The sequence below is a fragment of the Arthrobacter sp. P1_B3 genome (assembly GCF_056406615.1).
Map to the genome: position 1 here is coordinate 1 of NZ_JBFTZV010000021.1, position 56,750 is coordinate 56,750.

Sequence of the window (56,750 nt, forward strand, 5' to 3'; positions counted from 1 at the left end):
GATTGCTTATGCCGATGTTGGGATTATGCCGATTTTCGGGTGACTGGCCTGTTCAGGGCCGGTTTCTTGCAGTGTCTGGTCGGCATAGTCGCGGCGTGAGATTCTCCCTTCTCCTGACAGGAGAAGGGAGTGTGCCATGGATGATCCAAGGCGGGTGGAGGGCCCGGCGGTCGGCGCCGACGACGGTCTAGCAGATGTTGGGGCCTTGGCGGGTGTCGGGAAGACGGGCCCTCCCGGGGGTACTTGGCATCAGAGAATCTGGCCGCGTCTCCAAGCGGGGCCTCTGGCTGCAGTGATGATGGAACTGATCGATTGGTTGGTCACACAGGGTTACGCTCCGAGCACGCAACGCAACCATGTCCGTGCGGCAGCGCGCCTGGGCTCGTGGATGATCGCGGAGGACCTCAAGTTCGGTGACTTGAACGCCGAGCATGCATTTCGTATGGTCCGGCAGGATAACGAACTCCACCCGACGCATCGTTCGGCTAATGAGAATGTCTCCGCAGTTCTTCGGTTTCTGCGTGAAACGGGGCGTCTTGGCTTCGCGCCCGTAATTCACGCGCAGCCTCGTCCCGCCGAGGCATGCCTGACGCAGTGGCTGCGATTTCTCGAAGTGGAACAAGGCCAGGGCTCCAGTTGGATCGATAAGGCCCGCAGGTTCGGGGCACCCTTTCTGGAGCTGCTTGAGGACCAGTCTGAGGAACTCCATTGGGAACGCGTGAATGTCGCGATGGCCAATGACTTCCTGGTGGGTGCTGTTGCCGGATACTCCTCATCTACGGCCCAAAGCATGGCAGCGTTGCTGCGCGGCATGCTCACCTGGGCAGCCGCCAACGGCTGGGTAGAGGCCGGGGTCCCCTTCGGTGTCCTCTCGCCCCGGCGGGTTCAATCTGGCCTGCCCAAGGGACTCACCGCTGGCGAAATCGAGGCATTGAAGGATGCAGTCGATCTGGAAAGCCCCACAGGCAGGCGCGACCTGGCGATCATCGTCATGCTGGCCCGTCTTGGCGTGCGCGCAGGGGAAGTCGCCGGCCTGACCCTCGATGACATCAACTGGCGGGAGCCGTCCTTGCAGGTGGTGGGCAAGGGCAGGCGTGTCCTCGTCTTGCCGATGCCCGTCGATGTCGGTGAGGCTCTGGTGGGCTACTTGCGAGTCCGCCGAGCCCAGCCCGGGGAGCGGAGTGTATTCATCCGAGCCCTGCCACCTCTGAGAGCCCTGCACCGGGCGGGCGTTACCGAGGTCGTCCTCAAGCATGCCGGCATTGCTGGTCTTGAGGGTGTGTACGCCCACCGGCTTCGCCACACGGCTGCCTGCCAGGTCCTCACCGGTGGTGGGAACATCAGGCAGGTCCAGGAACTCCTCGGACATGCAAACCTCGCCTCGTCGATGACTTACGCACGGGTAGACATGGCGCCGTTACGCCCGCTGGCCCCGTCGTGGGGGAGATTGCCGTGAACGACATGCCGGTCAACGCCGACCTTCGGACCGTTCTCGAGGACTACCTTGCCCGGCGACGTGCACTAGGCGCGCAGCTCATCGAGGAAGAACGCCACGCCCGGCGTTTCCTCGAGTGGTTGTGGGCCCATGGAAACACTCGGGCAGCTTTCACGGCCACGGAGGCCAGCATCTGGGCGCGGGGAACCGGCAACTTCAAGACCTCCTACCAGTGCCAGCGCCTCAGCTCGCTGAGGGGCATTGCCCGCTACTGCTACGCCATCGGCCTGGACGTTCAGGTGCCTGCGGCCAACGCGCTGCGCGCCGGTAGGGATCGGCGCAGGCCCCACATCTACACCCAAAACGAGGTCAACGCCCTAATCGCCGCCTGCCAGCACGTGTTCACATCGACGCTCGTGCGGACCACGATGGCGAACCTGATTGCCTTACTGGCCGTGAGCGGCATGCGAATCGGGGAGACCTTGCGGTTGAGATCCCAGGACCTCAATGCCCGTGACGCCACCGTGCTGATCCGGGCGAACAAGCACGGCCCCGACAGGCTCATTCCGCTGCATCCCACCACGGTGGCTGCGCTGGCTGCATACGAGGCCAACCCCGATCGCCAAGCCGTGAGCCCGCAACCCGACGGGCCCCTCTTCGTCACCACCAGGGGAACCGGGTACCAACGGTCATCCGTAGAAGCTCACTTTCAGCGGCTCCGCGCAGCGGCAGGACTCACAGCGGAGGAACCATCCCCGGGCCTGCACGACCTGCGCCACACTTTTGCCACCCGGCAGATGATCCGGGCCTACACCACCGACAGGGGCGACCCCGCGGCGACGCTGAGCCTGCTGGCAACCTGGCTCGGCCACTCAGACCCGTCCCACACCTACTGGTACATCCAAGCCGTCCCAGAACTCCTGGCACTGGCCGCCAACCGCATGAACACCACCATCACGATGGAGTGAATCACCATGACCTACCTGGCCACCGCGCTACAGTCGTTCTTCACCAACTACGTCCACACCCAACGCAACCTCTCTGACAACACGATCGCCTCCTACCGCGACACCTGGCGCCTCCTCATCAAGTACATCTGCGCCACCAACGCGACCAGCGCAGACCAGATCCAGCTCGAAGGCATCGACCGCGACACGGTAACGGCCTTCCTGGACCACCTCGTCAAGGAGCGGGCCAACAACGCGGCGACCCGCAATGCCCGACTCAGCGCGATCCGGGTCCTGCTCGCACATAGCCTGCCCGACCATCCAGAACACGCCGAAACCATCCGCCGCATCCTCACCATCCCGCCTGCCAAGACCACGAAGCCCCTGATCAGCTACCTTAACGACGACGAGACCGATGCGCTGCTCGCTGCACCCCAAGTCGCCACCTGGACCGGCAGGCGCGACCAGATGATGCTTGCCCTTGTCATCAACACCGGACTGCGCATCAGCGAAGTCAGCAACCTGACCACCGCCAGCATCCACACCGGGAGCAGCCCCTACATCGAATGCGAGGGAAAGGGCCGCAAACGCCGGGCAACCCCGATCAGCGCCAACACTCGGGACCAGATGCGCGCCTACCTGAGCGAACGCAACAGCCACCCAGGGAGCGCGTTGTTCCCCGGCCCCCACGGCAATGCGCTCTCACGCGACGCGATCGAACATCGGCTCGCAATCCACATCCGCACTGCCGCCGAAACGTGTCAGTCATTGAGGAACAAGCACGTCACGATGCACACCCTCAGGCACACCACCGCCATGAACCTCCTGCACTCCGGCGTCGACATCACCGTCATCGCCCTATGGCTCGGCCATGAGCAGACCTCCACCACCGACATATACCTTCACGCCGACATGCAGACCAAAAAGGACGCGCTGGACAAGACCAGGCCACCCGTTGTCGCCCCCGGCACCTACACACCGGAGCCGGGGATCCTCACATGGCTCGAAGCACTCTAACTATGCCGACAAGACCCGCCAGGAACCCGCTCTGAGCAGGTCAAACATTTCATCGATCGGCATAACCCAGAGATCGGCATAAGCACTCCCATGCCGACGTCGGCATGGGATCGCTTCGGTGGGGCCATTGGAGGCGCCGTGGGTGTCGAAGTAGGCCAAGATCGCTGCCTTCCACTGTTTGAGTGTCCGGCCCAGTCGTGAGACTTCGGGGATCGGGCAGGAGGGGAATGAAGCGATTACTTCGTTGACGAGGTCCCTGCCCCGCGCAGGCTTGGCGTGATAGATCGCCCGGAGCTTCTGGTAGCACTGCCAGGCCAGGGTGACTTCGTGGTCTGGGTCTCCGAGGGTGAGCTTCGCGTCGAGCCGGGCGGATTGTTTGTCAGTGAGGTGTTCGGCGCCCATCTGCAGGGTTCGACGGATGCCGTAGAGGGGGTCGCCCTTGCGGCCGCGGTGTCCGAGGGTGTCTTGCTGGACCCTGCGGCGGACTTCATCGACCATGGCTGAGCCGAGCTTCACGACGTGGAACGCGTCCAGCACGGTGATGGCTTCGGGCAGTTCATCGCGGATCGCGTTCGCGTAGCCGCGGAACGGGTCCAGCGCGGCGGTTTTGATGCCGGCGGTGAACCCGGTCCCGCGGTCTTTGAGCCAGTCGGCGTAGGCCTTCCCGGACCGTCCCGGAACAAGGTCCAACAATCTGGCGTGCACCACACCTTGGGAGTCACGGGTGTGGTCCACGATCCCGGTGACCATGCCGGATCCCGGTGGACCGGTGTGGGACCAGACATGCTCATCGACGCCGAGCGCGTTCACCCCTGTCAATCGGCCAGCCGCTGCGATTCGCCGGGCGGCCTTTGCCTTGATCGCGTCCCAGGCGGTGTGCCAGGACACGCCGAGCTGGTGGGCCAGGGCCGAGACCGAGGTGTCGAAATGCTGCAGGCCGTCGGTCGCCCACGCCACGGCCCGGGCGGTGAGTTTTGCCCGGGGCCCGGCCAACTCGTGCTCTTCGGTGAACGTGGTTCTCGGGCAGTCAGGGTCCGGGCAGCGCCAGACACGCTTGGCCCACAGCAGCCGCACCGGACGGCCGAAGCACGGGGTGTCGTGGAGCCGGACCTGCCGGCGGCCGTGTCCGACCGCGACTACGCCGCAGTCCGGACAGCCGCTAACAGTTTCGCCTGTCTCGACGTGCAGAACCAGGCCGGTCCCTGCCGCCGTGACAGAGCAGGCGTGGATACCTTCGACACCAAGAAGCGCGTCTGCCCGCTCGCACCAGCGCCCGCCCGGGCAGGAAGTAGCATTGGGCATATCAGGGTCTCTTTTTTATTTGAAAGCTTGGGCGCTACCACTTCAAAGAGGCCCTGGCCTCTCTCCTCCCGCACCACGCCGCAATGTCGTCAGGACACGCTCCTCCCCCCGGCGTCAGAGGGCCCCAACCACGCTCACCTGCGAAGGGCCGTTTATCCATAGAAAGGGTGCTCCGAGCTGTAGCAGGTTGGTCGTCGAGACCTACATTCTGCGGAGCGAAGGAGCGCCCTTTTGATGATGCAACAATCTGGGGGTACGTTATCCGTCGATCTAGTCTTTTTGACCAGCCAGCTGCCCATCGCCCAGGTGGGGTTGTAGATCCTGGCCTTCATCATGAACGCCGTCGACTTCGGACAGCCGTGCGAGAAGCGGCTGGGCCGGCTTTCTCTGAAACTGTTACCCTGCGGCATCGAAACCCTCACCCGCGAGCCGCGTATAAGAGCAGGGAACGCCAGCTGGAACCGCAACAGGGCGCCGTCCGTGACTGTTCAGGATCCTCCAAAATCCGACCTCGACGCGACACCTTCGACCACGCGGTCCGACCGGGACGCCGGCAATTACAAAGGCGGCTAGTGGCACGCGGCCTTCAGCTCCAGCCGAACCGCTCACAGGACCCCGGCCGTCCTCTCCGCCGTGGGGTTGCGGCCCGGAACGCTGGCTTCAGTGAGCAGCGCCCGTATCCCATCTGATTGACGGGATCAACGCCAAGGAGTAACTGGCAGATGGCAGCGGCCAATTCCGGTGGCACCAGGTCGGACTTGCCTCGTTTTTACGCCAGCGTCTGGCATAGGGCGGTGCGGGTCTCGGCGGCGGCTATCACCGCCACGGCGCTCATGCCACCCGGTCCTGGCGGTCGCGGGTGTCCAGGGGCCTGCTGCGAACGCAGCCACTGACACCATCGCTCCTCAAAACGGGACCCCTCGGGCAGGTCCGCCACAGGCCTTGGGCGTCGGTTGTGGCTGGTCTGTGGCCATCCGCCCTCTCCGGGGTAACCGCAAGATCGTGGTCGAGAATGGGCTGGTATGAGAGCGGTAAACGCTTCCTGCCAGCCAGGCCCGGATCGTCTTGCGGTCACGCCCAATCGGCCAGGCTGATCTTCATTCCGCGTCTTCAAAGCCTCAATGACCACGTACTCCTTCGGGGTCGACACGGAGGACCGGGGCCCTTCTCAGCGGACGGTGTGGACGGGAACAGGAGCTGTGAGGAGCGCTAGCTGTACTAACCCGGTTGGTTGGTGACGCGGCTGGCGGGTGAGGCGCCTTTGAGGGCGGTGTGGGGCCTGTGGTGATTGTAGTGCTCGATGAAGTCCTGGTAACAGGCCTGGCGTTCGGTTTCTGAGCTGTAGGCCTTGGCGTAGGCCCATTCCTCCTGGAGGATGCGGTTGAAGCGTTCGACCTTGCCATTTGTCTGGGGCCGGTAGGGTCTGGTGCGCTTGTGGCTGATGCCTGCTTCGGCGAGGACCTTGCCGAAAGTGCGGGAGCGGTAGCAGGAGCCGTTGTCAGTCATCACGCGCTGGATCCTGACGCCCAGGGTTTCGAAAGCGGCGATGGCGTTGCGCATGAACGCGGACGCGGTCGCCTGGGTTTCATCCGGCAGGATCTCGGAATAGACAAACCGGGAATGGTCATCGACCGCGTGGTGGATGAAGGAGTAGCCCCGGACCTGGCCGCGGTCCGTGCTTCGGCCTTCGGCCAGGTTCCGTGCCCTGGCATTCGCTTCGCCCTGCACGCGTCCGTGGACCCGGTGACCGCCGCCGTTGGGGATCCGGCCGAGCTTCTTCACATCGACGTGGACCATCTCGCCGGGCCAGGCATATTCATACCGGCGGGCACGGTCCCGGCCGCGGACCCTGGCCCCGGTGGCCGGGTCGGTGAAACGCAGCGGCGGACAGAGGTAACGGGTCAGGATCCGATGGACCGTGGAGATGTTCAGGTGCAGATGGTACGAGATCCGCGCCGGACCCCAGCGCCGGTTCACCCTCAGGCCCAGCACCCGCCGTTCAGTCCGCACGCCGGTACGGTGCGGACACGTCCGCGGCCGGCTCCCGCGGTCCTCCAGCCCGGACTCCCCGAACTCCCGGTACCGTCCCGACCACCGCGCTGCGGTCGGGACTGAGACGTTGAACCGTTCGGCGGCCCGGCGCAACGGCCAGCCGTCAACCACGATGCAGCGGGCCAGCCGCAGCCGCCCCGAATAAGCCAAGAACGCGTTACGGTGGGACACGAGGACCTCCTGGATTGTGTTTGCTCTCGACAAGCACCACACAACACCCGGAGGTCCTCTTATTGCATCAAATCAATCCCCGTGTCACCAACGTGCCGGGACAATACAGCTAGCCCTGGGCTAAAAGCCCAACCCGAAATGGAAATTTTCAATAAGCGCAGCAATGACCCGCTCGCGCAATGAATTATCCAAGTTGAGCCAGATATTGACTTCCTGGGACATCGCGGCCTTTCTTCGCCTTGAGCATCCGAGAAGGAAAGCGTTAACTTGGGTGGGAGGGCTTAGCCTCAAGACCTCGTGAGTTGCGTGCCACGGGACGTACGCGAATTTGGCCGCCATGGCGTACGAATGGAGCAGGAATGCGATTGCGTCAGCACGCCGGTAGTCGAGAAGAGATTTCTTCTCCACGTCCGGTCACGGTGACTTCTGCAACGGCTAGGAATTTCATCATTGATCGCCGGATTTTCAGGGATGACCGTTCGGTGCGGGGGGCGAAAATTAGGCTTTTTGGACTGTTGGCTGTAGCGTCACATTTTCGACGAAGCAGACTTCGCTGTAGTCGTCGATGTGGATCAACCGACGCTCGTTGAGTTCGTCTCGAATCCAGATCACAGAGCCGTCTGTGGTCCGGTCCTCCACCGTTGCGTGCATCTCGGGCTTGGATCCGTAGAGGACCACCCAGTCTCCGGGCTGTATTGCCGCCCAGTTGCCCTGCCTCACTCTATGTTCCTGGTGGTCAAAGGTTGGCATGGTATTTCTTCCTTTCTGCGGGAACGGACCAAGATCACCAACTACTCATCATAAAAAGCCGGCTTTTCTGGCGTTACGAAATCCTTGGCATAACCCCGTGCTATTGCGCGGGATTATGCCAAGGATTGTCGAGTCCGTCTATGCAGGGGCCAGCACGAAATTATAGGAAACTTCCCGGCCGTTGCCATCCGTCGCGGGCTCAGGATCCAGGATCAGTTCAGGCTTGACCGCTGACGCGATGTCGTCGGACAAGTGTTCGTCGGCAGTAAAGTAGAGCTGTGTGGTGATGAGCTGGTGCCCGGGGCCGCTGACCTTGATGTGCAGGTGGGCCGGACGCCAGGCGTGCCATCCTGCAGCCGAGATGAGCTGGCCGCAGGCGCCGTCAGTGGGGATTTGATACGGTGCGGGCTGGAGTGTGTTGATCTGGAAGATGCCCTCCTCGTCGGCCACCACTGTACCTCGGAGGTTCCATTCGGGAATGCCGGGCGCGAACTGAGAGTAGAAGCCGGCATCATCAGCGTGCCAGATTTCTACATGTGCTCCGGCGAGTGCATTTCCATTAACACTTGTGACTCGGCCCTTGAACAACAACGGGGTTCCAGCTTCACCATCACGCTGCGGCAAGGTCGCGGGGGACTGAAGGACCGGTGAACCAGGTACATAATAGGGTCCTTCGATGGTGCCCTTGCTTCCATCCCGGTCCGCGTTGGCAACTTCCTCAACAGCGTGCTCAATCCAGACATCTAGGAAGAGTGGCCATTCGCCATCTTCTCCCACCCGGATCAGCCAGGCCTTCAGAGCGTTGTACTCGTCATAGGTCACCTTTTCCTCGGCGACGGTGTCGACGAGAGCCTTAATTGCCCGCGAGGCCAGGTGGTTTACCCGTTGGCTGCTTGTCTGTACGCCGGAAGTCTTGTTCGCCCGAAATTTCTCGGTGGCGTTGGCTCCCGAAGAGGCAGCAGTAGCAGTGGTTTTTACAGACACTGTTGGTCCTTTCATTGTTCGTCTCATCGGTGAGACGGTGGTTGTAGGGTGGTTCAGTATTCCGGTCCGGTGATTGCCGATGGGTGCAATTACAAGGGCTGCTGCTTAGCGCTCTCTTCCACGCCAGAGACGTTCAAGCCCAGTCCGCTTCAGCGGTCCAGTACTCCAATCCGTTCTCGCTTCGGCCGTGCTTCCACTCAGTTGTGCGTCGCAGTCGCGGTTCCACCCGTGCCGTGACCGCGTCTGCGGCCTCGGGCCCGTCCTGGTCCACCTGCCAGTGCACCCAGTTGACCTCTAAATCATTCTCGTCATGAACAAATAGGTCCACGTGGTGCCAGCCATAGCCAAACGTGTCCATGTAGCACGTCAGGAACATACGGTCATTATTCTTTGGATAAGGCATGGACTTCTCTTTTCGAATCGTTTATCTAGGCTTTTTTGGAATTTCTTCGCCCTAACGCCAAAGCAGCTGCTTTCGACTGCGTAGACAGAATTAAATCAACGGGACAATTGGCGCGGTCACTTGCTGACGCGCTTTCTATCGAAACGTCCACCAGCCAGACTCAGATACTTGGTAAGAAGCTTCCAGTCACGGATCATCTCTTGTGCGGCAGGTCGGGCGCATATGTTTCGAGATCAACAGTGCGGGCGTATGTAATACGCTTGCGTATTTTCGAATTGCCGTCAGCATTATGCCAGCCAAAATTAACGGAACCAGAAGCGCCAAAAGAATTAAGGACAGAGGACCAAAGACCGGCGTGCCATGCGCTTTCGTCTCCCCTTCTCGTACGGGATAGTTGAGTACGACGAGCAATGCTGGCATCCTCACACCTTTGCCCATAAGGAGCCCTAGCTGCACCATTCCGCCAAGCACGGAAAGAGGGGCAGCGGCCGCGATGACCATCAGAACGATAAAGTTGAGCAGAGTCATCCGGAAGGGTCCTGCAGCAACGGGGTGCGTCCGGTCGCCCTTCGTCACGAATTTGAGTGGTATTAATATGACTCCTATCTGGGACGCGCAACCGCTAACTAAGGAATTCACCAAGAAAGTGAAAGTTCACCATTGCCGCAAGCTTCACGCGCTGGCATACATGAGGCGAAAATAAGCGGTCAGGGAGTGCCCGGCTTGGATCTTCCATTGCGCTGACATTATGCGAATTTAGTGACCCTTGGAGTGGTGTAGTCCGTTGACCGGACCGCAATTGCCTACGTCCAAAGCATCGTCCGTAACTTGGACAAACAGATCTCTGTTCTGAACGGACAGGTCTTCGTAACGAAGGGAACTCTGCGTGAGCGACACAACGATAGCTGCATTGGTCAGGCGCATCGAAGTACTGGAAGCTGAAGCTGAAATTCGAAGACTTCAAGCACGGTACATGTTCCTCTGTGACACACCGTGCCCGGAGCCTGGCGTCGAAAACGACGAGCAACGCATCGATCGCATACTGGATTTGTACACCGATGAAGCTGTTTGGGAGGGTGTGGGGGAATACTACGACAACCAGTTCGGGCGGGCTGTTGGGAAGGATGCGATTCGAGCTCACTTCGATCGCTTTTGGGGCGAAAAGCACGATCCCTCACTCGTTTTGAACGCGCACTATTTGACGTCAGAGCAAATCCGTGTGGCTGGGGATGAGGCAGAAGGACAATGGATCCACCTGCAACCATGGTTATTTAGCGACGGGCGGGCGCTTCTGCGCTCCAGTCGGCTCAGTAACAGTTTCCGAAGTATCGGTGGCTCGTGGAAGATAACTCGAACCCGAACCGAGAATGTCTTCATTGCACCTCTGCCGAATAGGTTCGCGGAAAGCTACCCATTAAAGTCCTCGCTCATGAGCAGCACCGCCGGAGAATGACACTCCCTGAACGGGATCATGCTCGCCTTTGAAGCTGACACCAGGCGATGTACAGGGGCCGGATCGTAACCTTTCCTCCGCGGACCTTCGCGTGGATCGTGTTGATAACATCAGAGACCCAGGCTCCGGATCTACCAATCTGTTCACATCACCGATGGCCTTCTATGTGGTCCATCAGCCCCGGCCTGGCGGATCAGCTCCGCGGGCCGGGCGCAGGTCTGGCGGACCAGTCTGGCGTTGCCGACGGGAAGCCAGGGCCTAGCTGGGCGTTGAAATCCGATCGGGAGCCGAAGGTGCGTCCGGGCAGGAACGAGGTTTCCCAGGAACTGCTTCGCCCGCTCCACCATGCCTTTGCACTCAGGGTCATATGGTTTGACCCGGTCGCACGGACCCCGGCGAAATCCCCCACGCCCGGGGCATAACTGTTCCGCCGGCCGACGCCGTTTTCATGTCCCTGACCAGCTCCCTCCCGGCGAGCAGATCCCCGTCGTCTCCGGGACGGGAGCATCCGGGCCATGATGAACCGCGCATGCGAGGAAACCGTCACCAAGACCGCCAAAACCTTCGACATCCGCCACCCACCGGTATCCGCAACCTCCGGGAAACCACAGGTTACACTGCCCTGCCCCCCGGGTTCGTAGCTGATCTGGCCGCCAGGATCGGCAGGGACATACTCCGCCGGATCATGGACACATTCACCCGGAACCGGGCTCGGCACGGTAATCGGTTCGTACTCGGACATGAGGGGTCCACACAGATTTTCTCCTAGGGCTGGACATGTGACAGTGAACTGCGTCATGCTTCTGTTATCCATTTGGACAACAAAATGAACGGTAGGAAGAATGATGACGGCAGCACTCGGCGATGGCCCCCTTCTGACGCTTGAGGATCTTGAACCGGGTGATGCGAGCCCTCCGATATCGGTCCTCGGTAAAGCGGAGCTCCTGTTCGCAGCCTTTGACGGGGTAAGAACGACGTTAGGACTAACCGAGTTGAGCCGCTTGTCTGGCGTGCCTAAGGCAACGGCCTATCGCCTCGCTCAGGAGCTTGTCCACCTCAACTTCTTGGAGAGAGTAGAGAGCGGCTACCAGTTAGGATGGCGGATGTTCGAACTTGGGCAGCTGGTGCCTGGTCCTGCCAAGTTGCGGCGGGCCGCTCGCCCAGCCCTTAACGACCTACATATCCTTACCGGGGCCGTAATCCACCTGGCGGTCCCGGACGGCGACCACTCCCTCTATCTCGAACGATTTGCCGGCCGACGTGAAGCTCACATCTCCAATTCGGTCAGTGATCGCTTTCCGCAATGTTTCACCGCATCCGGGAAGCTCTTTCTGGCCCAGAGCCTCCACGCTGAAGTGATCATAAAAATGTTGGAGCGAGGGAATTTTAGACGCCCGACAAATAAGAGTGTCGGGAGCGGCCATCAACTGCGAGATCAGTTGGACGCCATTCGGAAGCGCGGCTGGTCCTTGGAACAAGAAGAGTGCCTGAACGGGTATAAGTCCTATGCGGTGCCGATCCTCATTGATGGTTCTTTGGGAGTTGCCGCAGCCATATCAGCGACGATCAATGTCAATCGCCGCGACGACCACCAGGTCATGCGTGCTCTGACATCGGCTTCGGCAGACATCAGTCAAGGCCTCCGACACAGCATCACAGGGGTTCGTAGCGTGTTGCATTCTCGCCAAAGATAGTCTATGACCGAGTTGATGCCGACAATAGCAATGAGTTCCATTTTGTGTGCTGAAACATCTGAATGGGTCAAGCGGCCCCGCATCATCTCGGCATATCCAGGTTGCAAGCAAACGGCGGCCTTTGCCAGAGGATGTGGCACAATTCTGCTCAGAGAATTAGTGACCAACGCCCCCTGCGCGCAAGAGTTCTTCAATGCGTACACCAAGGTCGAATAGTCTGCGCTCCCGTCCTGGCGCTCCAATTAGCTGTAAGCCAAGCGGCATGCCATGCGCGCCACGGAGGCCTGGAATAGTCAAGACTGGAAGGCCCAGCGCTTGCCATGGTCGACTTAGGATCGGGCTTCCTGTAGCTTCCAGGCCGGCCGGTGCCGCCCCTAGGGCAGCTGGACCTAGTACGACATCAAAGCGATTGAATAAGGCCATGACAGTGTCCTTGTAAGCAGCTATTCTAGCCAGTGCGGCCTTGTATTCGAGTTCTGATAACGTGCTGCCGTATAGGAGCAACTCAGCCAACGGCGCGCTCAGGTCATCGAGATGATTCATTTCGTCTCTGCGTTCTTGGGAGGCCTCTGAAGCCATTATGACGTGATGCTGATGGGCTAAGACTTGTAGCATTTTGTGGTCGGACCAGTTCGAAACTATAAATTCCTTTTTTCTTTCGAAGAGTATTGATCCAGTTGTCTTTAAGGCGTCATGCATTTCCTTGCTGAGCTTACCGAGTTCGCTTCCGTTCCATAACAGGATTTCCACTGGCCCAGTCTGTGGTTTGCTGGATTCTGAAGTTGCTCCGAGTCCGCTAAGCGCTTCCATGGTAAAGCGCAGGTCATCGACCGTCTGAGTGATCAGGCCAATTGAGTCCAACGACTGACTAAGTCCAGTTACGCCTGCCGTCGAAAACTGGCCTTTGGCGGAAACGAAGCCGGCGACGCCGCAATACGAGGCCGGGCGAGTCAAAGAGCCGGCAGTTTGTGTCCCTAGCGCCAAGGGCACCATTCCGGCCGCTACGGCTGCCGCTGATCCGCTGGACGACCCGCCAGGAGTACGAGAGAGATTGACAGGATTGCGCGTTGGACCTGGCTTGAAGTAACCAAACTCAGTTGTTACAGTCTTGCCCATAATTATTGCCCCGGACTTTCGGAGTAATCGGACGCATTCCGCGTCGGCCACTGCGGGTTCCTTGCCCCGAAGTGGACTTCCGCAAGCCGTCGGAAGTCCGCGTACATCGATTAGGTCTTTGATTGCTACAGGCACGCCCCACAGTGCAGTCCGGCTAGACGATGATCTCTCTAGCTCCCACGCCTGTTGAAGGGCACCGTCGATGTCAAGCGTTACCCATGCGCGGACCGCCGGTTCCATTTCTTCAACGCGTCGAAGTGCCTCTACCACAGCCTGACTGGGACTTGTGGATCCGGATCGAAGTCCAAGTGACAATTCCAGTAGGGTGCTCTTCATACCTACTCCTCTATTAAGCGGCTCTAGAATGGGTACGGGGCGGGCGTTCGAGACCGGTGATGCCGAACTCAGTTTTATCTTCTCTCTGGCGCAGCGAATGCAGTGGGGATACAGTCTTGACACTGGCTGAGCTTGCGCCCTTCATCCTTTTCGATACGTGATGACCTTGGTTTCTGATCACGACCGCTGTCTGGATCTCAAGAGACCTCGTCGAGTCCGCATCTTGGTCTATATAAAAAGGAAGCGTGGCATATCTTGTCGGCTTCGACGGACCTCTAGAGAAATTCCAGTGCGAGCCTCGGAGACTTTGATCGGGAGACACAAGCGGCTATCTGGTCATTCGCTTGTTTTTCGCTGCTCGACATGCACTGATCCCTGTGATCCGGTTCACCGCGAACGACGCCCATTATGCATGTTCCGCAGATCCCCTCTTTACAAGACGTATCGACCTCGATGCCGTTTTCCGCAAGAGTCTCAACAATTGATTTGCCAATAGGAACCCAATAAATCTCATCTTCGAGTTCGACTTCAAATGCGGCGTCGTCTTCCGCTTGTTGAGGCTCACCGGCCTGAAAATATTCGACATGAACATTATCATGTGGAATGACCGCAGAAGCCCTTTCCAGAACCACTTGCATAAAGCCCTGCGGACCGCAGGTATAGACGTGCGATGCTTCCGAAAGTGAGCTAAAGATTCGGTCGAGCACACCTGACTGCTCTTCGCGAGGACGTCCAAAATGAAAGAATACCCTTTCGCTAAAACCGCTTCGAGTCTCGAGGAGATTACAAAATGCGGCCTCATCGCGGGAACGTGCAAAGTAATGAAGTTCGAAATTCTCGCCGGTTCGGTGCAGTTGATATGAAATGCTAATCATCGGAGTGACACCGATTCCAGCGGCCACCAAGATGTGCCTGTCGGCACCTTTCTCAATCAACAGGAGATTGCGAGGCGCGCTGATCTCAAGTTCCTGCCCCACCTCTACGTGGGCGTGGAGCGCGGCCGAACCCCCACGGGATTCGGGTTCGAGTTTCACTGCCACAACATAAGCGTCCAGTTCGTCGGGAGGACTACAAAGGGAGTACTGGCGCACCATAGAAGTAGGACCGACAATATCAATATGAGCACCCGCCGGATAGGGATCAAACGGTGCCCCGTCCAGGCGACTGAGGCGGAAAGACTTGATGTTACTTGTCTCCTCCAGGATTTCAGCTACGCGTACTTTGAACATAGCCATTGGAGATGATCCTTTCTATTGTTGTACGGGTCCGACTTAACCCTCCGGATGAAGCTCCTGCCTTGTGCCTAGCAGGTGATCAGGAGTGGCTTATGCGTATTCACATGCAGCACGGCAATGCCGCCATCTCTAGAGGAGGAAGCCGGATGCGTTGACGGCCGAGTCCGAATTGACTAAGCGGATAACCTTCAGTTCAATCCGGGCGTCGTCACCCGCGAAACGGATTCGGTGTGTCACGTCGGCCCCAAGCACCTGGAACTTATCGCGCTTGAACCCGACCAGGACCTGTGCGGAGCGCAGCGTTACGGAGTCTTCCGCCAGTTCCTCAACTGTGAACCTGGAAATCGTGCGTGATGTGCGGGCAGCAGCGACTGCTGACATCGAGTAGCCCTGCACCAGGCGGGTGACGCGCATGTGGCGCATTCGAGCGTCGTCGTAGACCATGTTCAGGGATGACTCGAAGTCTTCGGAGTCCGGGTCCACAGGGATGATGTATTTGGCGTCCTCGGTGTACAGGGTTTGCCACTCTTCGTACTTCTTGTCATCCAGCAGCTGTCCCTCACGCCAAATCAGTTCGATCGCACGGCCAACCAGTGGCTGGGACAGCTTACCGAGCCCAAGCTCGTAGGTTGCGGGACTCGGTCGGTTGTCGATGGCGGTCACGTCAGCGTCGGTCTCAGTTGTCATTGCCCATCATCCTTTTCCACATTGCGTACGCTTCCCGCATCCCGGTCTCGTCGGTCACGTGCGAGGTCTTCCATCCCTCATCGACCGTCTCCTCACGGCCGAGACCGCGATTGACGAGAATCGGCATTTCAGGGTTAGCCACTGCACCGCGTTGCACCCGCTCCCAAGCCTCGGAGTCATCTGAAGTGCCGAAGCCAAACGGACCTTGGAAGTGCTCGTGGATGCGCAGCCGTTCGCGGTTCACACTTTCCGGTCCGCCATCGAGGCCCAGAGCCATGTGCTGGATTTCCGTCTCGTTGACCGAGATGGGACGCAGCACCCTGAAGAACGACATGGACAGCGACAAATTTGGGAAGAGGTTCAAGTTATATCCGGCGCCGTGCATTGACCGCACGATGCGACGGACCTGGTCCTGAGGCATGGTCTCTGAGAGCTCATCGATGATGTGGCGGAAGCGCTCCTGCAGTTCTTCGGTTCCGTCGTCTTCCTCAAGGTCCACGTGTCCAGGGACCATGACGGCGACGCTGTGTCCGTTGCCGAGGGCATGGGTGACGGCCTTCTCGTCTGTCATGAACGACAGCATGTCTGCAGTTTCGGCGTCTACGGATGCCATCCAGGAGCGGTGGACGATGGGGAAATGGTAGCCGTCGGTGGTGTTTTCGAGTTGGATTTTCCAGTTGCCGTCGAAGCGGAATTTGTGCTCGCCCTGGACTTTGACGGGGAATCCGGCACCTTGCTTCAGGAAGCGGTCAATCCAGGTTTTTGCGTCGCCGAGGAAGTCACTCAGCGGCTCGATGTCGGATTTGAAGGTAGCGAAGATCAGACCGTTGTAGCTTTCGACCCTCAGCCTCTGCAGGGGCAGATCCTTCTTTTCCGCAACGCCTTCGTATCCGTCCGGGTACGGGATGCCCCGAAGGTTGCCTTCAAGCGAGTAGGACCAGGAGTGGTAGGGGCAAGTGAAGCCGTTGGCTTTGCCTTTCGGGACCTCGCACACGCTGGCGCCGCGGTGGCGGCAACGGTTGAGGAGCACGTTGAAGATACCCTTGCGATCCCTGTTCACGATGACCGGCTGTAGGCCGATATGGCTCATCTTGAAGCTGCCGGCTTCCGGGATTTCGCTTTCATGCGCAACCCACACCCAGGTGCTGTAGAAAATCTTCTCCATTTCCCAGCCGAAGATCTCCGGATCGGTGTAAAGCTGCGCCGCGACGCGATCGTCGGCGACCAGGCTGGCGAACCCGCCTGCCCTGTCTGAAGTTGAGGTGGTCATCAATACTCCTATGGTTCTTGCAGTTCAAATGTTGAGTAGAAGGCCGTTAGAAGAGGTAAGGCTAGTTCCCGTGCAGGTGCCCCACGCCATACGGCAAGGTGTGCCCTTCGACCCTGAGAAGAGTTGGGAACGTTAATCGCTGTGGGGAGGCGGCCGACAAGCAGCTGCCAGCCGCAAACGAGCTAAGGCGTATGCCAGAAAGTGGTTCTGTGATGCTCTCTGGGCTTCGGCCCGATCAGCAATGCAGCGTCCCCGTCAGCCTCGCTAGGTTCTGCCTGGCAGCGAACTGGGGACCCGGCATTGGTTTTGTTGCGCGAATTTCCTGCTGCTAGTCAAGATTGATAAAGACGGACTGGGGTTCAGTGAACTCGTCGATCGAATAAGAGCCGAGTTCACGGCCCAGTCCGCTGAGGCCCACTCCCCCCCAAGGAGCGCCAGGGTCGATTAGTGGCAGTTGGTTGACAAATACCGTGCCCGCCTTGATGCGCTGAGGAAGCGAATGCGCGGTAACAAGATCCTTTGTCCATATTGCCGCTACAAGTCCGTAGTCGGTGCTGTTGGCTCGAGTGATGGCCTCATCGATGTCGTCGTAGGGCATGATCGACAGCACGGGACCGAAAATTTCCTCGCGAGCAATCTTCATTTTGTCCGTAACCTCTGTGAAAACCGTCGGCCGGAAGAAGTAGCCGTTCTGAAGTTCACCACCAACTCGCTCACCACCTGAGACAAGCTGAGCTCCTTGTTCCTTGCCACTGGCCACGTACGAAGCGACGCGATTCAAATGCTCCTCTGAGACGAGCGGACCCAGAATGGTTTCCGGATCATAGCCGTGGCCGATCTTCAGCGCGTCGGCCGCAGCGGATATCTTCGAAGTGAATTCGTCAACTTTTGAACGAGGTACAAAGAAACGTGTGAATGCGCCGCAAGCTTGCCCGGTGTTGAACAGTGCACCCTTTAGATTGCCCTGGACGGCTGCATCGATATCTGCATCTGCGCAGATAATACTGGGGGCTTTGCCGCCGAGTTCAAGACCTATGCGTTTGAGGTCCAATGCCGACGTTCGCGCAATTTCCTGGCCGACAGCCGTGGATCCAGTAAAAGAGATACAGTCCACGCCGCGATGGCCGACAAGTGCCTTACCTACTTGTGGACCACCGGTGATCAGATTTACGACACCATTCGGAACTCCGGCCTCGCGACATATCTCCACGAGCCGGACCGTAGATAGGGGCGTCTGCTCAGCGGGTTTCAAAATAACAGCGTTCCCCGTCGCCAGAGCCGGGGCGAGTTTCCAGGCAGCGATGTCGAGCGGAAAATTCCACGGGGTGATAAGACCACAAACACCAAGTGGGGTTCGACGCTGATATGTCAATTGACGGGGGATCGAAACCGGCGAAAGTTTGCCCTCAAGTTTTGTCGCGTAGCCGGCATAGTAGCGGAACACCTGCGCGGCCAGCGGAACGGAAATGGCTGTGCTGACTGTGGTCGGCTGCCCCTGATCAAGAGTCTCGAGCGCCGCCAATTCCACGGCATTCCGATCGATCAGATCGGCGATCCTCCACAGCAATCTGCCCTTGGCATCCGGCGACATTGACTGCCAGGCATCCGATTCAAAGCCGGCCCTCGCGGCGGCCACCGCGGCGTCAACATCAGCGGTCGTGGCCTCTGCGAAGGTTCCGATCAGCTCTCCATTGGCCGGGTTAAAGGTCTCGTTCGTCCCACCGTCCGACGAATCAACCCATTGGTCGCCGATAAGCAACTGAGTAGCGTGCATAGTCTTTCCCTCTCCATCAATGGTCTGAGACGACAATGGCACGCAATCCGAGTAGATTCACGGCTCCGGTCCGGTGACTGAACCTGGCAAATCCGGACTATAAGGAGATCAACGGACCCCCCGCTCCTGGAGCATCCGGAGCACGTCGCGGAGACGCTCAAGAATGTGCTCGGTCCTTTCGGCCGAACCATATATCGAGTGTTGAAGCACCAATCCATCCACAGCAGCCAGAATCAAAGCGGCAAAAGAGCCATCCTCATCCTGGATCTGGACGTTGCGCAGGGTCTCGGATACCTGTTCGATATAGAAATCGTAAAGCGCCACCACATCCTTGGCTGGAACTCCTCCGCGGACCGCACGAAGCAGGTAGTCGTACTGAAGAAGTCCACGGGACTGTTCGCTACTGACTGTCCTCACGAATTCTGAGCTGAACGAATCGATGCTTTCGGCCACAATCCGGCTCTCAGCGACGTCCAGCCGGGCTGCGTGTTCGAGGGCTTGTGACACCATTCCCTCCTTTGAGCCAAAATAGAATCTCACGAGTCCATGAGATAGGCCTGCTTCGCTGGCCACCGATCGATACGTCACCTTGTCTAACCCGTAGCTACTGGCAATTTTGATGACAGCATCGAGGAGACGAATTCGAGGCGGCGTGGACCCATCCTCGGCCTCTACTACAGCTGTCGGCGTGGACTCTGCTGCGACCGATCCGGAAGCGGTGTTCATTAGGTTCCTTCCTGAAAATTCTGCGACCCTCGCCGAAACACCTCCGAACGGCTAACGACAAGCCCGCGGCAAGACAAGCTCTCCAAAGGATCTCGTATGAATGCCAAATTTAACACCTGACGGGACGTACCTTGCACGTTCCGTCCCGGGGGTCCGGTGAGTGGACCGGGGCGCCCTGATCGACCGCCATTCCAGTCAAACTGAAGAACATCCGCTGTAAGCGTCACGCCGATCCCAATTGCCCGAGCCCCATATAGATATTTTCTCGTAGATCCTCGAACCGTGGGGACCACTTCGGGGGAATGCACCTCTGTTAGCGCGGGGCGGTCGAATCACACCTGTATGGGAGTCCATGAACTCGCCCGAAACCACTGTCAATGGCAGGACAAGCGCAGTCACACTGCCAGACGTTCCCAAAATGACGTTTGCGCGAGCTTTGCGCCACGGCGTCCATTCTATGATTCGGGATCCGCTGCTAGTGCTCATCATGACAGGAGTCGGATTCTCCAGCGCTCTGCACATTCAAATGGCCGTGATGGGCTTCCATGGCCTGATCGGGACTCTAATAATGGCCTGCATGGCAGTGGCCTGCATATCGTGTCTCGTGACGCTGCTTCTACGCGGTGGTCAGGTAGTAACTGTTCGCATGATAATGGGCATGGCCCAAGTCATGGCGATCGCCCATCTCATATTGATCTTTCCACCGGCCGGTTCAGGTAATGTACATCACCCCAATACGGTGACATCTGCTGACGATCCCATTCGTGGAGGCCTCGACCATGGCTCCTTTCTAATCGTTATCGCTGTTGAATTGCTCGTCGCTGCCACTGCTGCGGTCTGGATTCGTAAGAAGCGGACTATGAACGAGTGGCCAAACTCCGCGAGCGGTGCCCCTCAGCCTGGTCCGTTCACCGAACCGTAATTAGCGCCGGGTCTCTAATCAAACAGACTTGGCGTCATCCTCCGCCACGACGTCCAATGAGAGGAATTCAGGCGTCAGTGGATTCAGGCCCGGTGCTGAGACCAACTGGCACGTCGTTACGCTTCCCTCCTTCAGTGCCCTGGCCGTGGATCGCCCGTGGCGATGCATGAACTGCAGGACCAGGACTTCATTGCCTACGGGCCCAATCCGTGCCCTACCGCACCCCGCAGACCTGTGCCCCAAGGCGGGCTTCCGCCCCGCATCACGCAGGTGGTTGGCGAGACCTCCACCATGCTTGCGTTCGTAGCCGCAGGGGGCTCGTGGCGGTCAAGCCCTCCAGCGTCCGGGCCTTGCAGCTTGAAGGCGCGGCCTACCGGGAGATTGAAAATGTCCCCGTGGTGGAGCTCACTGTCGCCTGGATGCGCGGGAATCTTTCTGCACTGCTGCCCAACTTTTTGGACGTCGTGGTTACCGCAACTGCGGGACCCTCGGCTTCTGTCGCGGTATCCGGCCCTGCGCCATTTCCCCCTGACGAAAGGCTTCCACTCTCATGAAAATCGCAGCCATTGAGGCGATTCCCTACTCGATCCCTTATCTTCATCCACTGCACTTTGCCTCGGGATCCGTGCACGCGGCTGACCATGTGCTCATTAGGCTTCGCACCGACGATGGGGTAGTGGGCACCGCTGATACCCCACCGCGCCCTTACACCTATGGGGAGACGCAGAAGTCGATTGTTGCGGTGGTGGAGGATGTTTTTGCTCCCCAGCTGATCGGCGTGGACATTTTTGACCGTGAGAAAGTGCAGGCGATCCTTTACCGTACGGTGCACAACCAGACCGCCAAGGGGGCCGTGGACATCGCCCTTTGGGACGTCATAGGCAAAACTCTCGGCCAGCCGGTGACAAAACTGCTGGGTGGGTACTGCGACTCGCTCCGTGTCTCCCACATGCTCGGCTTCAAGCCCGCACAGGAGTTGCTGGCGTTGGCTCTGGAGTTCCGCGAGGCGTATGGCATCAACACGTTCAAGCTCAAGACCGGCCGCCATCCTCTTCACCTCGACATCGAGGCCGCCCGGGTGCTACGGGAGGGGCTCGGCGAGGACGCCGAGCTCTACATGGACGCCAATCGCGGCTGGTCTGCCAACGAAGCAGCCGAGGTACTCCGCCGCACGGTAGATTTGGGCCTACAGTTCCTTGAGGAGCCCGACGACGCCCGCGAGGTCCTTGGCCGTCGCCGCCTTGTCGAGCACTCCCCCATCCCCATCGCCGCCGACGAATCCGCCGCCAACCTCGGTGAGGCCGCACGGGAAATCCTCACTGGAGGCGCAAACCTCTTGGCGGTAAAGACGGCGCGGTCCGGCTTCACGGAGGCGGCAAAAATCGTCGGAATGGCTGAAGGCATGGGAATTGACGTCTATATCGGCAACCAGATTGACACCCAGGTCGGCACAATAGCGTCGGTGACCTTCGGCGCTGCCTTCGCCCACACGACCAAGCGTGCAGCGGAACTTTCTAACTACCTGGACATGGCCGATGACCTGCTGACCGAACCTTTGGCCATCACAGGTGGACGCATTCGTGTGCCCGAGGGCCCCGGAGTGGGTACCGCTGTCGACGAAGAAAAGCTCTCCCTCTACCGCATCGATCGATAGCAACCCCTTTTACCGAGAGGACATTCATGAAGTACCTGGTCCACATGGACGTAAACCTGCCAGCCGACCTTCCGGTCAACGCGGCTGCGGAGATCAAGGGCAAGGAGAAGGCCTACTCGCAGCAGCTGCAGCTCTCGGGCAAGTGGCCGGAAATCTGGCGAGTGGTGGGCGAATACGCCAACTACTCGATCTTCGACGTCGATTCCAACGACGAACTCCATGAGATCCTGCAGAACCTGCCACTGTTCCCGTACATGGACATCTCAGTGGTCCCACTCGCGAAACACCCCTCCGACGTCAAGTAAGCGCCCGCGACAAATATTGAGCGCCATCAGAGGCCCTAGTACAAGGGTGAAGCAGCAGCTGCGACCATCATGATGATGGCACCAACGCCAATCTCCGCGAGCAGTGCCCCTCATCCCTGGTCAGTTCACCGAACCTGAACTGACCCGGGGCTAATTGCCCCTGCTCTAATCAAACAGACTCCCCCGCTTCGCGCAACCGCAGGAATTCGGCGCGTTTGCGCACTCCTGTATGCGCGGACCCCATTCCGGCGTGACGGGCCCAGCTCACACACTGCGATCTCGTCAGACCGAGCTCCCTGGCGGCCGCGCTGACGCTGCCCACGCGGGCCAGGGCGGTGAAGAACTCGTCCTTCTGCTCCTGGGTGGCGGACCGTCTGGCCGCAGGATTTGTGCGGGGCCTGCGGGTGACGGCGCCGGCCTTGTAGGCCCAATGGAAGCAGGTCTGGACGTTGATGCCCAGCGTCCTGGCCGCGAGGCTCACGCTCTCCACCCGGTCCAGCAGGGCAAAGAACTTGTCCTTGTCGGCCTGCGTGTACTTTTGGCCCGATTTCCTGCCCGAAGGTCCCGCCCAGGCACGGCAGGTATTGAGGTTGAATCCCAATTCCCGTGCGGCCAGCCGAATGCTGCCCAGACGCTCCAAGGCCAGGAAGAACCCGGCCCGAGCGGACGCGGAGTAACTCCGGTAAGCACGCTTCAGGGCCGGCGCGGCGGACGGAACAGGCTTCTTCCCTCGGGGCGTCAACAGCCGCGACGACCATCAGTTAATGCGGGTCCTATCCTCGGCTTCAGCGGATATCAGCCAGGGCCTCGGGCATTGCATCACAGGGGTTCGCAGCGTCTTAAACTCTCGTCAGAGATAGGTGTTCAGCTGACCAGCGCCGCAGATCATGATGCCTGAACTCTTACGGTTCCGGGCCGGTGAGGGTAGGAACCGACAGAAACGCCCGAAGGCAGCCCTTGCGTCCCCTCGAAGATTTGCCGGATAGGCTCGACGGAGCGCTCCGAGCCGCACGGCCGGTTGCCCCAAGATTTCTAAAGAGCACCAGCGACGGACGGATGATCAGGCGCCCACGCGCTGGAGGAACGAAACCACAACGTCGACTACCTGGTGAGCCTTCTGCTCCATGAGCGGGACCATGCCGCCTTGAATCTCTACGACCTCAACGGACCTAGCGTTCGTGTAGGCCTTGGCGATGCTATTCGTGTGCGGGTAAGAGAAAGGGTCCTCGGTCGCGGCGAGCAGCAGTACCGGCGCCGTAACTTGCTGCACTCGGTCCTCCATAAGGTAGCGCGCACATGCGAGATGGCCTTCCCGCGGGTCCAGCCCAGGTGCCAAGGCGTCGCGGATGAATCGGTTGAGGAGATCGGGACGCCCGGCCGGGTAGAGAGGAGCGCGCTTGGCCCAGAGCGAAGTCAGGTGGCTTCCGTCCTCCCGAATCTCGGCGGTATCAACGTCCAGGTCCGACGCAGTCTCACGAAAGCCGGCGTCCGCGTACTCCGCTGCCGACAGGACTGCCGCCAGAATCCGGTGGGGCACGGCAGAAGCAACCTCGGAAGCGACGAACATTCCAGTGTGGTGACCGAGGAGCGAGAACTTATCGATGCCAAGCGCATCTGCGAGTGCTAGCACGCCGCTGGCGAACTGCTCGATCGTCTGGGGAGCTTGCGGCTTTGAGGACTGGCCGAAGCCGTACATGTCCATTGCGATAGTTCGACGGTGCGCCGCCAGCAGTGGCTGGACTTCAGCAAACTCGTCAAGCGATCTTGGGGTCTGATGAAGCAGTATGATCGGATCGCCTTCGCCGGCCTCTGCGTAGTGCAATTGTCCGAGTGGAGTGTCAGCGTAACCATATCGGAGGGCGGTCTGGGACATGGGTCTCCTTATATTGCGGGATGTGGAGTCAGTATCGGCGGCGGTGCCGGCCGCGACAATGATCCGTTTCGCCCAGCGAACCGGTTTTCTGCCTAGGAAGTGTTTCAGGCTCTGGGTTTTTCTGATGCCCGGTTGACAGTGCTTAACTTAAGAGGTTTAGCGCCGCCTCCCCATTCATGGTTACTCCATTCAGTTGTCTTCTTCTGGGTGCCACATACCGTTTGGATTCCAAGAAGCTCCATTGCTCGGCCACGGGATCCGCTCCGTGCTGGGCCCTCATCAAAGCCGAGTCAACTTCGTTCGCCCCCGCCAGCCAGAACCAGAGGGCCCCGCGTGGCTGGCGTTCTGGACCCGTGGTTAGGAGCCCCCCTCGTTGGCCTGCAGGCACCATCGGCGACATGCGTATTTCGGCCCTTGACTCCGTCTTCCCCTCGATGATTCTCGTGTTGGTGATTCTGACGTGCGGGAGGGCGGAGCCCACTCACCTGGTGCTGTAGGTGTCTCTGCGCCCATCACCAGTGCGACTCGGCTTTCCTCCCCGCGGGAAATGCCGGAGCTGGTCGCCGGCCGGAGTATCGCCCCACCCAAAGGGCTGACCCATGAATCGCCTGAGCTGTCGTAGCTCTTCTGATTTTCGCGCTGGGACACGGTCAGCTTTCCGAAGTCCTGTGCGGTGGCCCTAGAGGCTCGCGCGTAGTGATCGGTCAGGAGGGCGAAGCTTGCGTTCGGCCCTGCTCCTCCGTACGGGTATGCGCCGTCCTGGGCGAAGCGGCTGATGGGAGGTAACAAGGTCCCGGAAAGAGCCAGGCCGTTAATGTCCGCGGCTACGCACGCCACCACGTTCGCGTCTCCCGTTTGGACGGCTCGGGCCTACTGCCGCAGTCCTACGACGCCGGAGGCGCCCCCGAGCGATAAGCCGTCGATCCATCGGAGAGACAGCCCATGTGCTGGGCGACGCCGGTAGGATTGTCAGGAGCCAAGGTGAAGGACGCCAAGGACAAACCGTCGACCTGCTCCTTCTTCATCCCCGGCCCCATCGAGCAGGGCCCTGAGCGCCTTGAAATGCTGTGTCCATCGTGCTCAGACCGGCCGGCCCGCACGGCAATGGTAGTTGAATAACCCTGCCTTTCCATAAGGATCACGCATGAATGCGACTTTCACACGTGAGCTGACCAATCCATGGCACATTCCGCCTCTGACAGTCCGCTCAACGGACCATATAGCTGAAATTACCGGCTCTGCCAGCCAATCTGAAATGCCACCGTCCCTGACAGGGTCGCCATGATCGGTCTATTGCCCGGCTCAATGAAACGTCTTCTTGAAAGGATGCCTGCCCCATGCGCGCTGCCCGAATTCACGACTGGGGTGGCGTCCCCGTGATCGAAGAGATCAACGAGCCGGTCCGCGCGTCCGGGGAGACGCTAGTCCGCATCGAGGCTGCGACTGTCAGCCACCTGGACCTGACAATCGCGTCCGGTCTATTCACAGTAAGTCCGCCGCTTCCTTATGTCCCGGGAGTCGAGGGCAGCGGCACCGTCGTCGAGTCCGCCGTCTTCGAGCCCGGCACCCAGATCATCTTCCGGGAGGGATGGCTCGGTTTCACCCAGGACGGAACGTGGCGTGAGTGCGCCTCAGTGCCCGACGGATTGCTAGTCCCACTCACTACCACGCTTGACCCCGCCATTGCCTCGACCTTCTTCGTTCCCTTAACCACCGCGTACGTCGCATTGTTCGACATCGGCCGCCTGCGGGCAGGACAAAGCGTGATAGTGACCGGGGCATCTGGCGCGATCGGAACTTTGGCCGTTCAACTTGCCCAGGCTGCGGGCGCTGAGGTTGTCGCGGTCGTCTCGCGCGCTTCCCGCCTTGACCTGCTTCCCCCGGGTGTGCCAGGGATCGCCCTGGACGACGAAAATGCAGTCCTGGAGCTCGCTGCCGCCCGGCGGGCCGACCTGCTGGTCGACACCGTCGGTGGAAAGGGACTCGGCGATCGCCTGAAATGGGTTCGCTCCGGTGGACGTGCCGCCTGCCTTGGATACACGGCTGGCACTGCGCTCACGATTGACCTGCCGTCTTGGCTCTTCTCCAATGTGGCCGTGTTGCCTGTGAACCTCTTGAACCGTGAGGACCGCGCTCATGCAATCGCTGAGGAACTGCTACCTAGGATCGCAGCAGGCGAGCTGAGCATTCCCGTCGAAGAGTTTGCCCTCGACGAAATCGCCGAAGGGATCACTCGACTCGCCTCCGGCGCCATCAAAGGTCGCGCGGTCGTTCGGTTCTGATACGGGCACGGCGGGGCAGTCGGTCGAATTTTGCTTTCGAATCCTGGTGGTACCTCGTAGCCGCATGATCGCCTCATCACGCAGTCACGAGGCCGACGAAATGACAATTGCCGAACGCGTAGAGGAGTCCATGAACATGCCTGATCCCACCGTCGACCGGACGAACGACACCATCGCATCGCCAGCACGCCAAAGGGATCGACAGCCGGAAGCCTCTACCGCCGGGTCCGGTCTACTGTCCGCAATCCGCTTCAGGGCGTGATCATGGCCGGTGTGGGTGTTTCCATCGCCGTGCACACTCAGATGCATTGACTCACGCCCACGGCCGCCTGGAGGGGCTGGCATGGCTGTTCCCTCCTTGTCGTGCCTGGTGACACTCGTACAACGGGGACATCAGGCGGGAACGGTGCGATGACCTTTACGGCCTGGTGGATGACCGGCGCGGCACGTGTGAGAACCGGCGCAACCTGGTTAACGACCGGGCGACGCTGGCGGCCACGGTAGCAACAGCAGGTGGTGCCTGGTTCACGACCGGTTCTGCAGAGACGGCGGGAGCCGTTATCCCCCCGGCCGGATGGGCGACAGGGAGCGGCACATCCTTGATCGGGCCAGTGCTGGACGTGCCCGGCAATCCGCTGACTCTAGGCAGCGCCCGTGCGGAGACGGTCTGAAGGGGATGCGTCACCGCTGGGGCTGCGGCCGAGGCCTTGTCCGGGAGAGATGCGGGATCGTGCTGGGGCAAGCCCAGGATCGGGTAGAACCACGGCCGTGGGCCCCAAGGCGGGCCCGGACGGCGCGGCGTCGGCAGGTACGGCACCCCAGACGAGGCAAATCAAGGCAAGGATCGCGGCAAGCTTGAGTGGGCGAGCGGCCGAACCTCAACGATCCCGCAGGCTGCTTTCCATCCGGATATCCCCCCAGAGGTGACGGAGCATCAGGTTACGCCCTGTGCCGTCGCCCAGTATAGGCGTCGCGTTGTATCACCGCGCATAAAGGAGGGACTGTTTTCCAGCGGCTCCTCCTTTATGCGCTGTCCCAAGTTATCAACAGGCCGTTCTTAGCCCTCTCAGAACCCACTGCTGCCCCAGGTCGCGACTTTCTGGCCTCAGCGGCACCCTTGCCCATGGTCACTGCCGCGCTGGGGTGTGTTCCCTCGCTCCGAGCTGCGGCCAGGCGACCGCGTATCTGGACTTCATTCGCGCCGGTGTTTGCCTGGAACTCAGCAAACTTCTCGTGGTGTTCGGCCGAGCCGTAATCGGCGGCCGACGCCCGCTTTGAGGCTTTGGTCCTTCACACGGCTGCAGTCGTTACCGGTGACGCGGTGCTCGATCTCGCGGCCAACACCTTCAAGGCGGCAAAGAGTTCCTTCTCCGCACGTTCGTAGCGCTGTTCCACTGACATCCGCTCGGAACCTTTGAACCCGCCCTCTGCCAGGAGCTTGGCCTCGTGCATCTCCTTGGCCGCCTTCACGAACGCGGGATACCGATCGATGAAATAGGCGGCACCCAAGTGCTGCGGACTGTGTTCGAAGGGGAAACAGTTTTCCTCGGGCAATGACCTGGCAAACATTATCGGATCCAGGCTGATCGCTAACGGCCATCACGCTTCCCGACAATCCCCCATCAGAACCAGACATAGCCCCGAGCAAGCTGTCCGTGGTTCACGCGCAGCTGCCTCACGTGAGGATTACACATGAATTCAGTCGCTATCGTCAGCGGCGGAGGCACCGGAATTGGCGCCGCCACAGCTGCAACGCGTAGAGAACAAGGATGGGAAGTTGTCATATGCGGCCGACGCCCAGATGTCCTGAACGAGGTAGCCCGCAGCACAGGATCACATCTGGTAGTTGCAGATGTTTCCTCCGATGCCGACATGAAACGACTGGTCGCCGAGACCATCGATCGGTTCGGGAACCTCAACGGTTTAGTCCTCAATGCCGGAATCGTCCGCCCGGGTGCGGCCGGAGACCTCAACGATGAGGACTGGGACTCCATGCTCAGCACGAACCTGACAGGGCCGTTCTATCTGATCCGCGCCGCGCTACCGCACCTCCTGGCTACGAGAGGAGCCATTGTAGGCGTCGCCTCCGCGGCTGCACTGCGGGCCACAGCAGGCATCGCCGGCTATAACGCGACCAAGGCAGCGCTTGCGATGCTGATTCAGTCCGTCGAGGTGGACTACGGGCCGGACGGCATCCGGGCAAAATCTGTATGCCCGGGTTGGACCCGGACCGAGACGGCAGACATGGAAATGAGCGAGTTCGGTTCCGAGCTCGGGGTTAGCCGCGAAGACGCCTATGAGCTGGCATCGGCCTTCGTCCCCAGCCGGCGCCCGGGCTCCTCGTCCGAGGTCGCAGCCCTCATCGCCTGGTTGCTGTCGGATCAGGCGTCGTACATCAACGCCGCCACGATCCCCGTCGACGGGGGCCTCGTAGCTGTTGAACCAGGGGGCATCGCCTTCGACCCGCGAGTGACGTTCATTTCAGACAGCCAGAACAACAGATCCCCGGAGATGCCCTCACACATGGCTGCAGCGAAGTAGCGCAGTTCCGCACCAAGGAGAAACCTAGCAGTTGTGCGCATTAAGGGCCCTTCCCATACCCTGACCGGTCTGCCAAGCCCAAAAACGACCCCTGTTCCTCAACCAAGGCCATTGCTCCTAGCGTCAAGGAGCTACTGAGAGTAGCGTCCAAGGCAGAAAAGGCAACGAGGGACACCTGACTCGCTTGCGAACATTGGGACTATATGTGCGCTGAAAGGCTGGGGGAAGCCGTCCAAAGGAGCGACATGGCTGGATGGAACGCTGACACGGCGGCAGGTCCGCTTGGTGCAGGAACAGTCACGCTAGTCGAGGGTTCGTCGTTTTGCATTTCAATGGCGAACGGGGACATCCAGTCCGAACATCCTCATGGTGTCTTTTTCCAGGACACCCGCATTGTGTCGGGGTGGGTCCTGACAGTCAATGGCCAGCACGTTGAACCGCTGGGCTCGGAAATGAAGGAGCCGTATCGGGCCCTGTTTGCCGGGCGGGTTCCTCGTGGGGATGGCTATGCGGATAGCCCGCTGATTGTGGAGCGCCTGCGTGAAGTGGGCGCTGGCATTCAGGAGCAGGTCACCCTGCACAATTACTCGAAGGAGCCTGCCGAATGCGTCGTCTCTTTGAAAGTCGAGGCGGATTTCGCAGATCTTTTTGAAGTCAAGGACGGGCGCGTCCAGAGGAGCTGGAACCATACTCGCGATGTGGACGGCGACTCACTGACCATCCGGGCCTCGTGGCACGAGGTCCGGAAGGGTCTTATCGTCCTCGCTCCCGGCGCCGATGTCTCATCGAATGGCCTCACCTACAGCCTGACAGTTGCCCCGCACAGCCAGTGGAGCTGCACCTTCACGGCCGTGCCGAGCACGGAGGGGGCAGGCCCGACGCCGCCGTCGTTCGTTCATCTTGATACGGACGGGATGTCGGCCAGTGACCGCCGCCGACAGGAGTGGGTGGCGAAAATCCCTGTGGTGCACGTTGGGAACCGCTCCATCGAACGGACTTTGAGGCGCAGCTACGACGATCTGGGAGCCCTGCGTATCGAAGACCCGCAATATCCGGATCGTGTGGTGGTGGCCGCAGGGGTGCCTTGGTTTATGACCCTGTTTGGGCCGGGATTCGCTGCTGTCCTCACAAATGGCCATGCCCGTGGATCCCTCCTTGGCTCTGGGCACGCTACAAACACTTGCAGACCGCCAAGGCCGGGTAGTGGATCCTCTGAGCGAGGAGGAACCGGGCAAGATCTTGCACGAAGTCCGGCTGGATATTTCCAGCGGGCTGTCCCTCGGAGGTAAGTCCACCTATTACGGCAGCGTCGATGCAACCCCTCTATTCGTGTGCGTATTGGGCGAAGTCAGCCGCTGGGGCTTCGCGAAGGACACCATTGCCGCGCTGCTCCCGCATGCAGATCGGGCAATGGACTGGATCCGACAATATGGGGACAAGGACGGTGACGGATTCGTAGAGTATGAGCGCTTGAACCCTCTTGGGCTGATCAACCAGGGGTGGAAGGACTCCTGGGACGGCATCAACTTCGCTGACGGCACACTGGCCGAACCGCCCATCGCGCTCTGCGAGGTACAGGCCTACGTTTACCAGGCACACATGGCCCGTGCGTGGATGGCATACGACGCCGGCGATTCAGTTCTGGGAGATGAACTGGCCGATCTTGGGGCGCAGTTGAAGAAGCGGTTCAACGAGCAGTTCTGGATGCCGGACCGCGGCTACTATGCCATCGCCCTGGATGGAAAGAAGCGCCAAGTCGATGCCTGCGCCTCAAACATGGGCCACTGCCTCTGGGTCGGCCTCGTGGATGAAGATAAGGCTACCGCAAGTAGCAGAGCGGCTGATGTCTCCGGAGATGTTCAGTGGCTGGGGGGTGAGAACGCTCGCCAGCGACATGGGTGCTTACAACCCGGCCAGCTACCACAACGGATCGGTCTGGCCCCATGACAACGCCATAATCGCCCACTGACTCATGCGATACGGATTTGTGGCGGAGGCGCAACGTATCGCCACCGCCCTGCTGGAAGCGGCAGAATTCACGGACGGCCGGCTGCCGGAACTGTTCTGTGGTTTCGCCCGGGAGCGATTCGCAACTCCACTGCCGTACCCAACGGCTTGTTCACCTCAGGCCTGGGCAGCCACAGCGCCGATCCTGCTCGTGACCAGCCTGATGCGTTACGACGCCCACGTTTCCCTCGGCGGCGTCTGGATGGATCCTGAACTGCCCACGTCCTACGGTGACCTGCACATCAGCAACGCCCCCTTGGCCGGCGGCCGGATTACGATCGATATCACCCAACACAAACCATCAATGCAAGGCCTGCCGGATGGCATAACCTTCCACCGCGGCCACCGGCCCTCAATGAAAGAGCTGGTTGAACAAGCAGGTCGAATCACCAAGGCGCCGCGATAGAGACCAACAACGATCGCAGTGTCTTACCCTGGCGAGGCGATTTAGGCACAAGGCCGGATTCTAAAGACTTCCAACTCGAAGGCCGCTCCGATACATCTTCACCCATTCAGGGTGCGGTACCGTACACCGTCTTCCCGTCACTGCCGTCCAGGTTCGCCGTTGGCATTGCGGCCCGCTTCGCGTACGGAACGCATTCTGGCTGAGGGCCCTTAACGATGAGACGCTGACGCTAAGTATCTGCACTGTTTCATTGAGAGTTTTGCCCTGGCTAGGCAGCTGCCGCGCAGCCTCTGTCTTGGAGGGTGTCATCGTCCGAGGGCGGCCGCCGAGTCGTCCCCGTGCTTTCGCCGCGACCATGAGGGCCAGGAGTGCTACCGAATCTTCATCCGGGACTCCTCGACGTCACCGACAACATCCGTTTTGAGGAACGCGGCCAGTTCACCATTCCGCCGCCGCGCGTGGTGCGATATGACGGCGACCGACCCGTACCTTGTCGTAGCCGCTGACAAGTAGTCCATGCCATTTGCGCTCTTCCGGTGCCGGCCACTCCGAGGTCCTAAGGAGGGTGGGCTCAACGGTAGCGGTCACCTCGTCCCGCAGCATCGGACCGTCAGCCGACACGCCCCAGTGAACCCAGTTCAGTTCGAGGCCGCTTGCCTCCCGCACGAAGAGGTCAACGTGCTTCCACCCGTAGCCGTGCGTGTCGTTGTAACAAGTGAGCGTCATGTGAGGTCGCGGATCAGCCATAGCTCCATGGCATCTCAAATCGGTTTACTGCACGAGTCAGAGGTTCGTTCAGCGGTCCAACCTCTGGGCTTGCTTGGCCCTGATGCCTAACCATGGGGTTATCAGATTGCGAACGAGGAGGACCACTATGGGCAGCATGCGTACATCGCCGAAAGAGGAGATGTGGGTTGCGGTTCTTGCAGAGCTCGCTGAGCGTCGTCAGGAGTTCCATGTTCTTGGCTATGTACCGCGCGACTTCATCGAGAAGTTTTTTCCGCTGGGGCTCTACCGCGCCGCGACTCCAATACAGTTCGGCGGGGTGGTTATGCCTCCTGCGGACTTCCTGAGGAGCATCGAACGCATAGGCCGAATTGACGGCTCTACTGCCTGGGTCGTGGCATTCGCGTCGAGCAACACCTATTGCGGGGCCCTTCCGCTCGAAACGCAGGCCGAAATCTACAAGAACGGCCCTGACGTTGTTTTCACTGGCGGCCTGTTCCCAATGCAGAAGGCTGAACGCACTCCTGGAGGCTTCCGGGCCAGTGGTCGCTGGAAATTTGCCAGCGGTTCCGTGGCAGCGGACTACATCAGCGTAGGTCTACTTGACGATTCCGCGGGGGGCAAACCTCGAGCAGCAGTTCTTCCCGCCGAACGGGTCAAAATCGTTCAAGACTGGGACGTCAGCGGTATGCGCGCTTCCGGCTCGTTTGACACCGTCGTCGAAGACCTTGAGATTCCCCTGGAATGGACCTTCATCCGCGGAGGCAAGTCACTCATTGACGAGCCGCTCTTCCGTTACCCGTTAATCGGATATCAGGCTCAATGCCATGCGGCCATTGGTCTCGGAGTCGCCCAAGGTGCTCTGGATTACGCGCAGTCTGCGGGCTCATACCGGGGAATCACAGGGGCACCGCCAGTGGGGGAACGCGCCTACTACCGGGTCGAGTTCGCTAAGGCATTCGTCGCCCTCCAGTCGGCACGTTCATACCTCCTTGACGTCGCGGAGGAAGTCTGGGAAACGGTGAGCAAAGGTCACGAAGTGACCGACGATCAGAAGGCACGCATCCGGCTTAGCGCCGTCAACGTGTCGGATACCGCGAGCCAGGTTGTGCACGACGTAGCGAAAGTATCGGGCGCTGCAATCATCAACAACTCTCATCCCCTGCACCCGATACGGATGGATGCTCAAGTCCCGCAGTTGCACGCCTCACTAAGCCAGCACATGTACGACGACGCAGGCGCCATACTACTGGGTTTGCAGTCGACTACTCCGGGATTCCTGTGACATCAGAACCCTGTTGCCAACACCTATCAACTCCATCACTCGTGTTCTCTAGCTGGATCTTCTAGTTGCCGCTGTATTTGAAACGATGGGTTCCGAAACCTTGATCGGGTAGCCGCCGCCCTGCTGTAGAAAGCGGTCTATGGGAAGGACATTGGGCTCTGCGTCCCCGCGCACTTTCAGACAAGCTTGTCATCGAGCTCTACTAAGCCTGAACAAAAGAAGGAAAGTCAGAATGCGCAGTCAGAAAGACCGGATAGATACTCCTCCAAGGAATCACCCGGAACGGAAGTCACAGTGGCGTCAGGTTCTCGGGAAGTACCCTACCGGCGTCACGATCATCACAACGGTCGATGACGTCGGACAACCAGTTGGGATGATTGTCGGAACGTTTACGTCGGTCTCCGAAGATCCCCCTCTGGTCGGCTTCCTGCCCCAGAAGACCTCAAGTACCTACGCCAAAATCGAGCGTGCTGGCCGCTTCCGCGCGTCAGTCCTTGGGGCCGGCCACGAAGACTTGTGTCGTGCATTTTTCAGCGCGGCAGTCGACGAACGTTTCGCGGGCCAGGAGTGGGAATTCGACGAGGGCGGCATCCCCAGGCTCAAGGACGCTATTGCATGGTTTGACGCCACCGTCCACGACATCCACCCTGCCGGTGATCACGTAATGGTTCTTGGCGAGGTAACGGACTTTGGGCTGGGTCCTCGAACAGGTGGACTGCCATTGGTCTTTCTCAACGGTGGGTACGGTTCATTCACGATCCCCCGGCATGATTTCAACCTCAAGAACCTGGGCGGTCAGCTGCGTCTCGCGACAAGCCTCGGTGATGAGGTCGAGGAGTTATCTCTAAGCCTAGACCTGGAGTGTTCCATCTCAACGGTAGTTCAGGACACGGTGGTCGTGCTGACTGCATCTGATAGTCGATCACCGTACGTCGGCACTTACTTCCCCTTCGCCGCGCCAATCGATCCCGGCTTCGCGGCCTGGTCCACGCCAGCACTGCGCCGCACTTGGATCGAAGGCTCCCGTCACATGAGAGGGCGGGTAGATGCGGCGCTGATCGAGGAAATCCTGACGCTTGTGCGAAAAAACGGCTATGCAATTTCCTTTGGCCATACGAGAAGCGAGCAATTCAGCGCAGCTTTTTCTTCAGCTAAAGGCGATTGGGGTACGCTTTCGCCCGTGTGGGATTCCCTGGTGTCCGCCTACGCGGAGTATTGCCGCCATCCCGAACCTGCAGCCCATGCAACCCTCATCCAGGTACCTGTCTTTGGACAAGATCAATGTGTGGCCTTCGAGATAGTCGTGAGTGGATTCGGACCTGGTGCCACCAAGGAACGATTCCGGGAAATCGTGTCGCGCACCCTTGATTGCGCCGCCCGACTTACGGAAAAGATCGGCGGGCGCGCCCCTAGCGACTACTGTATCCAGTTGCCTTAAAGGGCAGTGGAGCCGACGAGCAAAGGCTCAGGGTTCACAGCAATGATGGCTTTGTGAGGAAGCATTATGACCGCTCTCCACTCCATTCCCCTGACCCTCATAGACGGAGCGGGCACTGATTTCGGCCGCTTCAAGGACGAGGTGATGCTGGTGGTGAACGTCGCCTCCCAGTGTGGTTTCACCCCGCAGTACGCCGGGCTTGAGGTGCTGCACAACAAGTTCCGAGAGCAGGGCTTCACTGTCCTTGGAGTGCCCTGCACACAGGCCACAGCCGCTGACTCGGGAGCCAAGGCCACCGAGCGCTTCCGGGCCAACAAGAGCGTCACCTCCGAAGTCAGCACTGAACGGGTTAACCGACTTGCTTCACGCGCCATCAAGGCCCTGGTCGACACCGTCCTTGAGGAAAAGGTCACCTATGAGGAATACAACGCACTCAAGGCCTGGCTGATCGAAGTCGGCGACACAGGAGAATGGCCCCTCTTCCTGGACGTGTGGGTCGAACATGCCGTCGAGGAAGTGGCCAACGAAAACCGCGAAGGCAGCAAGGGCACCATCGAAGGCCCCTACTACGTACCCGAATCACCAGTCTTGGAGTCCCCCGGAACGCTCCCGATGCGCGACGATGAGCCGGGCACGCCACTGGTGCTGCACGGCAAAGTCACCAAAGTCGACGGCAGCGCCCTTGCCGGCGCAAAAGTGGAAATCTGGCACGCGGATGATCTTGGCTTTTACTCGCAGTTCGCCCCGGGCATTCCGGAGTGGAACCTGCGCGGAACGATCCTTACGGACGCCGAAGGACGCTATGAGATCAATACCGTCCAGCCCGCGCCTTACCAGATCCCCACAGACGGGGCCTGCGGCAAACTCATCGAAGCAGCAGGCTGGCACGCCTGGCGCCCCGCCCACCTCCACCTGAAGGTGAGTGCCGATGACCACCAGCTGATCACCACCCAGCTGTACTTCCAGGCAGGCAAACACCTCACCGACGACATTGCCTCGGCAGTTAAGCCTGAACTGATCCTCGACCCCCAGGACAGGAATGACGGCCCGGGCAGGGAAGTGGCCTACGACTTCGCCCTGGCGCAGGCAAACTAGCACCAGCCAGCAGCCGTCGACAGTGCAGCGGCGTGGTCTCCCCCAGAAATCCTCTGGGGGAGACCATACGCGCTACTGCACATAATGGGTGACATTCCAGACGACCGAGGTGCCGCCGCCCCCGCGGTGGCTATTTCCAAAATTCATTCGTCTACCTACAAGCGGTCACGACTCTAGGAAGGACCGACAAATGACACAGGTTATCGCCGAATTTTATGTCAAAACCAGAACCGAGATGGACGAGAAACTGAATGCAGCGGTTAGAGATGCTGCTCAAATCGAAGCAGGCTTTGATCGGCGGTGTGGCCTCCTTGTCGTGCGGCACGATTTCGACCATTTTTCAGTCTCAATCTCGCCCGATGTTCCGTTCGGGTCTATCCTCGAGAGCGACTCTGCCCTGGGGCAATCGCATCCCAAGCTGCCCCAATCTTGAAGGCTGCAGCCAAGTGTTTAGGGCACCTTCCAGCGATAGGAATCACCTTGGCTATGGCTCCCCGGCCCACTAGATTGCGCTGCTCGCTCGCATCGCAGACTGCTCGGACTGGAGCCTCGCGTCGGGGAACCATCCTGCCGGTGCGCGAGTTGGCTCAAGCTGCGCAGGGTCGCGGTGTTTTTGCATGTCGCATTTGTAGAACGGTCCGCGTGGATCGAGGAGCACGCTCATGTGGTGGTCGGCGTGGTCTTTGAACCACACGCTGATGCCGGTGGCACCGTCGAGTCGTAGGTGTTCCCATGCCCGCCACAGCGCTTCTATCCGGGAGACCGCTTCCGGGTGGAAATACCACTCGATGCACCATTTAGCTGCGCGGCCGTCGACGTCCCGCACGTAGGTGGGCAGCAGCTGTTCGTGCAGGAACTCTTCGGCTGACCCGTAGACCAGTCCCGGTGCCTTCTGCTCGTCTCCAGCCGTGCTGGCGGGCTCTTCTGCGCTGGTGCCGGGCGCTTCGCTGAATCGGCCAATGTCGATGGTCATCTCAGAACCTCCTACCCGGTGACCCAGGGATTGGCGGCAGCTGCTGCAGCGAGGGGCACTTCTTCTTGCTCCGGCCGAGGGCTGTACTTCTTGACGGATGCCTCTACAGCGTCTTTGTGCGGGCCGGTGTACCAGGGCATGGTGCGGACCAGCGTGGCCGGCGCCCCGGATGCGAGGACCACGGCGCGGCCACGGTCGAGTTCCGCGAGGTTGGAGACATCGAAGATGCGTTCCTTGCCTTCCTGCCGGGAGCGGCTGGAGCCGGACTTGCCGGAGGAGAGAGAGACGTTGGTGTAGCTGTAGTCCCCGATCAGGTCCGAGAGTGCCCGGAGGAAGCCTTCCTCGGCGACGCCCCCGCCGTAGACTTTGATGTTCGCGGCCGACCAGATTTTCCGCATGTTCGCCTCGCCCCACAGTTCGACGCCCTGGGACCAGGACTGCAGGATGCCCATGACGATCAGGCCCTTGGAGCCGTAGTGGCTGAACTGATCCGGCAGGGACGCCCAGCGGACCACGTTGGCCAACTCGTCCAGCGCGAACAGCGCAGGCTTGGGCAGGCGGCCGCCGCTGCGTTCGGCCCGTTCCTCCATCGCCTCGGCGATCGCCACCGTCAACGCTGTGGTGAGCGGGGCAGCGGAGCCGGCCCCTTCCTTGGAGAGGATGTAGATCGTCTCCTGCGAGGCAGCGAACGTGTGAGGGTTGAACTGCCGGCGCGCGTCCGTGGCTACCGTCGCGCCGCCTGTCGGGGCGACCCAGCGCAGCGTGTTCCTGCTCTTGAGGCACTGGATCATCTTCTCGGCGGTGCCGAAGATCCCGTCGCGCTGCTTGTCGGCAAGTTTCAGCGTGGACTCCAGGCCCTTGTACTGCAGCTCGTAGTCGTGCTCTTTCAGGATTTCGATGGGCTCCTGGCTGACTTGCTCCGTCACCCACAGGTACACCTGCGTAATGGGAAGCCCGCCGAGCGCGGCCGCGAGGAAGTACGAGGAGAGGATGTCTTCGGCTTTGGGGTCGAAGTAGGCATCCGGCTTGGATCCCGGGACCCGTGAACCGACCGAAAAGTGCTGGGTGAGCTTGAACGCCTTCTCTTCGTCGGTGACGTAGGAGAGCGGGTTCCACCACCAGTCCGGTTCCTCCTGCGCGATCTTCTGCGGATCGAACACCCACACAGGGCCGGTTGCCTCGCGGACGCCACGGGTGCCGTCCACCACGTCACGCTTGTTCGAGGTGGAGACCACAGCCCCGGGTGCGTCCAGGATGGCGGGCATGACCCGGGAGGTCGACTTACCGGTACGGGGACCCCAGATATCAAGACTGAGGTCTTCCCAGGACTGAATGAACTTCTGGCCGGTGGAGACCACCTTGCCGACGACGATGCCCGGGGTGTCTGTCACGCCTAGGCGCCCGGCCGTGGCTTTCGCGCCCTTCTTGGAGAACGCGGCCAGGGATTTCCCGCGCCCCAGGTACCGGGCCGCCTTATCGACGCGGGCACGCTTGGACGCACCCTTCTTCCAGGCCACCAGCACGACGATGGCCAGGGCCAGGACCACGCCGGCCATGACGGCGGCCGCGACGGTGGACTGGACGGGCCACGGCACCCGGCCCTTGACCAGTCCGGCGATCAGATCAATCGGTTGTGCGGGCGGTGCTTTCATGCCGGCCATCCAGGACCCGAGGTGGGCGGCCGCGTAGGTCCCGCCGCCGAAGATGACGATGAAGCCGATGGCGAACCAGACCAGCAGGGCATCGCCGAGGCCCATTCCTTTACGGTTCGGTGCGCTCACAGCGTGCCTCCTTCAAGGGGTAGGTCAGGGGTCGTTGGCTCGAGGAGGGTTTCCGGGGTGTCATGCCACTTCCCTTCGGTGTCGTTGACTCCATCCGGGCCTTGCTCCAATGACGTTAGGCCCACCAGGACCGGGATCCCGGGGCGGCCGCCGACCTTGATCAGGAACTTCCCGCGTCCGGGAGGTTCGACGTCGAGGCCGCGGGAGTCCCACGCGGGCGGGTCCTGCCAGGAGATGAGCTTTTGCTGTTCCTGGCGGGAGAGCGGAATGGCCGAGGTCAGCAAGGGCATTTCGGAGGCCGGGAGGCCTCCGCAGATGACCATGCCGGAGCGTTCCACGAATCCGCGGGCCTTCATCCGGTCCTCTTCCGCCGGCAGTGCCAGCAGGTCGGACATGGTGTGGGAAATCATGATCTGCCCGACGCCCACGGAGCGGTTGAGCCGGGTCAGGGCGTCCACCCGGTCCACCATGCCTTTACCGGCGCGCAGTGCCCGCCACAGTTCATCCAGGACCACGAAGTAGTTCCGGCGCGGTTCCAGCCCGGCGTCCGCGAGGGCGTTGGCGACGTTGACGGTGCCGAAGCCGTAGGACCAGCACGCGAGCAGAATTGCTGCCTGGAGGTCGGTTTCGGTCTCGTCAATGCTGGAGACATCGAAGACCACGGCGCGGTCGCGCATCATGGGGTTCGTGGTGTGGCGGGAGAAGATTTCTCCCAGCTTCCCGCCTCCGGTCAGGCCCAACAGGGTTGCTTCCAAAGCGCGGGTTTCCTGCAGGTAGACGGTCATGTCGCCGCGGTCCAATGCGACCTGCCGCAGCTCATCGGGTGCGGAGATGATCACGTCCAGCAGGTCTTTGAGGACCGGGACACCGTCGAAGCGGTCATCGAGGACCCGCAGGGCCCGGTCCAGGATGGTTTGTTCCTGATCGGTGGGCGGGTTGTTCCGGCTGATCGTGATCAGGGAGACGACCATGGTCAGGCGGCGGCCGTGCGCGTCGGCGCGGACCCGGGCGGCGTCCTCATGGTGGCCGTTGTCTTCGAGCAGCTGCGCGGCTTCGACGGCCTGGCCGGGGTCGAGGATGTTCAGGTAGCCGACGCCGCGGCCGAGCTTGATGACCTGTCCGCCGAGAGCCTGGACCGCTTTGACGTGCTCGCCTTTCAAGTCCCCCAGGATCAGAGGGTGGACACGTTGAGCGGAGAGACCAATGAACATCCGGCGCACCACGGTGGACTTTCCCAGCCCCGGCTTGCCCAGGATGAACGCGGACGGATTGGAAATCAGGCGTGCCCGCTGGAACCAGCTGATCGGGTCACAGCAGACCGTGGCCTGGGTTTCCTCATGGCGTCCGAGCGGGACGCCGATCATGGGCGAGGACGCCCCGGAGGAAAACGGCCACAGCCCGCAGACCTGGACCGTGGTTCCCCGGTATTCCTTCACCGACGGGACGAGGGCGGCCATGCCGCCGCCGCGTCCGGTCCAGCCCCGGGCAGCCGGCCCGGGCTGGCGCGGTTCCTTCTCAGCCTTCTTCTTCGGCGCATCTTTGGCCGGTGCTCCAGCCGCTTTGGTTGGTCGGGTGAAGAGATTCATGCGGGCCATTACAGGGCATCCTTAATCTCGGACGGCACCATGCTGTGCTTGGGAAGGACCAGCCCCAGGGGCAGGGACGCCGCGAACGCGGTGTCCTGCGCGCCGTAGGCCCGGCGCAGCAGCACCCGGGCGGTCCCGGAGGTCTGTTCCACGGCGGCCACGGCATCGGCGAGGCGGTCCTTGTCGGTCACGGTGGCCGTGACGACCATGCCGAAGTTCACCAGCCCGGCGCCCTGGGCTTCTTCCTGGGCGGTCTGCGCGGCGGAGCGGGCATCGACCAGGGCCCGGGCGGAGGGCCGGGTCCCGGAGGTGATGCGGACGTTGGCGTTGTTTTGGTCCCGCTCCACCACGGCGGCGGCACGGGCCGAATCCATCGGGCGGTACAGCAGCGAGATCCGCTTCCGGTCGATGTCCCCGTGCGGGGCCAGCAGCCGGGACAGGACCGAGGAGTTCACCGACCCGCGCGGGGCACCGGTCATGGTCCAGGAGACTGAGAAGGCGCTGTCGTGCCGGTAGTCATCCCAGCTGGCCTGCGTCGCGGAGGGTCCGACTTCGCCCCAGGTCAGGGACACCGGCGAGCCGGCGGCGTGCGCTTCATCAATGATCAGGGCCGCGGGAGGATCGTAGGCGATCCGGACGACCTCGCAGAGTTCCTGCGCTGACATCGGACGGGCGATCCCGGCGCCGGTGGACTGCAGCCGGGCCGACAGACCGGGGATCCGGGACGCGAGGTCACGGGCCACATCCTCCGGTGTGCGCTTCTTCGATCCCGCCCGCAGGGAGGCGTTAAACGACAGGGACACCCAGGCCCGGACCGTGGCCGAACCTTCCGGGTACGTCTGTACGACCTCGTTGAGCACGTTCCTGGCAAAATCCGGGGCATTCGGGTCGATGTTCATCATGACCTCATTGCGGAGCCGGTAGCCGGAGTCCGGTGCGGTCTCGACCGTCACGGCGGCGGCGTCCAGGCCCGCTTCGTCCCCGAGGCCGGCGAGCCAGCCGCCCCAGTTCGCGACCCACGCATCGACCTGTTCCGGGTCCACCAGGGACGCGCCGTCGGGTTCGGTGGAGAAAATCACGGTGTAGTGGCTGGTGGCCGGCACATGCAGCAGCGCGAACGGGCGCTTGTAGGAGTCGGTGAATTCGTACAGGGTCGACTTCGCGGCCAGGCCGGGCAGCTGGTACATGCCCCAGGCCGTCACACCGAGGGGGCCGGAACGGTAGAGGTTCGTTCCGGAGGACCTGGAGAGCCGGAAGCTCATCCGGGTTCCGGAACGGTCGACAACGGACTGGCCGTGCTTGTCCTTGACCGTCAGCAACAGGGCGGCCGCCCCGGCCACGGCCAGGACAGCAAGGCCCGGGAACAGGCCCCAGATGGCGAAGCTGATGATGCCAAGCAACAACCCGGCCATGACAATGCCGGTGCCGATAGCGCCGAGGTTGCCCAACCCGGCAGAACGCGGGACGCGCCAGTTGCCGTAGGACGGTTCCTTGTATTCGGTATTAATTGCTGCCACTGGGGCCCTCCACTGTTTCTGATTGGCCGGTTGAATCCTGCGCGGTCTGTTGTGCGGCCTGAGAAACCCTGGACGCTGCTTGTACTCCTGCGGCGACGGCCATCCCAGCCGGACCTGCGGCCTTCGCCGCACCCGACGCGGCGCCTGCGCTGCCGGCGGCAGCTCCTGCCCCGGAGCCGGTGGTGCCTGCTGCGCCGGCTGTGGCGGCACTGGTGGCCCCACCCGGGCCGGTAGCCCCGGGGGTCGGCTGGCCGCCGTTTCCCTTCGGGCCAGGCGCTCCATTGCTGCCCTTCGGAGATGCCCCTGACTGGTTGCTTTGCGTGCTCGCCGGTGTCGGGGCGGCATTGCCCTTACCGCTGCCGCTGCGGCCCATGGACACAGCGCCTGTGGCCATGGCCCCAACGGCAGCTCCAGCTCCCGCTCCCCCGCCGGAGGCGACGGCACCGACCATCGGCGTCACGAAGCGCATCAGCGCCGGCAAAGCGAACAGAGCGACGAGCATCAACGTGAAGCCAGTGATGGACCCGATCAGGCCGTCCTTCCCGCTGTTGTTGCCCATGAGGAGGAATGCGACCGAGTACACGATGGCTGCCGCAGGTTTGTAGAGGATGAACGCGATAGTCCAGCCAACAGCTTTCTGGAACCACTGCCTGCCCATCTCGGTGTTGGTGAAGGCCGCGGTGGTGGGCAGGATGCCCGCCAGGATCACCAACATGCCGCTGCGGACCACCATCAAGACGACCTGGACGAGGGCGGCAATCAGACCGATCAATCCCAGAACGATGAGAATGAACACGCCCACCCCCGTCTGGCCAGACACGACCAGGAGGCTCATCGACTCAGCAAAGCCCTTACCGTCCGTGGATCGGTCGATGATGGCTGCCGAGAAAGCATCGGCAGCGATCACCAGAATGGAGATGACACCCAGACCCAAGCCACTGACAAGTGTGAGCGTGACGAGGGATCGCAGCAGGTCTTTCAGCGGTGCTCCGCGTTGTTCCCAAATCATCCGGACGCCACCGAGAATGACGGCGAGGACCGCGAGCGTCAGAGTCCAGGCCATCAATTCGCTGTTCACCATGGAGACGACGGGGCTCGGCGTCGCTCCGTCCGCACTGGCAAGGTTCACCGTGGGCATGGACACCCAGAAAGTCGACAGAGTCGTCACCATCTGGCTCATGCCCTCCATGATGGCCTTCGCCATGTTGCCCATAGCGTCATCAGCGAGCCCTGAAAACCAGTCCCCCACGGGGTTCCAGGTAGGCCTCATGCTCCGCTCCAGAGGATGAATCCGGAAAGGTCACGGACTTGCCGTGGTTCTTCCAAGGGTGCGCCGTTATCGGCAACAACGCCCTTCCAATCCCCGTCCTGCCAAAGCAGAGTCGTCCGCACCGAAGCAAGCGCTCCGTTGTCCGCCTTGAATGCCAGTTCCACAACTGCTTGGTTTGCCGTGTATGAGACATTGAAGCCCGCTATCTGGACTTTCACCGCCGAGGCCGGGGCCGCGGTCGGGGGTGTCTTCATCCCTGCGTCACGGCCAGGTCCTTTGGCTGCAAGCTGCTCTGCGATAGCCCGTTCTTTGGAGGGGTCGATGCCCAGCGCCCAAAGGTTCACCGCCGCGTAAAGCGCTCCTGTCGGAGTGTGGGCGAAGCAGGACCGGATGCCCTGATCGTCCGTCTTTCCCGGGCCTATTTTCGGGTCGGTTGGTGCGGCCATTGTTCCGACGAGTTCCCACTTCGTCTTGGGGGCCGCTCCCAGCGATGACTCCGACGAGGCGGGCAGGCCACAGATACTCTGTCCTGCGGTCGCCGAAGCGCTGGTGCTGGCTGTAGCTGAGTTGCTGGATTTCGCCGGGGCCGGTGCCGGTTGGGCGGTGTCCTGTCCTTTGGGGAGCAGGAAGATGACGACGGCTGCTGCTATCAGCGCGACCACCAGCGCGGCAGCAGTGATGAAACCGGGTTTGGTGAACGGATTGCTTTCGGTGGTGCTCTCTGTTGACTGGCTCATGGTGAACCTCCCGTTGTTGGTGCTGGCTTAGACGAAGGCGCGGACGATGCCGGCGGAGCCGGTGATGATGATGCAGCCCATCAGGACCCAGCCGAGCTTGCCGATGGCTTGGGCTCCTTCGCCGCGTTGGAGCTGGATGACCATGCCGATGCCGACGATGATGACGCCCAGGACGCCGAGGACCAGGCCGATGCCGGAGGCCCAGTTCAGGATCGTGAGCAGGCCACCTGCCTGTGCCGGGACGGTGGGTGTCGGGTTGGGGATGACGCTTGCGGCAAGAGCGGAGAAGGAGTTCATGGTGAGACCTTTCAGTGGGTGGTGCTTGGTGTGGGGTCGGTTGCCAGGGCGGCTAAGTCAGTGATGAAGCGTTGGTATTCGCGGGCCGGCGGTGGGGTGGTGGAGTCCCCGTGCCGCCAGGTCTCGACCCAGGGCAGGGTCCAGAGCCGTGGGGCTCCCCCGCCGACGATGGCGGCGAAGTCCCGCAAGGGTTTGGGAGTCTTGCCCGGTGCGTCCGCCAGGACGGCGAGGCCGAGCAGATCAAGCTCGGGTGCCGCGCCTGATGCCCACTGGGTGAGAGCGCTCTGTGCGGCTGTCAGGCCGCGCATGTCTGCGCGGCAGACCAGCAGCACCGGCGGCGTGCTGCCGTCCTGGAGGAAGGGCCAGCAGTGATCGGTGACCCGCGCACCGCCGATCAGATCAGCGATTCGGCTTTCCCCGGATCCACCGTGGGCGCCGGTGACCCACAGTGCTGCAGAGCCGGAGACCGTGCGGCGGGCCAGACGGTCTGCGGCGTCCGGTTCAACCATTCCCCTCAGCGGCGCACTGATCACTGCCGCGGGCGGCACATACGCATCCGGGGCTGCCGTGTCCGCGCCGTCGGCGGGGGCCGGGCGGGTGATCCAGGGGTTCAGGGACTGTTGCACGATTGCCTCCTTTCAAAGTCAGTTGGTGGGTGGTTTAGAAGCCGGCGGCGACGGCGGCCGCGGCCGCGAGCCATGCCCGCTGGGTGGCTGGCTGGAGGGCTTCATAGCGGATGGGGCCGTTGACCAGGGCCGGGTCGTATGGAATCCGGACGACGGCGCGGACGTAAGGGGCGAAGCCGTCAGCGATCCGCTGGGCCTCGTCCTTGGCCCGCTTCAGGGCCTCACCGCTCATGCTGCGCTTGGCGTCGGTGGACTCGGAGACGATGACAACGGCGTTGCGGGCCAGCTCCGCGTCATGCCCGCCGCGGGATTCCAGCGTCTGCAGGGTCAGCCGTGCGGCTTCGGCGCGGTCCTCAATGGCTGTCACCGGGACGATGAGCTGGTTGGTGTGATCGATCATCCGCCGCCAGTTCGCGGCCCGGGCAGTGTTGCCCGAGTCCATGACCACGAGCCGGTAATAGCGGGTGAGCACCTGGTGGGCGATATCGACTTCCTCAGCGGTCACTTCGTGATCGCCTTCCTCGTTTTCATCCGAGCGCAGGACATCGAACTTGTCGGCCGTTTGGTGATGGACGAACTTGGCGATTTCGGCCGCGTTGGTTGACGGGGAGAGCAATTCGGTGGAGGCATCGATCAGGTCCAGAACGCTCCGGTCGTGGGAGCCCTTTTCCGTCCGCCATCCGAGGGTGCCTTGGGACTCGTTGTTATCCCACGCGACCGTGGCCGCGCCGCTGTAGCGGGCAAGGATAGCCGAGAGCATCACCACGGTCGGTGTCTTGTTCGCCCCGCCCTTGCGGTTCACCACCGCAATCGTGCGCGGGCCGGGCCAGTGCTGGCTGACCGTGCGAATGTCCTCCCGCTCCGAGAGTTCTTCCTCCGAGGGGTCCATCCGCAATCCCAGGCGCGTGAGCGTTCCCCGCCAGCCCTGTATAGCCGGTTCCAGCACCGGCGCGCTGACCAGGAACGAGGTTTCCTTCAAGCTGCGCTGTGTCGGCACTGTTTCCTCAGCAACGACAGCTGTCTGCGGTTCCGGGTTGGCCGGCACCGGAACGGTATCGGTTGCAACGGGGGCGGGTGGCCACGGCTGGGCGTCCACCGGTGCTGCAGGAGCAGGAACTGGCGCGGACTCTGCTGGAGTGACCACGGGCTCGGGTGCGGAGACGGTCTCAATGATCGCCGGGACGACTGTCTTCGGCGTGGTTTCGGGGGCTTCTGCCCGACGGCGGGGCTGCCGGGGGTCATAGGAAACGGATTCGATCTTGTTATCCGGGTGGACGATGAGCTCACCGTGGCCTTCGGGGTCCTCGATCTGGACCCGCACGGGGCGCTGGAGGGTCTGTGCCTCGCCCACGATGAGCGCCAGAGCGTTGTTGCGCAGTTCCTGCACGGTATCCCCGGCAGGAACGACGCGGGAGTTGCCCGCGACGACGACCTCGGCGGTGCCGTTGTCGCGGACGATGGCCCGGATGTTGGGAAAGGCCATGACTTCGGTTGGTGTAGTACCCATGAGCTTCTTCCTTACGTGTGTGAGATGGAGCGGTGCGGTTTTAGGACGAGGGCGGGGTGAGCCGGTTGACCTTCCACGGGGCGTCCTTGCCTGTGCGGAGCAGCTGCACCGTGTAGGTCCCTGCATTGGTGGGGACCGCCGCCACGACGCCGAAGCCGTTGTCTTCATCGACGCTCAGCGTGGCGGGGCCAGTGACGCGGCTGACCGGGATGTTGGACGGGTCCACTGCCGAGTAATCGGCGGTCGCCTGCGGAGTCAGCCACCGGGCCAGGTGATTGGCCCACTGCTTTTCCTCCACCGTGGGACGGGCGAAGTCCGCCATTGCCTTCCCGGCGACTTCCACCGCTTTGTCCTTGCTGGCCTGATCCCAGGTGATGCCGAGGGTGGCCGGGACCGTTCCCCCTGGCGCCTGGGGTCCGCTGTTGGCGCTCAGTGAGACCGGAGCGGAAGCCGTGGGCTGGCTGGTTGATGCCGCCGGTGTCGGCGTCGTGTTCGCCGCCGGTGCGCAGGAAACACAGAGCAGCGCCACGGCGAGCAGAGTCAAGGGCTTCTTCACTTCTTCTCCTCCTGAGTGGGCAGGTACAGGAAAGCGGAGGGGACGGTGTTTGCCACTGTCCGGGTGTAGTAGCTGTGGTCCGCCGGGGCAGGGTTGCCGTTGTAGCCCTCTTCGACGTAGGTGCCGTTGGCCTTGACTTCCTTGACCACGGCGACGTGGCCGAAGTTAGGGTCCGCTCCCCCGGCACCGGGCGCGTACCAAACAACGGCGCCGACCCGGGGGGTGTTGCCGGTTGGCCAGCCTTTGGCGTCCCAGCCGGCTCTCCAGGTCAGGGCCGAGCCGAGGCCCTGCCCGTCCGGGCGGAAGGTGCCGTTGAGGAACTTGAACGGTGCGCTGGTTGAGCCCATCTGCTGGTTCACCCGCCACAGGGCGAAGTCCACGCACTCGCGGTAGTACATGCCCAGCGGCGAAGTGCTGGCTGTAGTCGCTCCGACCTGCAACCAGGTCGGGGAGTTCTTCCATGGGTAGTCATCCTCCGCACCGGATTGTCCCGGCATGGCGCAGTCGCTGCCTTCCAGGGAAAACTTCGAGTTCGAGAGCGCCTGGACGAGTTTGACGGCTTCGGGCCAGTACTTCTGGTAGTGGTACGGGTCGGCGTTGCGCTGGACCTTGTTACCGGCAATGGTCGGTTCCAACAGCTCCCAGCCGGCCACGCCCTGCAGGGCCTTGATGAAGTTCGTTGCGCTGATGGACGGGTTCATGCGGTCTGCGTAGGAGCCCCACGTGCCGTTGTCGCGCTGCTGGAACAACCCCCGCGAGTCCGGACCGGCACCGTCGCCGGCATCCAGCACACGCAACCCCGACTCCCCCAGGGCCACCATCACGCTGACCATCTGACCGTTTACGGACAAGTTCAGCGACTTTCCGGCGCCCATGATGGCTGCGGCGTTCTTGAGCTGCTCCTGGGTGTAGCCCTCAACCTTGGTGCTGCCGTCGATGACGACGGAAACGACCGGACCGCAGTCGGCCGCAGCAGGTATCGGCCCGAAGAGCAGAACGATCGACAGAACCAAACCCAGGAAGAGCGTCGGCACAATAATCGCAGTGCCGATCAGCAGTCTCGTCGGCTTCATGCGGGCCACAGAGTCAGGCCGCTGCAAACTCTATTGCTTAGTAATAGAGTGCGTCGGCAAAGGAGGCATTGGTTCGTCATTGCGTCAGGCAAGATGGATCCATGCCAAGCTTGATTCGACCAAAAATGCCGCCCGAAGTTGAGATGGCAATCAGTCTTATGGGCAACCGTGCCCGGGTAGATATCCTGCGCCGCCTGTCGATGCTCGGCCCGTCGACCATCGGGCGTCTGCACGCTTCGTTGGATATCAGCCGACCAAGCCTGAACCGACACCTCGATTTTCTGGCCAAGGCGGGTCTGGTGCGGACCGACCCACCGGCAGGTATGCGCCACGGCAAGGATGTCGTCTATATGGTTCAATCCGCTCGGGTTCGCGAGCTGACCCAGGAGTACACCAGCTACGTCGAAGGCATGTGATCGCGACTGTCCCGGGGCGGGCCGGCGGTACGCCGGTGCTCGTTGGGGGGTAGTACAACTTATCGCGGTGGGCACACGTCCACGATAGCAGGATTGAAACATGTTTCAACCATGATTCAGTCGCGTTCGGGGTCGTTGCTTTCGTAGGTGTCCACATCGTCCAGGAGTGCGTTGATCGCCTCGAGGGTCTTAATGTCGATGTCGCCGAGAGTTCGGGCCGCGATGTTCTTCAACTTGTTCCGGCGCATCTTTTTCAGGAGTTGCAGCTCCCGCTCAATCCGTTCCGGGAGTTCACCGGATTCATCGGTCAGGTATGCCGGTTCCACTTTGAAGAATTTGGCCATCGCAACCAGGGCTTCTTTGGGGACAGCATCGGGTGACTCACCGGAGCGAATTCGCCACCAGCGCGTTCGAGATAGCTCGTACCCGTTTTCGCGCACGCCTGCCTGGATGTCGGCGAACTCATAGGGTTCTCCGCCTTCGGCCACCACGACGTCCAGGAGGAGGTTCACCTTGCGAGCAAGGGTCTCCGCCCGCTCTAGCCGATCGCGGGGACTGTCACCGCCAACCATAAATTCAACCCCATCCAATTTCATTCGCTGTTTGCCGCAGCTTGTTCTCCGGCCGGGCCCGGCGGGAACCAATATTCGTACCAGCGGCGGACAGCTAGATTCCACCATACCGGGTCGGAATTCCATTCTTGAGTGTGTCCGGAACAGTCGAACTCCACGAGTTCTATCCGGTCTTTGTGTGTTTGCGCGAAGCGAGCGGAAGTTTCAAAAGGAACAGACCAGTCATTCCTGTTGTGGAGGATCAGGACCGGGATGCTCAGGGCGCCCTGGAATCTGGCCCGGTCAGCACCGCGCACCTCCAACGGCCCCTCGAGGCCGGCCAGTCTGCTGAATGCGCTGAGCGCCAGGAGCCGGGCTATGAGTGAGCCAACGACTTGTGGACAGCGTTGATGGCGGGCGTTGGCACGCAGCACATCCTCCCAGACCAATACCGGCGAAACCACAATGAGGCCCTTGATCATCTCTGCCAACGACGACCGCTGCACGGTATTTAGAGCCATCGTTGCCCCGAGTGACCAGCCGAACACTACACATTCAGTTCCGCCGCGCTCCGCAACAAACCGAAGAGCCGCTTCTACATCGCGCCATTCCGATTCGCCCAAATGAGATCTAGCGTCCCCCGAGCGAGGGCCCTCGCCGTCATTCCGATATGAGATGACCAATGAGCTGAGTCCCATGCTCGATGCGCTCTCAACCCCACGCAGTGTCTGTGCCCTGGCACTTCCTTGCCCATGGACGTGGATGGCCCAGCGGTCAGTTCCCCGGTCGATTAACCACGCAGGGGCTGGGCCGAGAGCTGTCTCGACAAAAGTCTCGACCACGTCAGCTGCAACGGACGATGGATCGACCGAGACAATGCCACTCCACCGTCCCCTGGACTCCAGGGACAGGCCCGCAGGCCGATGAAGGAGGCGCCGTGTGACTTTTCCTTCACGGGTGGATATGACCGGACCGATGACGGCCGGAGGGCCGCCTGCCGAGAGCTGCAGACCGAACTGCCCCGGCGCCAGCGTGTGTCTCGTGGCTGGGAGCTCGATCTCGTTATCGGAAATTGCCAGAGGGACGATGCCATAGCGGCGCCTGTACGTCGCTGAAGTCGCCTGACGGGCCGCCCACGTCGCACCTGCAATGGCGCCCGCAGCACCAAGTAGCCCGGCGCAGGCAACAGCCTTCAGCGGGGACGCCACGACAGCCGCTCGAGGTGGTCGGAGGCGCTGGCCAGTTTTCCGAGGCCTTCGGCGCCAATTCTGTCTCTTACTTCGGGATCCCGGGCCAAGGAGTCCTGGATTTCCACAATCATGCGGTGCAGCTCGCTGCGCCGGCGGTCCGGGCGTTTCGGAACCACACCAAGGTCCAGCGTAAGCCCGGCATTCCCCGCTACTGCCTGCCCCCAGATAGGTTCTAGCCCCGCAAGCACCGAGCTGGTTCGCGCCGTTTCGTGGATGGCAGTGATTTTGCGGCTGGCAGGAGGCAAAGCCATACCGGTGCAAAGAAAGAGGAACGTAGCCGAATTCAACACCGAATATATTCCGGACAAGGCGGAGAGTGTCTCAACCATACCGAGCACGTGAAGTGCATCGAGTACGAGCACATCAACGACGAACAAAACGGCGGACAGGCACCCCACGCCAACGAGCGCGAACGCTACGGTGTAGATTCCGGTGGTCCAAGCCTTCCGAAAGCGCGCGCAGGTCCAGCCTGCGGCGGCCATAACCGCGCCTATGTAGAGATACTGCCCGGCCGAATACAGACCCGCCGGCCACTGCCCTCCGTAGTCCCGCATGAACGACGTCGACGTAACAGGAGCATCGATCAGAATGAACAGGATGGTTGCCGATATCGCCGTACCCACAAGTCCTGCTTTGGCCGACGCGTCGTACGAGGATTTCCTGCCGTAGGATGCCGGCTGTGCAGCCCGATGAATGGCCCGGGCGAGAAAATAGACACCCGCCAGCAGGAGAAGGTTTGCTCCCAGGTCCGCATAGTTCCTCCCGCCGACCCACCCGTCTGCGAGCACGTAAACAGGGCTTATATTGAGGACCATGGACACGGAAATCAGCACCGATGCCCATAGGATGCTGGTGTCCTTACCCTGGCCGCGTGATGCGATGACGATGAGCGTCAGGCTGACCATCAGCCCCGCTGCGATGATCTCCATCAGCCGAAGACGTCCTCGAAGGCGCCCGGTTCACCAGGCCCCGCCCTCAACGCCTCGGCCATGAGATCGGCAAGGTACTCGGCCGTGGCCTCTTCCAAGCTCCGGAACTCGGTCCGCATGAGGGCCCTGCGCACAACCTCCGGAGACAGGCCGCGAAAACCGCTCTTCAAGACGGTACCCGCACCGGGCGTTGTGTCGTGGCCAAGGACCATGTGAGCAAGTTCGTGAAGAATGAACTGCTGACGCTGCAGCTCCCAGGGCGTCGGGGGATGAAACACCCACTCGATCTTCGCCCCCGGCAGCCACAGACCACAGATCGATGTGCCGACCAACTTTTCGGTGGCACGAATCCGGATCTGCTTGCCGCGGATTCCTTCGATGACGCTCAAAAGCTGAGTCAGAGTCAGGGCACCTGGCAGTTCCAGTGCTGCGAATGCAGCAGATGCATCGCGGAAAGCCTGTTCAGAGGTAGTTACAGACAGGGAACGCAGAGATTGCGTCACAACAACAGGACCCTTCAATAGCTTCAACAGGGATAGGGTAGGTTGAAACATGTTTCAACCATGTTTTAGTCTGGGTTCAGCATATCCCGGGCAGAACGGGCCCAACCATATCAAGTGGTCCCTAGAAGCGCCTGCTTCGCCAGGAGAAGAAAGGACCCGCATGATCAACACCACGACATCGCCGCCACCCACAATGTGTCCGAATAACCCTTCGCTTTCAATGTCCCAACTCGGCGGGCTGCAGAAAGGGGTGACCCATGTCGGCAGATCGAGCCGTCACCCGACTATGAAGCTAGGGTTTCAGCGCAGGTCTGCGAAGCCAAATAAGAGTGTGGGGCGACACGCGGAGCCGTTTTCTGTAAACAAATCCCCGGATGCCGCTGCAAGCAGTGCTAATTTCGACTCAGCCGATAGCCGTAGACAGAAACTTCACGGTGGTCGACTCCAGGTAGCACCAGCGATGAAGCAGTCACAACCGCGTGTTGTGCGAGATTCAAAGGACTAAAGCACATGACGGCAATAGCAGTTAATCGAGGCGGCGGGCGTCCTAGCAAGGGCCTGCGCAGGTTTATTGGCTTCAGGGCGCAGGAGTGCACCGCTGACGGCATTGCAAAAGTGGCAGCGGCAAAGGGCCTGACCGTTTCGGAATACGTTCTGTCCGCTGTTGAACCGCAGATGAAGTCCGACCTGGCTGCCCTCGACCAGCACGAGTACCAGCAGGAGCTCCCCATTCGAATAGCCTCATAACAGAAGAAGGCCCGCACTAGGCGGGCCTTCGAAGCTGAAGATCCACGATCCGGGAAGCTTGCCGGCGAACAGATCGTAGATCGGATGGAAGACCTTCACAGGCCTTCATTTGTGTTGCAAAACCGATCCTGCAAGATCGGCCCTTAGTCATTCCCTCGACAGGAACAGCATCATCGTACAACAGCACGCCCGCGTGCTGCCAGCCATATACAGCGCTGGCGTGTCGCACGGGCCATCCTCTACACACAGCCCCGCTCAGGCGTGGGCTGCCTTGGCGCCTATCCTCGCAGGTCAGCCCCGAGTTCGCCTCTCTCGGGACGCAGGCAAGACGTACCCGCAAAAGCACGAGCGCACTCTCACTGAGACCCTGCCCACGCTCCCGGCGGCGGTCCGGATTTTCGGCAAGGACGGTACGTGCGCTGCGATTTTCCTTGACTTTGACTCGTCCGTTGCTGGTGTTGACTGGGTCGAAGCCGATGCCCGCGCTGTCCAGACCTGGTTACATTCCTGCGGTGCGCGGTGGATTGAGGACTACTCCCCCAATGGCGGCCGGCACGTCTACGTCCCGCTCGAGAAGCGGGTCACCTTTTCTGAAGCGCGTGATCTTGTCGAGGCGCTGGGCACCCGGTACCGGAGCCTGGACAAGACCCCGCACCAGAACCTTTTGCATGGCTGCATGCGCACACCCGGATCCCCGCACAAGCGCGGCGGCCACCAGGAACTGGCGATGTCATTGTCGATGGCCTACGACGTTGCCCGCCGGCCCAACTCGACCACGGTCTGGGCCGCCATGAACACAGACCTGGCGGCGGAGATCGCCGCGGTCAAGGCACTCCGCCTCGAGGGCACCTTCACGACCACGGCCGCGGAAGCCCCGAACCTCCAGCACCCGGCCGGGCGGATGTCCCGCACCATGCAAGTCATGGCTCAAACCGGACTGTACGACACGAACCGGTACGCCTCCGACTCAGAAGCACGCCAGGCCATCGTCGCCGGCGCCGCGGCCGCCGGCCTGGAACTCATCGAGGTCGAGCGCCGGATGCTGCAGGGGACCTGGCCTGGCCTGGCGTCCTTCTATGCCCGCTACGCCGCCCGCCACCGGGCACCGGCACTGCGAAGGGACTGGCTGAAGGCGGTCGCCTACCTGAGCAAAAACCCCGGAACGAAGGCGGGAAAGAACAATGCCCGTATTTCCCCCACAAGCCAGCCAAATACACAGCCCCCACTAATACAAGGGAATCCGCTTTCATCGGATCCCGCTGCAGAGCACCGGCACATCCTGACCTGGCGGAATGCCCTCAGGCTTAGGGAATACAGCTATGCAGAATCGAGAACTGGGCTGGCACGACGAATGGTGTTGCGGGCGTTGGGGGAGGCAGCCCACATGACCGGTTCTCGATTCATTGAATTCGGCGACCGGTCCATTGCTGTGGCCACCGGCCTGGACCACACTACGGTCGGATCACATCTGCGGGCGCTCAGGAGCGAGATGGATCCCCTGGTGACTTTGGTTGAGCAGGGGCGCGGTACCAAGGGGGACCTCTACATGCTGACCATCCCGGAAGACGTGAGGACCGCTGCGGAAGACCTGAGCTGGCGAAAGGGGAAGATCCGCGCACTTCGGCCTGTTTTCAGGGAACTCGGGCTGCCGGCGGCCTTCGTGTACGAAGCGCTGGAGCACTCCCCCGGCCTGTCGATGGCCGAGATTGTCCGGTTGACCAGGCTGTCTAGGACGGCAGTGAATGAAGCACTTGAGGTCATGGCGGCGTGGAACATGGTGTCCCGCGGGAAGGATCGCGGTTGGTCGGTGGTGCCGTCGACGTCATTGAAGGACCTCGCCGAGCATTTCGGGGTCATGGAAGCTGTCGCCGCGCAGCTGCAGCGATACCGGATCGAACGCATCCTGTGGAAGGAATGGCTATCCAAGAACGTCAACACCGTCGCCGAATTGCTCTCCCCCGGTGAAGACTATCCGTGGGAGGCATTCGAGGGGCCGCCGGACGAGTGGGCCCTGGCGGACATGGCGTTCACGCGGGCCGGATGATGTGGACGGGAGATTCAACGCGCCCAGGACACCACTCCCCTGTTTTGGAGTGGCCCCACTCCCCCGGTGTGAACGGCCGGCATCCGGGCCGGACCAAGATTTCGTGCCATAAGCCACGCCATAAAACCTATGGGACGTCAGGCCCTTGGGTCACGCACGATGGTCAACTAGGATTCCACGAGCCCTCACGACCCCGCGTCCGGAGCTGTTGTCTGGTCGAGATGAAGCTTGAAGACGGCTGAGACGAGCGCGCTCCGCGACGGTGCGTCAAACTCCTGGACTTTCTCGTCGAGCCAGGCGATCTGCACCCCGTCGAGGCGCAGCTGGATTTGGATGCCGGCTTCCCCTCGACGCCGCGGCGCGCGGCGCGGCATGCCGGAGCTGGTGAGCACGGTCTCTGTCGCGAACTGGCTCGCGATCTGCTCGTTGGCTACGGACTCAAAGGCGTCGATGAGCAGGTCGGCGTATGTGGTCCGGTCCCGGTACACGGCGTCCTTGACGTCAGAGAGCAGCGGAGGAGGCAGGTAGACCCCGACGTTGCGCAAGGCGCCCGGTACGGTCTCTGACGCCTTCTGCGCTGGCTTCGCTGCGGGAGCCTGCCTGGCGGAGGGGCGCGGTGCGGCCTCCGGTGCCAGATTCGGCTCCCCTTCCGGCTTTGGCTTTGCCGGTTCGGTTTCGACTGGTTCGGAGGCGACGCCGGCCGGTGCGGGCGCAACCACAGGAGCAGCTGCCGGCTCCTGGGCATCCTCAGCTTCCTGAACCACCTGCGAAACAGTGTCGACGGGTGCCTCCACGGCCACCTTTACAGCGGGCTCCTGCACCGGCTCCTGGGGAGCAGTGCGTTCCGGCGCCTGTGTGCCCTTCCCCCGCCGGGGTGCCAGCAAGCCCTCCAGCTTTGCCCCGCGAGCCGGTGTGACGGGAGTGAAGGCTTCTGCCAGGCTCTGTCGGCCGCTCATGCCTGGTCACCGCTTTCGATCTCGTTCAGCCGGGCAAGGATCTCGCCGGTCAGTTGTTCGTATTCTTCAGCCAGTCCGCCGGCGTTGCGCGAAAAGAACCCCGCTTCCGGCTTCTGTCCCGAGCGCAGCGCCTTGAGCCGGTTCTTCTGGGCTTCGGTCACGGCACCTTCGAGCTCGTGGAAGAGGAGGCCCTTGCGGCGCGCGTCGGCGCTGGCGCTTTCCAAGTTACGGATGCGGGTCTCAAAGACCGGGGCGACCGTTCCGAGCATCTCTTCAAGGGTGTCGCGAACGCTGCGTTCCAGGCGCAACGAGCGCGGGCCGACACTGAACAGGACGATGCCGGCCAGCTGCAGTGAAGGGTTCCGGTCCCGCACGGCCAGGAAGCGCCGGGCGATGCGTTCAACACCGTCGATGCTTGCGTCGTCGGAGCGAGTGGGGATGACGACAGCGCTGGAGATGGCGAAGGCACCCTCAACGAGGATCCGCTCCCCCGGTGGTGTGTCGATCAGGATCAGGTCGTAGTCGTCGGCCAGCGGCGCTAGGACGGCGTACAGCATGTCTCCAAAGTCGCCGGCGTCGGAACGGCTCGAGCGGGAGACCATGAGTCCCTGGATGTCTTCAAGGTCCTGGCCGCCGGGGATGACGTCGAGGTTTTCCCGGACGTCCCGAAGGATCATTGGCTCGGTGCCGGCGATGAGTGCCTGGAACAGTTCGCGGCCGGTCTGCCGTTCGTAGCCTAGGTCGCGGGCCAGATCCCCCTGCGGGTCAAGATCAACCATCAGCACACGGGAGCCGGCCAGTGCGACGTAGCCGCCGACGTTGGCGGCAGTGGTGGTTTTCCCTACCCCTCCTTTACCGTTCGCCAGAGATACGACCCGGTCGATTGCCCGTGTTTGGTGTGTTTTCGGGCTTGCTGGGGCTGTTATTGATCGTGCCATCGGCCGGTAGTCTCTCCTACGTGGTGGGGCATGTAGTGCTCTGCTTTCAACGCTATGTGCAGTCACCCGGGAATCATGGCAGTGACACGCGCAAGATGGATCACACAAAGTCTGGTGGGAACGCCTGCGGTGCAGCACGTGTGAGCCCCTATTGGTCATTTCGTTGGCGGTCCGGCTATCCCTTCGATTGGACAGCTTGTTGTATCTAACGCTGTTCCAGGCGTTGTTGATCCCATTGGATGTTCTGTGAGTTTTCCTGTGGAATGCCCCACTGTTAAGTCACGCCATAGAAACTGTTGGGTAATTAGCTGGCCTGCCCGTGGATATCTGCATTGAGCGGTCTATTTGCCTAGCAATTGTCCTATCCGTTTGATGGACTGTGTTTAGTCATGCAGAACGGTATATTTTGTCACCAACCCAGACTCCTGTTGCTCAGCAGGCATTTCTGCCTGTTGTGTGTGTGGCGGCACATCTGGCCCATGAGACGATGGTGCATCCAATGGGAACTATGGCATGACTTATGGCATGAAATCTCGTTGTCTTGAGAGTGTGGGCCCTGTGGGCTGGATAACCAGAATGCGCGCTGGTCCCGACGCCGATGCCCCCA

At 61.3% G+C, this 56,750-nt stretch carries 50 protein-coding genes and 1 pseudogene; 19 read left to right on the forward strand and 32 right to left on the reverse strand.

The features are described from left to right. Nucleotides 1-295 precede the first annotated feature (295 nt). The 3 genes from AC1D2F_RS18460 to AC1D2F_RS18470 are packed head-to-tail and all read left to right on the forward strand — an operon-like array spanning nt 296 to nt 3,399. On the forward strand, nt 296-1,456 hold the full coding sequence (locus tag AC1D2F_RS18460) for a tyrosine-type recombinase/integrase (protein WP_476967360.1): 1,161 nt from the start codon (nt 296-298) through the stop codon (nt 1,454-1,456). Between the two features lie 5 nt (nt 1,457-1,461). Beyond that, entirely contained in the window at nt 1,462-2,403 is a 942-nt protein-coding gene (locus tag AC1D2F_RS18465; RefSeq protein WP_476967429.1) for a tyrosine-type recombinase/integrase, read from the forward strand. A gap of 6 nt (nt 2,404-2,409) precedes the next feature. Next, the gene (locus AC1D2F_RS18470; RefSeq protein WP_476967361.1) at nt 2,410-3,399 is read left to right on the forward strand and encodes a tyrosine-type recombinase/integrase; all 990 of its coding nucleotides are present in this window, start codon (nt 2,410-2,412) and stop codon (nt 3,397-3,399) included. Here the strand turns inward: AC1D2F_RS18470 and AC1D2F_RS18475 are convergent, their stop codons facing one another. Further along, entirely contained in the window at nt 3,400-4,701 is a 1,302-nt protein-coding gene (locus tag AC1D2F_RS18475) for an ISL3 family transposase (RefSeq protein WP_476967362.1), read from the reverse strand. A gap of 333 nt (nt 4,702-5,034) precedes the next feature. On the opposite strand from AC1D2F_RS18475, the gene AC1D2F_RS18480 reads away from it, so the two are divergent. After that, nucleotides 5,035-5,274: a hypothetical protein gene (locus tag AC1D2F_RS18480; RefSeq protein ID WP_476967363.1), complete on the forward strand. Its 240-nt coding sequence runs from the start codon at nt 5,035-5,037 to the stop codon at nt 5,272-5,274. Nucleotides 5,275-5,919: 645 nt separating this feature from the next. On the opposite strand, the gene AC1D2F_RS18485 is transcribed toward AC1D2F_RS18480, so the two are convergent. The 4 genes from AC1D2F_RS18485 to AC1D2F_RS18500 form a co-directional block, all read right to left on the reverse strand. Continuing rightward, nucleotides 5,920-6,924, reverse strand: a complete 1,005-nt coding sequence (locus AC1D2F_RS18485; RefSeq protein WP_476967364.1) for an IS481 family transposase — start codon at nt 6,922-6,924, stop codon at nt 5,920-5,922. A 498-nt stretch (nt 6,925-7,422) separates the two neighbouring features. Then, nucleotides 7,423-7,674 (reverse strand): hypothetical protein, encoded by a 252-nt coding sequence (locus AC1D2F_RS18490; RefSeq protein WP_476967365.1) that lies wholly within the window; start codon nt 7,672-7,674, stop codon nt 7,423-7,425. A gap of 138 nt (nt 7,675-7,812) precedes the next feature. Further along, the gene (gene catA, locus AC1D2F_RS18495; RefSeq protein WP_476967366.1) at nt 7,813-8,673 is read right to left on the reverse strand and encodes a catechol 1,2-dioxygenase; all 861 of its coding nucleotides are present in this window, start codon (nt 8,671-8,673) and stop codon (nt 7,813-7,815) included. A 574-nt stretch (nt 8,674-9,247) separates the two neighbouring features. Beyond that, entirely contained in the window at nt 9,248-9,589 is a 342-nt protein-coding gene (locus tag AC1D2F_RS18500) for a hypothetical protein (protein ID WP_476967367.1), read from the reverse strand. Nucleotides 9,590-9,947: 358 nt separating this feature from the next. Between AC1D2F_RS18500 and AC1D2F_RS18505 the strand changes: the two genes are divergently transcribed. Together AC1D2F_RS18505 and AC1D2F_RS18510 are read left to right on the forward strand one after the other, a co-directional pair. Continuing rightward, entirely contained in the window at nt 9,948-10,514 is a 567-nt protein-coding gene (locus tag AC1D2F_RS18505; RefSeq protein ID WP_476967368.1) for a nuclear transport factor 2 family protein, read from the forward strand. 842 nt (nt 10,515-11,356) lie between these two features. Then, nucleotides 11,357-12,208: an IclR family transcriptional regulator gene (locus AC1D2F_RS18510; protein WP_476967369.1), complete on the forward strand. Its 852-nt coding sequence runs from the start codon at nt 11,357-11,359 to the stop codon at nt 12,206-12,208. A gap of 156 nt (nt 12,209-12,364) precedes the next feature. On the opposite strand, the gene AC1D2F_RS18515 is transcribed toward AC1D2F_RS18510, so the two are convergent. The 6 genes from AC1D2F_RS18515 to AC1D2F_RS18540 form a co-directional block, all read right to left on the reverse strand. Continuing rightward, nucleotides 12,365-13,660, reverse strand: a complete 1,296-nt coding sequence (locus AC1D2F_RS18515) for an amidase (RefSeq protein ID WP_476967370.1) — start codon at nt 13,658-13,660, stop codon at nt 12,365-12,367. Nucleotides 13,661-13,935: 275 nt separating this feature from the next. Beyond that, the gene (locus AC1D2F_RS18520; protein ID WP_476967371.1) at nt 13,936-14,895 is read right to left on the reverse strand and encodes a PDR/VanB family oxidoreductase; all 960 of its coding nucleotides are present in this window, start codon (nt 14,893-14,895) and stop codon (nt 13,936-13,938) included. Nucleotides 14,896-15,024: 129 nt separating this feature from the next. Next, on the reverse strand, nt 15,025-15,582 hold the full coding sequence (locus AC1D2F_RS18525; RefSeq protein WP_284990556.1) for an aromatic-ring-hydroxylating dioxygenase subunit beta: 558 nt from the start codon (nt 15,580-15,582) through the stop codon (nt 15,025-15,027). Continuing rightward, complete coding sequence (locus tag AC1D2F_RS18530; protein ID WP_476967372.1) at nt 15,572-16,852, reverse strand: aromatic ring-hydroxylating oxygenase subunit alpha; 1,281 nt, start codon at nt 16,850-16,852, stop codon at nt 15,572-15,574. Before AC1D2F_RS18530 ends, AC1D2F_RS18525 begins: the two co-directional genes overlap by 11 nt. A gap of 328 nt (nt 16,853-17,180) precedes the next feature. Then, nucleotides 17,181-18,626: an aldehyde dehydrogenase family protein gene (locus tag AC1D2F_RS18535; protein ID WP_476967373.1), complete on the reverse strand. Its 1,446-nt coding sequence runs from the start codon at nt 18,624-18,626 to the stop codon at nt 17,181-17,183. Nucleotides 18,627-18,734: 108 nt separating this feature from the next. Beyond that, on the reverse strand, nt 18,735-19,352 hold the full coding sequence (locus AC1D2F_RS18540) for a TetR/AcrR family transcriptional regulator (protein WP_476967374.1): 618 nt from the start codon (nt 19,350-19,352) through the stop codon (nt 18,735-18,737). Nucleotides 19,353-19,770: 418 nt separating this feature from the next. On the opposite strand from AC1D2F_RS18540, the gene AC1D2F_RS18545 reads away from it, so the two are divergent. The 3 genes from AC1D2F_RS18545 to catC all read left to right on the forward strand — a co-directional run bounded on the left by AC1D2F_RS18545 (nt 19,771) and on the right by catC (nt 22,233). Further along, entirely contained in the window at nt 19,771-20,274 is a 504-nt protein-coding gene (locus tag AC1D2F_RS18545) for a hypothetical protein (RefSeq protein ID WP_476967375.1), read from the forward strand. 550 nt (nt 20,275-20,824) lie between these two features. Continuing rightward, entirely contained in the window at nt 20,825-21,928 is a 1,104-nt protein-coding gene (locus AC1D2F_RS18550; protein ID WP_476967376.1) for a mandelate racemase/muconate lactonizing enzyme family protein, read from the forward strand. A 26-nt stretch (nt 21,929-21,954) separates the two neighbouring features. Further along, a complete protein-coding gene (gene catC, locus AC1D2F_RS18555) occupies nt 21,955-22,233 on the forward strand; it encodes a muconolactone Delta-isomerase (protein WP_476967377.1) in 279 nt (92 codons plus the stop codon). Nucleotides 22,234-22,402: 169 nt separating this feature from the next. Here catC and AC1D2F_RS18560 read toward each other — a convergent pair whose 3' ends face one another. Both AC1D2F_RS18560 and AC1D2F_RS18565 read right to left on the reverse strand, forming a co-directional pair. After that, nucleotides 22,403-22,975, reverse strand: coding sequence for a hypothetical protein (locus tag AC1D2F_RS18560; protein ID WP_476967378.1), 573 nt, complete (start codon nt 22,973-22,975; stop codon nt 22,403-22,405). A 318-nt stretch (nt 22,976-23,293) separates the two neighbouring features. Continuing rightward, complete coding sequence (locus AC1D2F_RS18565; protein ID WP_476967379.1) at nt 23,294-24,106, reverse strand: alpha/beta fold hydrolase; 813 nt, start codon at nt 24,104-24,106, stop codon at nt 23,294-23,296. A 1,337-nt stretch (nt 24,107-25,443) separates the two neighbouring features. Between AC1D2F_RS18565 and AC1D2F_RS18570 the strand changes: the two genes are divergently transcribed. Further along, on the forward strand, nt 25,444-26,388 hold the full coding sequence (locus AC1D2F_RS18570) for a quinone oxidoreductase family protein (protein ID WP_476967380.1): 945 nt from the start codon (nt 25,444-25,446) through the stop codon (nt 26,386-26,388). A 1,290-nt stretch (nt 26,389-27,678) separates the two neighbouring features. Here AC1D2F_RS18570 and AC1D2F_RS18575 read toward each other — a convergent pair. After that, nucleotides 27,679-27,942, reverse strand: coding sequence for a hypothetical protein (locus tag AC1D2F_RS18575; RefSeq protein WP_476967381.1), 264 nt, complete (start codon nt 27,940-27,942; stop codon nt 27,679-27,681). Between the two features lie 138 nt (nt 27,943-28,080). On the opposite strand from AC1D2F_RS18575, the gene AC1D2F_RS18580 reads away from it, so the two are divergent. Beyond that, complete coding sequence (locus tag AC1D2F_RS18580; protein WP_476967382.1) at nt 28,081-28,929, forward strand: SDR family NAD(P)-dependent oxidoreductase; 849 nt, start codon at nt 28,081-28,083, stop codon at nt 28,927-28,929. Nucleotides 28,930-29,174: 245 nt separating this feature from the next. Next, nucleotides 29,175-31,342: pseudogene (locus tag AC1D2F_RS18585) on the forward strand (amylo-alpha-1,6-glucosidase). Nucleotides 31,343-31,780: 438 nt separating this feature from the next. Here AC1D2F_RS18585 and AC1D2F_RS18590 read toward each other — a convergent pair. After that, entirely contained in the window at nt 31,781-32,068 is a 288-nt protein-coding gene (locus tag AC1D2F_RS18590; protein WP_476967383.1) for a hypothetical protein, read from the reverse strand. 148 nt (nt 32,069-32,216) lie between these two features. On the opposite strand from AC1D2F_RS18590, the gene AC1D2F_RS18595 reads away from it, so the two are divergent. From AC1D2F_RS18595 to AC1D2F_RS18610, 4 genes are all read left to right on the forward strand, one after another. Next, the gene (locus AC1D2F_RS18595; protein ID WP_476967384.1) at nt 32,217-33,353 is read left to right on the forward strand and encodes an acyl-CoA dehydrogenase family protein; all 1,137 of its coding nucleotides are present in this window, start codon (nt 32,217-32,219) and stop codon (nt 33,351-33,353) included. A gap of 232 nt (nt 33,354-33,585) precedes the next feature. Then, on the forward strand, nt 33,586-34,791 hold the full coding sequence (locus tag AC1D2F_RS18600; RefSeq protein WP_476967385.1) for a flavin reductase: 1,206 nt from the start codon (nt 33,586-33,588) through the stop codon (nt 34,789-34,791). A 66-nt stretch (nt 34,792-34,857) separates the two neighbouring features. Then, nucleotides 34,858-35,886: a catechol 1,2-dioxygenase gene (gene catA / locus AC1D2F_RS18605; protein ID WP_476967386.1), complete on the forward strand. Its 1,029-nt coding sequence runs from the start codon at nt 34,858-34,860 to the stop codon at nt 35,884-35,886. Nucleotides 35,887-36,076: 190 nt separating this feature from the next. Continuing rightward, entirely contained in the window at nt 36,077-36,319 is a 243-nt protein-coding gene (locus AC1D2F_RS18610) for a hypothetical protein (protein ID WP_476967387.1), read from the forward strand. 69 nt (nt 36,320-36,388) lie between these two features. Here the strand turns inward: AC1D2F_RS18610 and AC1D2F_RS18615 are convergent, their stop codons facing one another. From AC1D2F_RS18615 to AC1D2F_RS18665, 11 genes are read right to left on the reverse strand one after another with little or no spacing between them, the layout of a single operon-like run. Next, nucleotides 36,389-36,859, reverse strand: coding sequence for a DUF4913 domain-containing protein (locus AC1D2F_RS18615; protein ID WP_476967388.1), 471 nt, complete (start codon nt 36,857-36,859; stop codon nt 36,389-36,391). An 11-nt stretch (nt 36,860-36,870) separates the two neighbouring features. Next, nucleotides 36,871-38,640, reverse strand: a complete 1,770-nt coding sequence (locus AC1D2F_RS18620) for a type IV secretory system conjugative DNA transfer family protein (protein ID WP_476967389.1) — start codon at nt 38,638-38,640, stop codon at nt 36,871-36,873. Further along, on the reverse strand, nt 38,637-40,235 hold the full coding sequence (locus AC1D2F_RS18625; RefSeq protein ID WP_476967390.1) for an ATP/GTP-binding protein: 1,599 nt from the start codon (nt 40,233-40,235) through the stop codon (nt 38,637-38,639). Before AC1D2F_RS18625 ends, AC1D2F_RS18620 begins: the two co-directional genes overlap by 4 nt. Beyond that, nucleotides 40,235-41,743, reverse strand: coding sequence for an SCO6880 family protein (locus AC1D2F_RS18630; protein ID WP_476967391.1), 1,509 nt, complete (start codon nt 41,741-41,743; stop codon nt 40,235-40,237). Before AC1D2F_RS18630 ends, AC1D2F_RS18625 begins: the two co-directional genes overlap by 1 nt. Beyond that, nucleotides 41,730-43,013, reverse strand: coding sequence for a TrbL/VirB6 family protein (locus AC1D2F_RS18635; RefSeq protein WP_476967392.1), 1,284 nt, complete (start codon nt 43,011-43,013; stop codon nt 41,730-41,732). The genes AC1D2F_RS18630 and AC1D2F_RS18635 overlap by 14 nt, the downstream gene beginning before the upstream one ends. Then, nucleotides 43,010-43,750: a DUF8175 domain-containg protein gene (locus tag AC1D2F_RS18640; protein WP_476967393.1), complete on the reverse strand. Its 741-nt coding sequence runs from the start codon at nt 43,748-43,750 to the stop codon at nt 43,010-43,012. Before AC1D2F_RS18640 ends, AC1D2F_RS18635 begins: the two co-directional genes overlap by 4 nt. A gap of 27 nt (nt 43,751-43,777) precedes the next feature. Then, on the reverse strand, nt 43,778-44,047 hold the full coding sequence (locus AC1D2F_RS18645) for a hypothetical protein (RefSeq protein WP_476967394.1): 270 nt from the start codon (nt 44,045-44,047) through the stop codon (nt 43,778-43,780). 11 nt (nt 44,048-44,058) lie between these two features. Next, a complete protein-coding gene (locus tag AC1D2F_RS18650; protein WP_476967395.1) occupies nt 44,059-44,673 on the reverse strand; it encodes a DUF6668 family protein in 615 nt (204 codons plus the stop codon). Nucleotides 44,674-44,707: 34 nt separating this feature from the next. Continuing rightward, complete coding sequence (locus tag AC1D2F_RS18655; protein WP_476967396.1) at nt 44,708-46,180, reverse strand: MinD/ParA family ATP-binding protein; 1,473 nt, start codon at nt 46,178-46,180, stop codon at nt 44,708-44,710. Between the two features lie 40 nt (nt 46,181-46,220). Further along, entirely contained in the window at nt 46,221-46,736 is a 516-nt protein-coding gene (locus AC1D2F_RS18660) for a hypothetical protein (protein WP_476967397.1), read from the reverse strand. Further along, nucleotides 46,733-47,809, reverse strand: coding sequence for a CHAP domain-containing protein (locus AC1D2F_RS18665; RefSeq protein WP_476967398.1), 1,077 nt, complete (start codon nt 47,807-47,809; stop codon nt 46,733-46,735). Before AC1D2F_RS18665 ends, AC1D2F_RS18660 begins: the two co-directional genes overlap by 4 nt. A 101-nt stretch (nt 47,810-47,910) precedes the next feature. Here AC1D2F_RS18665 and AC1D2F_RS18670 point away from each other — a divergent pair, with 101 nt between their 5' ends. Continuing rightward, nucleotides 47,911-48,225, forward strand: a complete 315-nt coding sequence (locus AC1D2F_RS18670; protein ID WP_476967399.1) for an ArsR/SmtB family transcription factor — start codon at nt 47,911-47,913, stop codon at nt 48,223-48,225. A gap of 116 nt (nt 48,226-48,341) precedes the next feature. On the opposite strand, the gene AC1D2F_RS18675 is transcribed toward AC1D2F_RS18670, so the two are convergent. From AC1D2F_RS18675 to AC1D2F_RS18690, 4 genes are all read right to left on the reverse strand, one after another. Continuing rightward, nucleotides 48,342-48,737: a hypothetical protein gene (locus tag AC1D2F_RS18675; RefSeq protein WP_476884078.1), complete on the reverse strand. Its 396-nt coding sequence runs from the start codon at nt 48,735-48,737 to the stop codon at nt 48,342-48,344. 80 nt (nt 48,738-48,817) lie between these two features. Then, a complete protein-coding gene (locus AC1D2F_RS18680; RefSeq protein WP_476967400.1) occupies nt 48,818-49,399 on the reverse strand; it encodes an alpha/beta hydrolase family protein in 582 nt (193 codons plus the stop codon). A 569-nt stretch (nt 49,400-49,968) separates the two neighbouring features. Further along, nucleotides 49,969-50,955, reverse strand: a complete 987-nt coding sequence (locus tag AC1D2F_RS18685; protein ID WP_476967401.1) for a hypothetical protein — start codon at nt 50,953-50,955, stop codon at nt 49,969-49,971. Then, nucleotides 50,955-51,509, reverse strand: coding sequence for a hypothetical protein (locus tag AC1D2F_RS18690; RefSeq protein WP_476967402.1), 555 nt, complete (start codon nt 51,507-51,509; stop codon nt 50,955-50,957). The genes AC1D2F_RS18685 and AC1D2F_RS18690 overlap by 1 nt, the downstream gene beginning before the upstream one ends. Before the next feature lie 459 nt (nt 51,510-51,968). Here AC1D2F_RS18690 and AC1D2F_RS18695 point away from each other — a divergent pair, with 459 nt between their 5' ends. Then, nucleotides 51,969-52,205, forward strand: a complete 237-nt coding sequence (locus AC1D2F_RS18695; protein ID WP_476884082.1) for a hypothetical protein — start codon at nt 51,969-51,971, stop codon at nt 52,203-52,205. 193 nt (nt 52,206-52,398) lie between these two features. Further along, nucleotides 52,399-54,249, forward strand: a complete 1,851-nt coding sequence (locus AC1D2F_RS18700) for a MarR family transcriptional regulator (protein WP_476967403.1) — start codon at nt 52,399-52,401, stop codon at nt 54,247-54,249. Between the two features lie 185 nt (nt 54,250-54,434). Here the strand turns inward: AC1D2F_RS18700 and AC1D2F_RS18705 are convergent, their stop codons facing one another. Both AC1D2F_RS18705 and AC1D2F_RS18710 read right to left on the reverse strand, forming a co-directional pair. Further along, a complete protein-coding gene (locus tag AC1D2F_RS18705; protein ID WP_476967404.1) occupies nt 54,435-55,205 on the reverse strand; it encodes a hypothetical protein in 771 nt (256 codons plus the stop codon). Next, nucleotides 55,202-56,143, reverse strand: a complete 942-nt coding sequence (locus AC1D2F_RS18710; protein WP_476967405.1) for a ParA family protein — start codon at nt 56,141-56,143, stop codon at nt 55,202-55,204. The genes AC1D2F_RS18705 and AC1D2F_RS18710 overlap by 4 nt, the downstream gene beginning before the upstream one ends. Nucleotides 56,144-56,750 lie beyond the last annotated feature (607 nt).

What these genes read in the sequence shown, in the direction of transcription:
- AC1D2F_RS18460 (WP_476967360.1), top strand. Translation starts at nt 296, where the DNA reads ATGATGGAACTGATCGATTGGTTGGTCACACAGGGTTACGCTCCGAGC.
- AC1D2F_RS18465 (WP_476967429.1), top strand. Translation starts at nt 1,462, where the DNA reads ATGCCGGTCAACGCCGACCTTCGGACCGTTCTCGAGGACTACCTTGCC.
- AC1D2F_RS18470 (WP_476967361.1), top strand. Translation starts at nt 2,410, where the DNA reads ATGACCTACCTGGCCACCGCGCTACAGTCGTTCTTCACCAACTACGTC.
- AC1D2F_RS18475 (WP_476967362.1), bottom strand. Translation starts at nt 4,701, where the DNA reads ATGCCCAATGCTACTTCCTGCCCGGGCGGGCGCTGGTGCGAGCGGGCA.
- AC1D2F_RS18480 (WP_476967363.1), top strand. Translation starts at nt 5,035, where the DNA reads ATGAACGCCGTCGACTTCGGACAGCCGTGCGAGAAGCGGCTGGGCCGG.
- AC1D2F_RS18490 (WP_476967365.1), bottom strand. Translation starts at nt 7,674, where the DNA reads ATGCCAACCTTTGACCACCAGGAACATAGAGTGAGGCAGGGCAACTGG.
- catA (WP_476967366.1), bottom strand. Translation starts at nt 8,673, where the DNA reads ATGAAAGGACCAACAGTGTCTGTAAAAACCACTGCTACTGCTGCCTCT.
- AC1D2F_RS18500 (WP_476967367.1), bottom strand. Translation starts at nt 9,589, where the DNA reads ATGACTCTGCTCAACTTTATCGTTCTGATGGTCATCGCGGCCGCTGCC.
- AC1D2F_RS18510 (WP_476967369.1), top strand. Translation starts at nt 11,357, where the DNA reads ATGATGACGGCAGCACTCGGCGATGGCCCCCTTCTGACGCTTGAGGAT.
- AC1D2F_RS18515 (WP_476967370.1), bottom strand. Translation starts at nt 13,660, where the DNA reads ATGAAGAGCACCCTACTGGAATTGTCACTTGGACTTCGATCCGGATCC.
- AC1D2F_RS18520 (WP_476967371.1), bottom strand. Translation starts at nt 14,895, where the DNA reads ATGGCTATGTTCAAAGTACGCGTAGCTGAAATCCTGGAGGAGACAAGT.
- AC1D2F_RS18525 (WP_284990556.1), bottom strand. Translation starts at nt 15,582, where the DNA reads ATGACAACTGAGACCGACGCTGACGTGACCGCCATCGACAACCGACCG.
- AC1D2F_RS18530 (WP_476967372.1), bottom strand. Translation starts at nt 16,852, where the DNA reads ATGACCACCTCAACTTCAGACAGGGCAGGCGGGTTCGCCAGCCTGGTC.
- AC1D2F_RS18535 (WP_476967373.1), bottom strand. Translation starts at nt 18,626, where the DNA reads ATGCACGCTACTCAGTTGCTTATCGGCGACCAATGGGTTGATTCGTCG.
- AC1D2F_RS18540 (WP_476967374.1), bottom strand. Translation starts at nt 19,352, where the DNA reads ATGAACACCGCTTCCGGATCGGTCGCAGCAGAGTCCACGCCGACAGCT.
- AC1D2F_RS18545 (WP_476967375.1), top strand. Translation starts at nt 19,771, where the DNA reads ATGACGTTTGCGCGAGCTTTGCGCCACGGCGTCCATTCTATGATTCGG.
- AC1D2F_RS18550 (WP_476967376.1), top strand. Translation starts at nt 20,825, where the DNA reads ATGAAAATCGCAGCCATTGAGGCGATTCCCTACTCGATCCCTTATCTT.
- catC (WP_476967377.1), top strand. Translation starts at nt 21,955, where the DNA reads ATGAAGTACCTGGTCCACATGGACGTAAACCTGCCAGCCGACCTTCCG.
- AC1D2F_RS18565 (WP_476967379.1), bottom strand. Translation starts at nt 24,106, where the DNA reads ATGTCCCAGACCGCCCTCCGATATGGTTACGCTGACACTCCACTCGGA.
- AC1D2F_RS18570 (WP_476967380.1), top strand. Translation starts at nt 25,444, where the DNA reads ATGCGCGCTGCCCGAATTCACGACTGGGGTGGCGTCCCCGTGATCGAA.
- AC1D2F_RS18580 (WP_476967382.1), top strand. Translation starts at nt 28,081, where the DNA reads ATGAATTCAGTCGCTATCGTCAGCGGCGGAGGCACCGGAATTGGCGCC.
- AC1D2F_RS18590 (WP_476967383.1), bottom strand. Translation starts at nt 32,068, where the DNA reads ATGACGCTCACTTGTTACAACGACACGCACGGCTACGGGTGGAAGCAC.
- AC1D2F_RS18595 (WP_476967384.1), top strand. Translation starts at nt 32,217, where the DNA reads ATGGGCAGCATGCGTACATCGCCGAAAGAGGAGATGTGGGTTGCGGTT.
- AC1D2F_RS18600 (WP_476967385.1), top strand. Translation starts at nt 33,586, where the DNA reads ATGCGCAGTCAGAAAGACCGGATAGATACTCCTCCAAGGAATCACCCG.
- catA (WP_476967386.1), top strand. Translation starts at nt 34,858, where the DNA reads ATGACCGCTCTCCACTCCATTCCCCTGACCCTCATAGACGGAGCGGGC.
- AC1D2F_RS18610 (WP_476967387.1), top strand. Translation starts at nt 36,077, where the DNA reads ATGACACAGGTTATCGCCGAATTTTATGTCAAAACCAGAACCGAGATG.
- AC1D2F_RS18615 (WP_476967388.1), bottom strand. Translation starts at nt 36,859, where the DNA reads ATGACCATCGACATTGGCCGATTCAGCGAAGCGCCCGGCACCAGCGCA.
- AC1D2F_RS18625 (WP_476967390.1), bottom strand. Translation starts at nt 40,235, where the DNA reads ATGGCCCGCATGAATCTCTTCACCCGACCAACCAAAGCGGCTGGAGCA.
- AC1D2F_RS18635 (WP_476967392.1), bottom strand. Translation starts at nt 43,013, where the DNA reads ATGAGGCCTACCTGGAACCCCGTGGGGGACTGGTTTTCAGGGCTCGCT.
- AC1D2F_RS18640 (WP_476967393.1), bottom strand. Translation starts at nt 43,750, where the DNA reads ATGAGCCAGTCAACAGAGAGCACCACCGAAAGCAATCCGTTCACCAAA.
- AC1D2F_RS18645 (WP_476967394.1), bottom strand. Translation starts at nt 44,047, where the DNA reads ATGAACTCCTTCTCCGCTCTTGCCGCAAGCGTCATCCCCAACCCGACA.
- AC1D2F_RS18655 (WP_476967396.1), bottom strand. Translation starts at nt 46,180, where the DNA reads ATGGGTACTACACCAACCGAAGTCATGGCCTTTCCCAACATCCGGGCC.
- AC1D2F_RS18665 (WP_476967398.1), bottom strand. Translation starts at nt 47,809, where the DNA reads ATGAAGCCGACGAGACTGCTGATCGGCACTGCGATTATTGTGCCGACG.
- AC1D2F_RS18670 (WP_476967399.1), top strand. Translation starts at nt 47,911, where the DNA reads ATGCCAAGCTTGATTCGACCAAAAATGCCGCCCGAAGTTGAGATGGCA.
- AC1D2F_RS18685 (WP_476967401.1), bottom strand. Translation starts at nt 50,955, where the DNA reads ATGGAGATCATCGCAGCGGGGCTGATGGTCAGCCTGACGCTCATCGTC.
- AC1D2F_RS18690 (WP_476967402.1), bottom strand. Translation starts at nt 51,509, where the DNA reads ATGTTTCAACCTACCCTATCCCTGTTGAAGCTATTGAAGGGTCCTGTT.
- AC1D2F_RS18695 (WP_476884082.1), top strand. Translation starts at nt 51,969, where the DNA reads ATGACGGCAATAGCAGTTAATCGAGGCGGCGGGCGTCCTAGCAAGGGC.
- AC1D2F_RS18705 (WP_476967404.1), bottom strand. Translation starts at nt 55,205, where the DNA reads ATGAGCGGCCGACAGAGCCTGGCAGAAGCCTTCACTCCCGTCACACCG.
- AC1D2F_RS18710 (WP_476967405.1), bottom strand. Translation starts at nt 56,143, where the DNA reads ATGGCACGATCAATAACAGCCCCAGCAAGCCCGAAAACACACCAAACA.